Below are 43251 nucleotides of genomic sequence, written 5' to 3'. Positions count from 1 at the left end.
GGACTGTTATTTTTAGGGGGGGTTACCACACGTATTGACCTTTTATGTAGGCCTATTCACAGCTATTGTGTGCTTACTTGCGTTCACAATTATCTTGAAATGATTTCCTCAAGTATTAAGTGTATTAGGTTAAGTGTTGCAAACATACCTTAAAGCGTAAGCTTTTCCTCTTAGAACAATTTTAAATGATTAACACCATAAAATCATATTTAGAACTCCATTTATAAAATATGATTTAACCAACGTGTGTTTTCTGCAGATTTCTGTACCTGGTATATCAGAGTCAGCTTTTGATCATGCCAACCAGCCGCTTTTCAATGAATTTGCTTCTTCTCATTGCAAAACTTCCTTTTTAGTTAATAGAAGTTCTACTTTTGAACTGCTTCAGCTTATAGGGAAGTTATATTAATTTATTGGCATTCATACCACCTAAAGTGATATTCGAGTTTATTGGACCACAGCAATTTTAAATTTTTACTAGAGTACATAACTAATTTAGACGCTATTTTTGATTTAAAATTTTGTGATTTTAAAAGTCTTTTTTATTAAAAAGCCTAGTTTAGACGATAAATAACAATAGAAAACCAAGGAATAAAATAGACTTTTACTTTTTCGTCTAGGTTTTCTCCATTCTACCCTCTGCACATCCGGTTGATTACCTCAGTGGTTTAATCTCCTTCGCTTTAATAGTTGCACGTATAAACCAAGGATTTTAAGGCTTTAAAAATGGTGTGAATTTACCACTTGTAGATAGATAATTCTCCTACAAACTTCATAGTTATCTGGTGCTTAGGTAAAAGTGAACAACAGGTTTCTTATGAGGTAACTACTTACTAGCTCGGAGATTATTATGTTGCTCGAAGCACTTAAAAATAATGAAGTTCAAGATATATTTCTTAAAGAAAGTGAACAAATAAATAGAAGTATTACCTTAAAAACAGAGAACCAATTGCAGCCAGTAGTGAATTCTCACAACGAGTGGGATCCATTGGAAGAAGTCATAGTTGGCCGCATCGATGAAATGTTAATTCCAGAGTGGAGCGTTTGTATTGAGTCGACTATGCCTGAAATCGGATGGGATTTATATAAAGAAAAGGGCGGTACATTATTTCCAGAAGAGATGCTTTATAAGGCGAAAGAAGAGCTAGACAATTTTGCAAATATTCTCGCAGGTAATGGTTTAACTGTCGTAAGACCTGATTCTATCCAGCAGAATCGACCTTTTTCAACGCCTGATTGGCATGCGCAAGGAAGTCTCTATTCAGCAATGCCGCGAGATGGTCTGATTGTATTTGGTGACGAGATTATTGAAGCTCCAATGTGTTGGCGCAATCGTTATTATGAGGCATTTCCTTTTAGAACATTGCTAAAAGACTACTTTAATCGAGGAGCTAAATGGACAGCTGCGCCCAAACCTGAACTGTCGGATAGTCTCTACGTAAAAGACTATCAAACACCTCAATCAATTGAAGAAATGAGGTATGGCATTACAGAGTTCGAACCCGTTTTCGATGCTGCAGATTTTGCAAGGTGTGGACGAGATATTTTCGCGCAGCAAAGTAACGTGACAAACGAGTTTGGAATTGAGTGGCTTCGCAGACATCTAGGTAGTGACTACAATGTCCATGTACTCGAAGTTAACGATACTCACCCCATGCACATTGACGCAACTTTTTGTCCAATGGCTCCTGGAAAAGTACTCGTAAACCCTGAACGTATAAAGCACCTTCCTGCCATGTTTAAAAACTGGGAGATTCTGGTCGCGCCAGAGCCAACAATTGATATTTCTAACAGTTTTACTATGTGCAGCAATTGGATTGTAGCAAACACACTGATGCTCAACGAGAAGCAAGTTTTTGTTGAGGCTGAGGATATGAATATGGTGCGCGCTTTAGAGAGTTGGGGTTTCGAACCTATTCCAGTATCACTACTGAACTTGAACCGATTAGGTGGTGGATTTCACTGCTGCACCTTAGACGTGAGACGTAAAGGCACTCTAGAGGCTTATTTTTAAAGAGTATTTTTTTATAAAACTCCCTAAAGGATGCTTATCGTGGTTTGGAAAGAAACTTGGAAGGATATTTTTCCTTTTTCAGTCTTGTGTTTACAGTATTGCCTCCCCTTTGTGGCTTTTCAATATTGGGGGGGATCATCGTTGCCTGCAAAGGTAATGATTATTTCATTGCTAACAATATCAATGACTTATTCTGTTCTCGTAATTGGGCACATATTAGTTCATAAGGCTTGGTTCAAAAGTAATACCCTATCTCGTATCACTTTTTGGATGTGCTCAGTCACCACGCTTCAGTCGATGACAGAGTATCGGCTAAGCCACGTGAAGAACCATCACCGCTACAACAATGATAGGTCTATTGACGGAGCTGAGCCGAAAGATATGTCCACGACATTTTTAGGCACCACTAACAAACACCAAAGCTTATTAGATTACGCGGTAAAGAGTGCCTGTAGCAGCCTAGGTAGCTGGCTAGTTGCAATGCTTTCTGTACATAAAGGGTGGGCTGTATTCAATAAAGGTACGAAAGAGTTACTCGGCAAAGAAGGGAAAACAGCCTCTAAAAATAAAAGGTATATGCAAATAGAAAGAGCAATCGTATTTGTACATATCATTTTGCTTGTTTCTCTTGCTCCTAGTACCGCACTGGTCTACGTCACAGTGTCATTTTTCTTAACGTTGTGTCTAGTAAATATACAAAATTTCTATGAACACTTTGGTGCGTTACCCGAAAACAAGTATGCAGACTCTGTTAGTTGTTACAACAAGCTCTACAATTTCTTGACGTTTAATGATGGTTACCATCAAGAACATCACTACAAAGCCTCTACTCATTGGACGAAAGCACCTTTGATAAGAAGAGAGCTAGATTCGAAAAATCAACAAAGGATCGTTTCACCACTACCCGCATTACTAGGCATGTTTGACCATGAAAGAAAGCGGTTAGAAATAAAATATCCTGCAAATACAACAACTAAAAACTATAAATAGTGGGTATAGATGATGACTAAAGAAAGTATCTATGACTATATTGGGATTGGATTTGGGCCTTCAAATCTGGCCATTGCGATAGCTGAAGAAGAGCAGCCATGTTCCGTAAAGAGCCTGTTCTTAGAGCAAAAGTCTAAGTTCTCATGGCATCCGGGCATGATGATTGACGGCTCTAGGCTACAAATATCTTTTCTAAAAGATCTTGTCACGCTTAGAAACCCAAAGAGTAAGTTCTCATTTTTGGAATACTTACGCTCAAAAGGCAGGTTAGAAGCATTTGTTAACTTGGCTAAGTTTAGTCCTACGCGTACTGAGTACCAAGACTATTTGAGTTGGGTCGCATTGCACTTTGATAGCAAAGTTGCTTACGACACCTATGTAAAATCAGTCGAAATGGTTAAAGCCAAAGATCAGCAGGGAGCACAAATTGATGTATTTAAGGTGGTAGCTGCTCACCCTGAAGGAGAGCGTGTATACATTACTAAGAATGTAATACATGCCCCAGGTGGCAAAGCCAATTGGGTTGAAAACAGCGCAGAAGTGAAATCGCATGTGATCCACTCAAGTGAATTTCTAAAGGAAATAGATAGTAAATGTCCAAATAAAGATGGCGAGTATACCTTTGCGGTTGTTGGTAGTGGGCAAAGTGCGGCAGAAATATGTGTTTACTTACTAGAGCATTACCCATCGTGTGAAGTTAAATTGGTTAGCTCTAAGTATGCGTTAGAGCCTTCAGAGGCATCGCCATTTGTAAATGAATGCTTTAATTCGGACGAATCTGAGTTTTTCTTTAAAAGCTCAGAGTCGACCAAGAAACGATTGATGTGTGATTTACAACGCACTAACTACAGCGTCGTAGAAATTGGCCTGCTTGAGCAATTATATGACATTTTATATGCTCAAAAAGTAACTGGTGAACATCGATTCTCAATCCAAAGGCTTACCAAGTTAGAGTCTATCCAGCTAGATGGTGATAAGGCTGTCTCATCGCTCAGGAACGTGAGTAATAATTTGACTAGTCAGTATTCGTCAGACCTAGTTGTGCTCGCCACGGGTTACATTCGAGAGCTTGATAAGGTGATGTTTGCTGGATTTGAAGGAAAATTATCCATCAATGCCCACGGTCAACCAGAAGTAACAAAAGAGCATGCAGCCATATTTACAGATGGGTTTCGCGGCCGACTTTTTCTACAAGGTTTAACAGAGTCTTCCATGGGGTTAAGTGATACACTTTTGTCACTCTTACCAATGCGCTCTGAAAAAATAATAAAAAGTATTGTTGGCCAAACATCGGCTAATTTGAGTGGAATATATCCCCCACGACGTCATGTTTCCGATGATACAGAGCTAGCCCTGTTTCTTATTAAAAGCTTCCCATTTGCAACACTGGTATCCAATGCACAAAACGGTGCGCCACATGTGACTCAGCTACCGCTCATTTACTCTAAAGACAAGTTGGGGAACGAGGTGCTCTTTGGCCATATGGATAGAGGAAATCCACAAATAGAGAGCTTATTTAAAGGTGATTGCAAGATAGTCTTCCATGGACCAGACACCTACATCTCCCCGCGAGTATACAACTCGGATCAGCTACCAACATGGAATTCGATATCGGTACATATTACAGGTTTGGCTGAACCAGTCTCTACCTCTCAAGAATTAGTGACTGGGTTACAAAGCATCTCCCAACATCATGATAAGTATGGCTACCAGTTAAGCAAAGCGGATCCTCGGATTAAGAAGTTATCTGACTTTATTATAGGTTTCAATATTGAAATCAAGGATATAGCTATACGAGCGAAGTTATCACAAGACAGAGATGTGATGGACCAAAACTTAGCAAACGATGAGTTATATAGATCAAACACACACAAATATGGCGGTTTATTTAATTTTATTCCGAATTCGGCAGTGAGTCAGAAGTCGGCATAAGCCTTCAATAATCATAAAAAAGGTAAAAGCATGATGAACGATAATTTAAGCAATTTACTCAATAGCAATCCCCTTCGAATGGAATTGCAGAACCACTCTCTATTTTCGCGATTGAAAGAAGGGGGTTATGAAATGGACGACGTAGCCTACATGTTAGGCCAGTGGTGGCACCCTTTGCATTATTTTCCAACCTTTTTAGCTAACTGCATTGCAACATTGCCAACAATCGAGTCGAAATGTGCGATCACAAAAATTTTGAATCAAGAGGTAGGGGATGGCGAACCTCGTCGGTCTCACGAAAGCATCTATATCAGCACCATGACCAAAGCTGGTTTTGATATTAAGGATGTTACTCAAATGGCTGGTAGCAAAGAAACAGTCGCTTTGCTGAAAGGCTTTAAAGAGTCGTCATTCAATAAGGCAGATGCGCTAGGTTTTATTTTTGCCACTGAGGTAGTTGATTTAGCGCTTGTTTCATCGATTGGTATCGGAGTTGAAAAAGTCACTGGTAAGAAGAGATTGCCGTGGGTAGAGATCCACCTTATTCAAGAACCTGATCATGTCGAAGAGGCTGACAACTCGCTGATGAGCGTGGTTGATGCTGATGAATTCGAACAAGTAAGCGCTTCAGCAGACAATGCTTGGCGACTCTGGATTGATTTTTTCGATCAAATCGAACAAACGATGTTTGCTTCCGCTGCCGCATAACCTGTGGCCAGTTAAAGATAATCATAATTGGATAAAGTGAGGAGTACTATGTCAAGTTCATATGTACGAGAGTCTTTCAACAGGTTTCCAGCATGGTCACAAGGTTTTTGGACTTGGTTTACTGGCTGTGCACTTGCTGGTCAAAAGCCCGTATTTAACCATACATGGCTTTCATATTTGGTCTTAACGCTACTCGCCTTTTTTGGCGGTGCATGCCTTTCTATCACATCATTGGAATACCGATATGCGTATTGGCCTGCCGCGCTTTTATTGGGCATGTCTTTGTCGTTGGGCAGTGGCAGAGTGATGATTTTGGTCGTAGCTCATCAGTGTATTCATAAAAGGTTTTCTGGAAACTCTAAGTTTGACATGGCTGTTGCAGAAATAGTTACAGCCTTGACTATCTTTGATGATGCAAATGCTTTTATTGATGAGCACATCAAGGAGCATCACCATCACAATAGTTTCGCAACTTTAGATGATCCACCGGTACAGTGGCTGATTAACATTGGTATTGAGCCAGGAAAATCGAAACGTCAACTATGGATTCAAACTATTAAAACGTTTCTTTCACCAGCGTTTTATTACTCGAATATTAAGAACCGAATAATCAGCAACTTGAAAAGCACACTTTGGAGGCGTTGTTTCTTCTTTGCTTGGCTTTCTATGTGGGCTGCAATAGCTGTGTTTTTTGAACACGGTATCGAGATCCTTATTTTTGGGCTGATTATTCCACTTGTGATCCTTACCCAAATTAGTATCACGATGGACCGTTTAGGAGAACATATGTGGCTTTGTACGCCTGATGAAGCATGGGGTGTTAATGACCGACAGGCGACAGCAACTTGGGCACGATTTTGTGGAGAGGCTCTTCCAGAGCGGGGATTAGCAATTCATAAGGCGCTATACCAGTGGAGTAAATGGATACTCAAGATGTGCCTGTATCACTTCCCGATGCGAATTTTCGTGCTCGTTGGAAACTTGCCTGCGCATGACTTCCATCATCGTTACCCAAGGACAGCCAATTGGCCTATCGCTGCTTATGCGCGTCAGTGGGACATTGACGAAGGACTCGAAGGAAAGCCGCCTTACAACGAAGTATGGGGAGCATTCGCTGCTGTTGACAAGATGTTTGAAAGCCTCAGCCATGTGACCAATCCACCAAAACGCTTTGATAGCAAAACAGCTAGTTCACAATAATTGGGCAAATAAGAAGTATCAACTATGAATGCAGCAACTCCTCTCAATCCGGTAGCAAACATCATCGATGTTTTCGTTGACAAAGACTGTCTAGGTAATTCTGCAGGTGTGATTCATTTAAAAGGTGGATCTATGCACGAGCAGCAATTGCTGGATATCGCAAAACATATCGAGCAACCAACTACGGCATTTATTTGGCAGGTCGGTAAAGAACAGTTTGCAATTCGCTGGTTTACTCCAACCCAAGAACTCAATATCTGTGGTCACGCGACTGTGGCCGCTGCTTTTTATTTGTATGAGCTTGGCGCAGTGCACAGCAGCGCAAAGATTACATTTTCTGCGGGCAAGTTCCATTTAACGACCCTATTTATCGAGAACATGGTTCATATGGTCTTGCCAAGACTTGATGTATTCCCTACGGATATTCCGGCTGGCTTACAGCAAGCACTGAACGCATCAATCATTGGGGTAAGTGTGGGGGAGGAAGATATTGTTGTTGAGCTCGACTCAGAAGAGGCTGTAAGAACAGTGCAGCCTAACTTTAAAGAGCTTGCTTCATATCCAGGGCGAGGCCACATTGTAACTGCGGCCTCAAAAAACCCTGAACTCGATTTTGTCTCTCGTGCTTTCTTTCCAAAAATGGGCGTTAACGAAGATCAAGTATGTGTTTCTGCACATTGCGAACTTGCGCACTACTGGGGGCAAAAACTTACTAAAAACCACCTCAAAGCACGGCAGTTATCACCTAATGGCGGACGCTTAACCGTAAAGCTAAACCAAAATACTGTCACCGTTGCTGGGTCGGGCAAATTAAGAGTCACGATCCAACTTTAGAAATTAACAAACCGATTTGAACTCTTTAAAGGAACAACAAATGTCACATGAGCTGAAACTGCCCAATGTAGTCAATATTGAAGACATAGAAGAGCAGGACCAATCCGTTGAAGACGTTTGGGGTACTGGCTTTAAACCCATTACACCAATGTTGGACGACTCTTCAGGTGCTCGATTAGGTATGAACCTCACTCGAGTCGAAAAGGGGAAAGTATCTTGTCCAGTTCACTACCACCTGAATGAAGATGAAGCATTTTACATTCTCTCTGGTAAAGGTGTCTTTCGCTATGGCGAGCAGTATCAAGTTGTTGGTCCAGGGGACTGCATTTCATGCCCCGCAGGCACTCAAATAGGGCATCAGTTTGCTAATCCTTTTGATGAGGACCTTGTGTATATCGGTGCGGGAATGAACACCAAAAACGAGGTGTGTGTTTATCCTGATACAGGTAAAGCAATGGTCCGAGGGTTAAGGACTGTGGGCACGTTGCAAAGTGAGGATTTACATGACGGAGAACCTGTCCCACCCGTTATTTTTTCAAAAGCATTAAAAACAATCAATTAAGTATATAGAGGAAAAAAATATGAGTAACAACAACTTATCTAGCAACGAAATTGAGTATTTAGTGGTAGTTAACCACGAAGAGCAATACTCAATCTGGCCCAAACACAAGGAAATTCCAGCCGGTTGGAATGCAGAGGGTAAAAGCGGAGCTAAACAAGCATGTTTAGAGCATATAGGCAAAGTGTGGGTTGATATGCGACCACTTTCGCTGCGTGAAGCTATGGCTTAAAAAGCCCGAGTTTCATACATATACATTAACGAGTAATTAGGCAGAGGGTTGCTATGTCAGATAGATCTAACTTGACGGTTATCGATTATTTTAAACAACAAGTAGAAATTGCACCACAAGCAATCGCATTGGTTGAAGGTGACCAATCGATGACGTTTGAAGAACTTAACAGGCGTTCAGATGCTTTATGTGATTCGTTGTTGGCTCAAGGAGTAACACCTGAGGACCTAGTAGGTGTTTGCGTGCCAAGATCAATAGAATTAATTGTTTCCGTTATAGGTATCTTGAAGTCTGGCGCAGCTTATTTGCCTATACAATCTGATTACCCTCAAGCTCGTATTCAACATATATTGAAAGATGCGGCTGTTGAGGTCATGGTTACAAACCACTCAACAGGGGTCATATACGACACTGTTAGTGCCCTAAGTGTAAAAATAATAGGCACAAACGATACGGTGGGCGATAGTTCCAAAGCCGCATTGAAGCAGCAGTTGCTAGAAAATCTAGCCTATTGTATTTACACTTCAGGTACGACAGGAACACCAAAAGGTGTTGCTGTTACCCACAAAAATTTATTGAGTTATTGCCTGACAGCAAAAGACACGCACTGCTTGAAGAAAGGCGATAAGGTTTTATTGTTCTCATCTATCTGTTTTGACGCGTCGATTGGTGAAATATTTCCAACCTTAATTGCTGGCGCTACAGTTGTGATTTCGCCAGAAGAGGTCCTTTCTCCTGTAGAGCTATGTCAGTTTAGCTCTATACACCAAGTCACAGTAATCAGTTTACCAACATCCTATTGGCATGCGTTAGTTGACCAGTTTTCACAGTGTGAAGAAGTGTGGCCAACGAGCTTGCGTTTAATGAGTGTCGGTGGAGAAAAGCTGCTTTTAGATAGGTTTGATGTTTGGCGTCAGCTTCCTCAAAGCCAACAGATTCAATGGATATTTGATTACGGCCCGACAGAAACAACCTTTCTCTGTTGCTCGCATGAACCACAGTGCACTTACAATTATGAGGTAATGCCTATTGGACAGGCAATGCCTAACGCTCATATCTATATCTTAAATGAAGATTTAGAGCCTGTCTCTGGTCAGGAAGTAGGTGAGATTTATATTTCAGGTGAAGGTGTTTCAAGAGGGTATTTGCACCAGTCCAGCCTTACTGCCGGGGCTTTTTTACCTGATCCGTTCTCTACACTCGGCAAGCGTATGTATAAGAGCGGTGATCAGGCTAGGTTCAATCAGCGCGGTGACATTGAGTTCATTGGTCGCATAGATAACCAAGTCAAGGTTATGGGGCATCGTATTGAGTTAGGCGAAATAGAAAGCGTACTACTGAGACACCAAAAAGTATCACAGGCTTTTGCAACTTTGTTTGAGCAAGGTCCACAGAAAAAAGTGGTTGTCTATATTTGTGCAAATGCCCTAGCGGAAAGCGAGCTAAGAGAGTTTGCTATTCAACACCTACCAAAAAGCATGCGTTATCTTGATTTTGTTATTACATCAAACTTTCCACTCAATCCTATCAATGGAAAAATTAATAAGCAGTTACTTGAGCAAATGTACCAGCAGAAAAGTAGTTTGACTAATAATCCTATACCGCCTGAATTCGGCATTGAAAGAGCACTTGCTGAACTATGGTTTAGGGTCACTGGAAGTATGCCAAACGGTGCTGAAGATGAGCACTTTTTCTATACCGCAGATTCACTAAACGCCCTGAAATTCCTTACCTACCTGAGTGAAGCGCTGGGCTGGACTATCACATATTCGGAATTGCCCAATCCTTTATCATTGAGAAACTTGAAACAAGTTGTAAACAACTTAGCTAAAGAGGTGGAAGATTCATGTGAGAACGATGTATGTGAGCTAGATATAATTGAGCGAATAGAAAATGCTTCTAGCTACACAATCACGGCTGAAGAACCAAACAACAAGCATAGTCAATTGGCATCGAATGCTCAGCAAAGGCTTTGGTTTCTTATGCAAACACAAGCACAAAGTGCAACTTACTCGATGCCTCTGGCATTCAAACTACAAGGCGACTTGGATATAAGTAGGTTTGAACAAGCACTTAATTTGTTAATTCAAAAGCATGAAGTGTTACGGACAGGGTTTGAGTGGAAAGATAATCAGCTGTGGCAAAATATAATGCCCAACGCTTCTTATAAAAGCACAACTTTCAGTGCTGCCAGCGAGAAGGAAGCGATGAATTTACTGAACAATTGTGCCAAACAAAGCCATGATATTGAGAATGGAGATATTGTTCATTCTTACATTATTAAAGTAAGCGACTCGCTGCTTTTCTGGTTTGTTTCAGTACATCATATCGCCTGTGACGCTATCTCCTACGAAGTGTTTTTTGAACAGCTTGGTGCTTTATACAAAGACCAGTCTACTCAAGCACAGTCTGTCGTTTCTCAGTACGTCTGTTATAGCCAGTGGCAGTCAGAATGGTTGAAGTCAGAACATGCACAACAGCAGCTTAACTATTGGAAAGAGCAGCTACCCACTCAGATCCCAACACTCAATATAGCGAACAATTCTCAATATATAGAAGCGAGAACATTTACAGGTGATATAGAGCCTATTCACCTAAATAAGGATGAAATGTCACGAGTTGAATCGTTAAGCCATCAATATAAAACAAGCGTTTTTAACGTTTTATTAGCTTGCTATATCTCGACACTGTATCGGGTAACTCAGCAAGATGAACTTATTACGGGAGTACCGATGGCTTGCAGAAACCGTTTGGTTGATGAGAGTACTCTGGGCTTTTTCGCAAATACGTTGCCTATTTACACCGATATGTCTGATCTCAGCAATTTTGCCGATGTATTGGCACGAGTGAGTGCATCAATGAGAGGTGCAATCGCTAATCAGGAGCTACCTTTCGACGCCATTATCGACGGTTTGAAAATTGAACGGCCACCTGGTGTTAACCCTCTGTTTCAAAATATGTTTGTTTTAGAAGCTAGTGAGCAGTCTTCAAGGCTTGAGTTAGATAACATCGAAGTTATAGAACAACTGTGCCATAGCGGCACGGCAAAAATGGATTTGACTTTCTCACTGAGGTTAGAAGCTGGCACTGCAACAGGAGAGGTAGAATTCAGTACGGACGTTTGGAGTAAAGCCACCGCAAAAGCATTTATAAAAGGGTTTAAAAACTTACTAGCAGATGTTGGGCGTAACCCCAATAAGCTACTTAACTCTTTGAGCATGTTGTGTCGTGAAGATGCGACTGAAGTGGTTAATGCTGTTAATCAAAAAAGCGCATGTTTTGAGGACCTGAAACCAATACATCAGTACTTTGAGGAACAAGTACAAAAGACACCAAACGCCACTGCAATAGCAACTGAAAACGAGTCGATTTCATATCTTGAGTTGAATGCAAGAGCAAACTATTTAGCGCAGCAGTTATGTGTCAGTGGTATCGCCGTAGGTGATGTTCTCGGTGTATGTGTTGAACGTTCACTTGACCTCGCGGTGGCATTACTGGCGAGTTTAAAGGCTGGCGCAGCGTTCATTCCACTTGATCCAAGAGCACCTCTAGGCCGACTTGAAGAAATTTGCCAAGACGCACGACCTCCCCTAATTATTGCCTCAGACTCTACGCGTAAAATTTTGGACAGTTTAAACGTAAACATAATCTGCCCTGAGTCTAGAGTGCAGCATAAAAACTTAAACTTACCCATACACATACTTAATGCTGCTTTTATTTACTATACCTCAGGTTCTTCAGGCAAACCCAAGGGGGTTGTTGTTGACCACTCATGTGCAATGACTCGCTTAAGTTGGCTTAAAACACGATATCCATTAGAAATGGGGGAGTCGGTTGTCCATAAAACCCCATTGATATTTGATGTCGCAATTTGGGAGATTTTTGGTCCTCTAATGTCGGGTGCAACGGTACTGATGTCGGCGCCTAATGCAGAGTCAGATGTAGAGCATATTGCCCAGCTTATCACGAGCCACCATACCGTATTTGTGCACTTTGTGCCCTCAATGCTAGAGGCTTTTTTGCAAGCAAATATACCTTTGCCAGAGCACAACTTAAAGTGGATTAGTCTCTCCGGAGAGGCGGTATCAAGCCGACTATTTAATGAATGCAGGCAGCACTATGCAGTACAGCTCGATAATTTGTATGGTCAGACTGAAACCTCAGAGGTAGCTGGCTGGTGGGCGGAAGAAGCACCATTAGAGTTCAGTAGTGCACCTCTTGGATATCAAATAGGCGCTTATCGGTTATTTATCTTAGATGATGAGCTCAACCCAGTGCCAATTAATGTTCCGGGACAATTGTATGTTGCAGGAGTTGGTGGATTATCAAGAGGGTACCTAAACAACCCAGAATTAACAGCAGACAAGTTTATTCCTAACCCATATAGCTTGGAATATGGGGAAAGGCTTTATGCAACGGGCGATCTTGCTTGCTTAAATGAACATGGTTTTATGCTTTATTTAGGCCGAATAGATAACCAAGTAAAGATACGCGGTTGCCGCGTTGACATCGCTGAGGTTGAAACGGCTTTGATGGAACATGAGTTGGTGAACAGTTGCACTGTGAATGTAAATGTTGCTGAAAACGGACAAAAAGAACTGTTGGCTTATGTCGTATCTGAGCAAAGTAAAGCGGTGAAAAAAGTTAGTCAGTTTTTGGAGCATAAACTTCCCAGCTTTATGTTACCTGCAGCATACATACAACTTGATGCATTGCCTTTAACACCTTCCGGTAAGTTAGACCGCCGCAATTTACCTTTACCAACAAGTGCTGACTACAAAGCGCTAAGTAGCTTTGAACCCGTTGAGACAACTCTTGAGCAAAGTGTGTTGGAGATTTGGACAAAGGTACTCAAAGTCGAATCAATAGGCCGGAATGATCCTTTTAATATTGTTGGTGGTAATTCTCTAAAGCTGCTCCAAGTCAATAATATTATTAAAGAAAAATATCTCATAACGATTTCGATTAACGATTTTTACAAAACGCCAACGATCGCTGCTATGGCAGCTTTACTCGAGCAAGGCATTTTCAACTTCGTTTCATCGATGTCTGACCAAGAAGTCGCTAACTATCTAACAAGACTAAACTAGTAGGGAAATAACCATGACAGTAGAGAACACTGCGCACTTAAGTGATGCGCAAAAACAGCTCTTAGAGCAATTCACTAAGGGGCAGCAAATTGCGGCTGAGCAGCCGATAGCATCGCAGACAGAGTTTACAGAAATTCGATTGACCTCATCACAAATGGGGATGTGGTTGGTCAACAAGCTTGATCCAGATAGCACAGCATATAACACATACACAGCCCTTAAATTCGCTAGGCCAGTAGAAAAAGGTGAAATAGAAACTGCCATTGTGCAGTTAATGAAACGTTATGACGCGTTAAACATAGAAGTTTTTGAGCAAAATGAAGAACCATATCAACGCATTGTGGGTGACCTAAAAGCTCCTCTGATTTGGCATGATTTTTCTGAGTTGGCTCTAGAAGAGGCGCGAACAGAGGCTGAAAGAGTTGGTAATTTATCTGTTTCTAGACCTTTCAGTTTGGATGAAGTCCCCTTGTTCCGCGTTGTAGCAATGAACATGCCCGATGATACGACACTCGTCACTTTTGTTTTTCATCACATTATTGTTGATGGCTGGTCATTAGGCATTTTGTATGACGACTTTGCAAAATTATTGTTTGGTAAATCTTTGGCTGAAGCGCCAGAGCAAACATTTTTAAATTACGTTGGCAACAAAGCGCTAACCGCTCACTCACCAGAGCAAGATATCGAGTACTGGACTAATAAGCTGGGTGGGGATCTATCTGTACTTGATTTACCTAAAGACAGACCGAGAGTTGCTGCGAAAACTAAAAAAGGGGGCGTTGTAAATTTTGAATATGATGCGGAGTTTGCGCGTTCAGTAAAACAAGTCGCAGAACGATTAAACGTAACGGCATTTGAGTTTTACATGACGGTATACAACGTTCTTATGCATAGACTAACAGGCCAGAAGGATATTGTTGTTGGTGCCCCATTTGCTTGTCGTGATGACCTAGGGGTAGAAAATATGGTGGGATGTTTCGTGAACACCATGGCACTGCGCACTCAGTTTTCAGGCGACGAAACATTCGAAGAACTACTAGAGAATGTCCACCAGAATGTCGGTGAAGCATTGACGCATCAATCGGTACCGTTTGAAAAGGTGGTCAGTAAACTCAAAGTTAAACGTGATGTTCAGTATAACCCAGTGTTCCAAACAATGTTTGCGTATGATGAATCTTTAGCAGGACTTGAAGAATCTGAGGGTGTATCTAAATGGGAAATTGAGTTGGACTCAGAGTCTGCAAAGTTTGATATTACAGTGCAGTTAACTCAAGAGCCTAGCGGCAATATCACGGCGTTTTTTGAGTATGCGTTGGGGATTTTTGATCACGATACTGTTGAACGCTTTGTTCAGATTTATACTAAGTTGCTCCAAGAGATAGTTAAAGATACGAAACAGAAAATCTTTGATTTACCAATCGTAGCAGAGGAGGAAGCGAGCAAAATCATTTGGGATTTAAATCCATATGAGAAACCAAGCCACAGTTATAAAACTATGACGGAACCTTTTGAGGAGCAGGTTGCTCGTGCGCCTCACAATATTGCATTGGTTAGTGGGTCTACTTCTTTGACCTATGATGAGCTTAATCGCAAAAGTAACCAGCTGGCGCACTATCTCAAAAGTAACGGCGTCAGTCGCAATGATTATGTTTCACTATGCATGGACCGTTCAATAGATATGTTCATAACTCTTTACGCAATTTGTAAAGTAGGAGCATGTTATGTGCCATTAGATCCTGAGATCCCAGCAGCGCGAATCCAGTATATTTTGGAAGAAGCTAAACCTTCATTCCTATTTGTGGACAGTAAAAATGCCGCCAAGATCACTGATTGGAATGGCCCTATTATTAATACTGAAACGGACTCTGCACAGTGGTCAGATCAACTTGATACCAATTTTGACTGTGGTGGTTCGAGCAGGAATTTAATTCACTTGCTTTATACGTCTGGGTCTACAGGTCGACCAAAAGCTGTTGAATATCAGGTTGATGGCGCGATTGCGGAACTACTTTGGTTACATAAATCTTACCCGTTGGTTGAGGGTGGGGCAAATATTTTTAAAACCTCATATGGATTTGATGTCAGCATCTGGGAGATTTTTTGGACACTGTACTTTGGTGCGAAATTAGTCATTCCTGAAATTGATAAACATAAAGATCCACATCATATCATCTCGTTAGTAAACGAGCATAAAGTCACTACTTTGTTCATGATCCCAGCAATGCTAGAAGCAATGCTTGAGCAGGTGAAGGGGGATTCATGTTCAACGCTCGAATGGATTTTGTGTGGTGGTGCACCAGTTACTCCTAGAATTAGAGAGTTGTCTTATAAAAAACTAAAAGGGAAGTTAATCAACTGTTTTGGCCCAACAGAAGCGGGTTGTGTGACGGATATGGAGATACAGCCTGAATTTGATTCGCCAGTCGTGCCGCTTGGACGACCAGCTGCCAACTTTAGGCTTTACGTACTGGATGATGACAGGAAGGTGTTACCTGTCGGTGTCCCTGGCAACGTATATTTAGCTGGTGAAGTTGGCCTATCTAGAGGTTATTACGCGCAGGCAGCTATGACAGCAGAACATTTTGTGCCAGATCCATATGGTGAGCCAGGTTCAAGGATGTACAACACGGGTGATATTTGTCGCTATAGAAATGATGGAGTATTGGAACACTTAGGGCGAGCCGGTAATCAAGTGAAAATCCTAGGAATGCGTGTAGAGCTAGGAGAGATTGAGTCAATTCTTGGGGAGATTGAGTGGGTAGAAACATGCTCAGTCATTGCACATAAAGTTGGCGGTCGAGAAACCTTAATTGCCTACGTCGTGCCTTATGACAAAGACATAGCAGTAGGCATGCTGCCTGATGATATGCAGCGAGAGGTAAAAATGCGCTTAGCCGTCATGTTGCCTGGGCACATGATACCACCGCACTTTATCGTTATGGACAAAATCCCGCTGAATTTAAACGGGAAGGTTGATAGGGCCAAACTTTTAGCTAGCTGGGACGATTTAGGCGTTAATACCGATAAAGAGGTTGTCCAGCCGGAAAATGAACGTGAAGTGGCAATGAAAGAGATATTTGAGGAGTTACTTGAATGTCAAGATATCAGCGTCACGGACAGTTTCTTTGACCTTGGTGGTAACTCTTTGTTGGTATTTAAGCTCGCTTTTGAATGCGATGAAAAGTTTGGTAAACGTCCATCTTTTACCGATATTTTTACTTATCCAACAGTTCGAGAACTATCAGCTATGCTTGATGATCTTGAAGAAGAATCATGTTTGGCGCCGATTTACCCCGACGCCAGTAAACCAATGTTTGTATTTATTCACGCTGCCAGTGGGGTGTTATTCCCGTTCTTAAAAGTAAGTGAATATCTAAAAGAAGCATACTCGGTGTATGTGCTGCAATCACCAACTAAAGTGCCTTCGGATATGCCATTCACCACAATTGAGGATATGGCGAATTATTATAAATTTCTTATCGATAACGTGCGCGGAAATAGCCCTGTCATTATTGCTGGTTGGTCTATGGGTGGGTGCGTTGGCTTAGAAATGTCCAGAAAGTGGCATGAAGAAGGCGTGGATATTGCGTCAACAATCATGATTGATACTTGGATGCCGCCAGAGCTACTTGATGACCGCTCAGAAGCTGAATTCGTCGTAAAAGTAATAGATGAAACTGACGTGCTAGGTGATGAAGCTAGAGCACTAAATGGAGAAGAGGCTCCAGCGCAATTTACTACTGAGCTACAGCAAATTGTTGACTTAAATAAGCAAGTTTTTATTGAGTACAAACCTGAAGCTTATCCGCATGAGGTTGACTATTTGGTTGCGCAAGAACGCCTTGTCCATGACGGGAGAACATTCTCATCTTCATATTCTAAAGATGAAGATTGGTCTAAGTTTTTAGTTGCAATGGAGTGCCATAGCATCCCTGGAAATCATTACACCATTTTTGATGAGAATCACTCTCCGAAACTAGCAGAGACACTCTTGAATATTGTCGAGAGCCGATTAGCTTTCGAAACACTTTAATAATAATCAATGAATTAGGTGCCTTTAAATGCAGGCACCTAAGCCGTAATTCATAACTAAGGCTCAAACATGAATAAGAAAAACGACGTTATGCCAAAGGCATATTTTACTATTCCCGAGGCGTATATAAACGATGAACAGCTCATTGCAATAATTGATGATCACGGAAGACAAATCTCATATCAAGAGTTAAGCGTCAAAGTCGACACCGTTGCGAGTGAGTTGATTCGTTGTGGTGTAAAAGCAGAAGAGAAAATTGCTGTATTTATGGAGCGCTCTATTGATTTAGTCGTCTCAATGCTGGCAATTTTTAAAGCTGGTGGATGTTATATACCAGTGGACCTTAGTTTTCCGCAGGAAAAAGTGCGCGATTTGCTCAATATTAGTGGGGCAGGTCGTATTATCGCGAAGGGTGCAAAGAGTCACAATAATCTAGTTGGATTGGAGCATCACAATGTATATGACTTTCATTCGCTTGAAAGTTCAAAAAGTGCCGGTGCAGTTTGTACAAGCAAGCTAGTTCCTCCAACGGCTGCTGCATACGTAATATTTACCTCTGGTTCTACAGGTGTTCCAAAAGGTGTCACAATGAGCTACCAAGGTTTAGAGAGGCTGATTGCTTGGCAAATTGCTGACGCTAAAGCAGCGTTGAAAACTTTACAATTCACTTCTTTAAGCTTTGACGTTTACTTTCAAGAAGTCCTATCAACACTGTTAAATGGCGGTACTTTATATTTAGTTGGGGATTGTATACGCAAAAATTCCGAAGAGCTTTTAACCAAACTGGCAAATGAAAAAGTACAAAGGATCTTTTTACCATTCATAGCGTTGTCACAACTGGCTGACGCGTTTAATAAGACAAACATTCTTCCCAGTTCGCTTGAACACGTCATTACAGCAGGTGAAAAGTTAGTCATCAATGAGCCAATTAAGGCGTTTTTTAAAGCCTTACCTAATGCAAGATTAGATAATCATTTCGGACCTACTGAAGCGCATCTTATCACTCGTTACATACTAGCTGACGATAGGGATACATGGGATATGTTTCCATCAATTGGCCAGGCAGCGGAAGGTGTAACCACCTATATCCTTGATGACAATCTAGATAAAGTTAAAAAAGGTGAGATTGGTGAATTATATGTTTCGGGGTCAGGACTTGCCCGCGGATATTTAGATAACCCGAAACAAACATCCCACATGTTTCTGCCTAACCCTTTTGCAGATTGCAACGAATCTCGAATGTACCGTACTGGCGACCTCGTGAGAAAAGCACAAGACGGCAACTTAATTTTTGAAGGTCGTGCTGATACGCAATTAAAAATTAGAGGGTTTAGAGTTGAAGCTGAAGAAGTTGAATATGTTCTTTGCGCTCATCCTAAAATCGAGCAAGCCATTGTTGGGCTGAAAAAAGTATCAGATAACCTTGAAGTACTAGCAGCGTACATCATCACTGAAAATGAAATCAGTAACAGCGAAATTCAAGCATTTGTCAGTAAAACACTGCCAGATTATATGATTCCCAAAAGGGTTCATACGGTCGAGCAATACCCACTGACTGCCAGTGGTAAAGTGGATCGAATTAAACTCAAAACTGATTTTGAGCACGTTTCTGAGGAGGCGACGGGGCCGTCTCAAAAAGCGAGTATTGAAGGTATCGTCAAAGAGGTATGGGAGCGCGTACTTGGCCACGATGAATTTGAAGATGACGATGATTTCTTTGATGTAGGAGGCGACTCCTTACTGGTTGCATGGGCGGTAAGAGAGCTTGAAAGAGAGTTGGATTGTGCAGTTGAGTTATCTATTTTCCTTGAAGCAAGCAGTATTACAGAAATTGCCGATGTTTTGCGAAACCAAGCAATAGGGCAAGGTGCAAAAGCCAGTTCTGAAGTGGTAAGTCTTCGCCCAGGGCCAATGGATAACATTTTATTTTTTATCCATCCATTGGGTGGAGAAGTTTACCCTTATAGAAATATTGCCAATGCATTTACTAACCCAATGCGTGTACTAGGGTTGCGTCGCACCCCAACGGGCGTGAGTGAAGAGCCCGTTACAATCCAATCGATAGCTACCAAGCATGTAGAGAGTATCAAGTTAGCAAAACCATGTGGCCCCTATTTAATTGCAGGCTGGTCTTTTGGCGGGGTTATCGCATATGAAATTGCTCAACAGTTAATTTCCGGTGGTGATGAAGTCCGTTATTTGGGTCTTATCGATTCCAATCCTGTGTTGGATATTTTTAGCGCCAACAAAACATCTGATTCAACTTTAAGTGACTCTTTAGAGAAAGTTCTGAACAAACTTAACTCACTCTCAGAGGCACAATTCAAAGCAAAGGCTGTGCGTGACTTAACCACGGAAGAAAGCGTAGCAGTGCTACTGTGCCAAACCTTACCAACAGGCATTACTCTAGACAAAACACGACAACTAATCAGTGACATGCTCGGTGATGTACGCGCTGCAAAGCAATACCAAGTAAAACCTTACGCAGGTGAGGTCGACCTATATCAGTCAGATACGCCGTCAACAACAGTCAAAAAGAAACTAGCAGAAGCGCTCGAAACGTTATGTGCAGGAACTGTCCAAAGTCACAACTTGTATGGTGATCACTATGCATTACTCAAAATGCCTTGTGCACAAGAACTAGCGCAAGCCGTCGAGCAATCAATTATTCAAATCGCATAAAAAAAGTAGTTAAGGAACAATAATGAATTCAAATGATGTAAAGAAAACCTTTGAAGAGCAAGGCTTTATCGGACCATTCAAACTATTTGAACCGGAAGGTATGAAGCAGTTTTGGCGCAAGCAACGCATGGATCTGATGAATGAAGGAAAAAGTGCGCGCGCTGTATATAACAACCCTGTGAACTATGACCGACATTTAGATATTGAAGGGTTGTCCGGAATAATTAGCCAAGAAGCAATTGTTGAAAAGCTGAGAGCGATCATAGGCGACGATATTTTATGTTGGAGAACTGAGTTCTTTCCAAAAAATCAAGGTGATAGTGGAACAGGTTGGCATCAGGTTGAGACCTATTCTGTGGGAGAAAACACGGATGGTTTGTTAGAGGCAACAGAAACAAAAGACGGGATGCCAATGGAGCTTACCGTGTGGGTTGCAATGACAGATGCAACGAAGGAAAACGGTTGTATGAAATTTATCCGGGGGAGTCATAAGCAATGGTATTACGATGAAAAGAAGAAGCTAAATTTTAACAAGTCACTCGCAGATACCACGTTTTTTGGTTACGACTATAGCCAAGCTAAGCTAGATGATGAGTGGAACCCTGATAACGACGACGTCGTACCGGTAGAAATGAAAGCTGGAGAATTTATTATTTTTACGGCTAGGTGTGTTCATGGTTCATATCCAAATACAAGCCGTAAGCAACGTATGGGCTTTTCGATTCGAGTTGTTCCTCCCCATGTGAAAGTGTATGGCAATGTTGCAAGTTTTACCGCCCTTGGCCATGAGTTTGATACTAGCAAACACAGTTGTGTTTTGGTCTCCGGCCAAAATGATTATTCCCACAATAAAGTAGCAACAGAAAATCAATGGGGAGTTCCTTTTAAAAACCTTTAATTTTATCGGGAAAACATATAACTAAATAATTTGGTGAAGCATGAATACACATAAAATTGGCAATATAAATATTGATTATGAAAGAGCAATCTCAGAGCTAGAGCGTTCAAAAAACTATGCTCATTCAGAAGCTTATAGTGACTTTCTGTGCGGCGGTCCCTGGCGAAGCATTTTATTGTGGAGTTTTGGCGGGATTAATGGAGATGGGTTTATAACTAACTATGATCGCAATATGCCTGCCGCCATAACACCGTATGGAAAGGACTTAAGCTATTTAAGTCAAATCATTGAAGATAACTTTGATACTAGCAAATTAACATTTGCGAGGGTTGCACGTATGCCTGCTGGCAGTGTGATTATGCCGCATAAAGATATGCTTGAAATTAAAGAAAACTTCAAGCGAGTCCATATTCCTATTGTTACTGACGAAGATTGCCTGTATTCCGAGGATGATGCGATCTATCGTATGCGCTGTGGCGAAGTTTGGTACTTTGAATCAACGAAGCTGCATAGTGTGGCCTCTCTTTGCAAGAAAGAGCGTATTCATTTGTTACTAGACTTTGAAGAAGTCGATGAGTCAGACCATCTGTTTAAATTTGAACAAGAGACGACAAAAGCTATTCCACTAGAGAACCAAGCGTCTCGAGAAATGCTGAGTAAGCAAATGCGTGACCAAGTAAACGAATTATCCAAGGTAATTAATTTTGATAACTTCCGGGAAGTTATCAGTATCGTGGTAAAAACGCATTTTCGTTTTGATGGTGGCAGTAATTATATATGGGACACGTTACTGCATATTGCAAAAGTTTGTGAAAACAAAGCGATAGGTGAAAAGCTCCATGAAATGCACCATTACATGGTTATCAAACGAAATACCTAATAACTACCAGTAATAACCCACTTTATTGCGAAGCAATAACAAGGAAAAATCCATGACATCTATATTAAGAGATAGCCTGTTTTTCAGGCTATGGTTAGCTACGTCTTTTTCAGCGTTCGGCAGTAGTATAACGTTTATCGCATTACCTATAATGGGTGCGGTGATTTTGAATGCTGGGCCGGCTGAGATGGGTGTATTGGCAGCCTTAGGAACCGCCCCATTCTTAATACTCGGGCCATTTGTAGGCGTATTTGCCGATCGGTTTAAGCGAAAAAACATCATGATTATTGCAGATGTGTTTAGAGCTTGTGTATTGGCAATCATTCCTGCCTGCTACTTTAGCGACATGTTAAGTATGGAAGTGCTCTACATAACAGCGTTAGGAGTGGGAATTGGGGACGTGTGGTTTGATATCGCTCATGGCTCTTATTTGCCAAGCGTTGTTGATAAAGACAAATTGGTTGATGCGCACAGCAAGCTGGAAGTTAGTTATTCTAGTGCTGATATCGCTGGACCGGGTGTGGCAGGAGGGTTAATTCAAGTATTTAGCGCTCCTATTGCGATCATTATAGACAGTGCTACTTATCTACTTTCTGCGTTATTGCTTCTTACTATTCGTAAAAAAGAGCCTCAAACTGAGCATGAAAATAGTGGTGATGCCGCTGCTCCTTCTATCTTAAGTGATATGAAAGAGGGATTTGTTTTCATTTTTAAGCATAAGCTTCTTCGTAGGTTATGTATTCGCCTAGGGGTCTGGCAATTTGTTCTAGGCGGTATTTTTGCGATGTTAGTGTTGTATATTGTAAATATTCTGCAATTTACTGCCGTTCAAGTGGGGTTTTTCTTCACTGTTATGGGGGCAGGCGTCTTTTTAGGTTCTCTTATCTCACCCAAAGTATCCGCTAGCTTTGGAGTGGGTCCAACAATTATATTTTCTAATTTGCTTGCGCCCATTGCTGGGGGGCTATTGCTTTTAGCTTCTGACAATGGATTAGCCTCAATGGTATTAGTGAGTATTGCATTCTTCATAACGGGTCTGACATCAATAAACTATCAAATTAACAATGCATCACTTCGGCAAGTTATTACGCCGAACAAGATGCTGGGTCGTATGGGCGCCACAACTCGAGCATTCACGCTCGGACTCAATGCGATAGGCGCTTTGCTCGCCGGTTTTGCTGCTGAGATATTTACGTTGCAAATGGTCATGTCTGCGCTCGTTGCACTGGGTGCTGTACTTGCTTTTGTTGGTTTATTTTCAAGTGAGTTAATGGCGCAAAAAGCAATGCCGGAAGGTCCTGAAGAGGATAGAGGCCCTGAGCCCGCACAATAACAACGATAAAAACCATGCTATTGAATTTCGAGGAAAACAAAATGGAAGAAATACGCGCATTACTTGATAACGCTCATAAAAATGGCTTGCAGCTTTGGCTGCATGAAAACAATTTAAGATACAGATGCAGCAAAGGCCGCCCAGACAATGAAATTCTTGAACAATTAAAACAGCACAAAGCTGCCATCATAGAGTTTCTTCAAAAACCATTAATTGACAAAAGCAGCACAATAGAACGCACCCAAAGGCCCGAAAGTTTACCACTATCGCATAATCAAGAAGCACTGTGGCTTTTGGAACAAATTGGTGATACTGGCACGGCATACAACGCATCATTCTCAATACGCGTTGGTGGATATTTAGACTTTAAAGCACTAAAACAAGCAATTGAAGGCATGGTAGCGAATCATGAAGTATTGCGGATGCATTTTGAAGAAGAAATAAATGGTAACTTGAAGTTGAAAGTGTTGCCAGCTTCAGAGGTCGTTAATGCGGTTGAGTATGTTGAACTGCAACGCCTGGATGGAAGTGATTTAGATTGCCAGCTACAAACGTGGTTTGCACAACGGGTGACTATTCCATTTACGTTGGATAAAGAACCTTTGTTGCGTATTCATGTTCTAAAAATATCTCAATTAGAGCACTACATTTTATTTAATATGCACCACTGTATAACGGATGGCACCTCTTCTGAAATCATGAAAGAAGAACTCGCAGCAAGGTATACATGTATAAAAGCAGGTAAGCCATATATTCAGGATGACTCACAACCTCAGTTTGCAGATTATGCAGTGTGGCAGCGCTCATTCCTAGATGGCTGTAATAATAAAGATCAAATGTCTTACTGGCATGAAACCTTGGCAGGAAAGGAGGAGGTGATTAACTTACCTTATGATAGGAAACCACCTCTTGTGCCGACCTATGACGGAGCATTTCATGAGTTTGAATTAGATTTGCAAACTTCAGATGCTGTCTCACGTTTTTGCCAAAGCTTTAAACTCACCCCATTTATGTTTTTTCTGGGTACATTTCAATTACTGCTTGCGCGTATTAGTGGCCAGCAGGATATTACTGTTGGTACTGTTCATTCAGGTCGAAATCATAGCCAAGTAGGCGAGATGCTGGGCTATTTTGTAAATCTATTGGTACTAAGAAGTGATGTATCCAAAGACATTACGTTCATAGATTTCTGTGAACAATTGAAAAAGACAGTTTTTGGTGCTTTCGAAAACAGCGATATTCCATTTCATATGTTGGTTGCAGAATTGCAATCCCACAGGGACTCTACTAGACACCCCCTGTTTCAAGTCTTGTTCAGCTATCAGAGTGCGGCTGAAGTCAACCTACCCGTTATGTCGGATTTGTCGGTGACAGATTATGAGTTGCCAGATCCGACATCTAAATACGAAATCACATTGATAGTTTGTGAAACGGAAGAAGGTTTCACTGGTGGGTTTGAGTACAATATAGACCTTTTTGAAGCTGAATCGATAGTGCGTTTTTGCCAATATTGGAAGCAATTAGTCAGCCTTGTATTGGAATCTTACAATCAACCACTGGGGACACTTGCACTTCAAGATCAACACCGATATTTACAATGGCTAGAGCAATATCAAACAAAATCTGACGTACCTTCACAAGCATTAACAATAATGGAAGCGTTTGAAAGTCAGGTGGTCAAAAACTCCAATCTACCGGCTTTGTACGATGGTGATGTTAGTTATACATATGAACAACTTAATAATCGAGCAAACCAGCTAGCTACTTATTTATGTAATAAAGGTGCTGGTCCCGAAGTGGTTGTCGGCATTTGCTTAAATCGTAATGTCGATTTAATCGTAAGTATTTTGGCAACTTTGAAAACTGGGGCTGCTTACTTACCAATGGACCCAGTCTACCCAGAAGAGCGAATAGCTTACATGCTGGAAGATTCAAAATCACATCTTGTTGTGACACACAGTGAGCATCAAGGGTTATATGCTTCTAGTGAAATCGACCTGATCGTGATTGATCAGGTGCAAGCTGAGATTGAATGCCAAAGTGTGCATTTTGAATTAAAAGCTCAAAACCCTAAGGCTGCGGCATATTGGTTGTATACGTCTGGTTCAACAGGGCGGCCAAAAGGTGTTGTCATAGAGCAGTGTAATGCATTGAATCTAATTACTTGGGCGCAAAACCAATTTACCAATGAACGTGCCCATAAAGTTTTGTTTTCTACATCGATATGTTTCGATCTATCTATATATGAGCTGTTTTTCCCTCTACTTAGTGGAGGCAGCCTCATTGTTACAAGAGATATGCTAGCGATTGCAGAGGAGCCTTTAGCAACATCGCCAAAATTGCTAAATACAGTCCCCTCAATTCTATTGTCATTACTGGATGCCGATGTGCTTCCTAATTCTGTTGAAACTATCAACCTAGCAGGAGAGGCATTATCTCTAAGTGTCGTGGATAAACTATTTAAAAAGCGACCGGATATTAAGTTGTATAACCTGTATGGTCCTTCAGAGTGTACGACATATGCAACATATAGCGAGATTAACAAGGAGGAAAATAGCAACATAACAATTGGCTACCCCGTTTTAAATACTCAAGTGTATGTATTGGATGATAACTTTGCCACGGTTCCCATAGGCGTATCCGGTGAAATATATATTGGTGGAGAGAGTGTAGGGCGAGGTTATGCGCATAAACCAGCTCTAACAGCTGAAAAGTTCTTACCCAACCCACTTTCAAATCAAGGGGCTAGGCTTTATGCGACTGGGGATATCGGCCGTTATAAGGCCAGTGGTGAACTTGAATATCTAGGTCGTTCAGACCATCAAGTGAAAGTCAGAGGCCATCGTATTGAGCTAGGTGAAGTTGAGCAGTGTCTGGAGCATCATTCAAGTGTGAAGCAAGCCATTGTAAAAGTTGATGAACTGTCGGCTCAACAAAGCATTATTGTTGCGTATATTACCTATGCTGAGGCAGCCGAAGACCTCAGCGAGGACATGCTAACGAGACATGTTACCAAATACTTACCCATTTATATGTTGCCTGATGTATTCGTCTTTATTAATGAGGTACCACTAACACTTAGTGGAAAAGTTAATCGTGCAGCCTTACCTAAACCTGATTTCTTAGCTGGCCAAAGAGCAAAAGAGTTTATCGCACCTGCAACCGATATGGAGTGTTACTTGGCCTCTATTTGGGAAGACGTTCTAAATGTAGAGGGGATTGGTATTTTAGACGATTTCTTTGCGCTCGGTGGGAACTCTCTACTCGCCCTACGTGTGATTTTATTGTTTACGGAGGAGCAGAGTACGCCTTTAACAATTAGGGACTTATTTAACTTTTCAACCATCAAAGGGCTATCTGGGTTGATCGAAGAAAACATTGCAGCTGGTTTGGTTAGTACTCAGCCAGCCATGAAGATTAGCAAAATAGACCGTAGTCAGCGGTATGTTAAGTAACCGAATAATAAGGATTAATAATGATTGAAAATGAACCTTGCATCATAGATGCTGACAACGAGTTTAAGTTCTCTGTTCCCGCTTCATTTGCTCAAAAGAGTATGTGGTTGACTCATCAAAAGAGCCCTGATGAAGGGACCTACAATTTACCAACATGCCTAAAACTCACAGGCGCGTTGGATATTCCGCTACTGAAAAAGAGTTTCGACGCTTTGATTGACCGTCACGAAGCGTTGCGAACAAGGTTTACCTTTGAAGAAGGTGAAGTTTTACAGGTAATTGATGAAAAACAGAGGGTATCGTTCACTGAAGTTGAACTCTCATCGCATGAAGATGCAATAAAGCGTCTTCATGCGTTAGGTCAATTACCCTTTGACCTAGCAAATGGACCCTTGTTTAGAGTGCACCTAATACGAGTGATCGAAGATGAATACCTTTTGCTCATCAATATGCATCATATTGTAGGTGACTTATGGTCTTTGGGAGTGTTATCAAATGAGCTAGTGGAATTATATACTGCTTATCATGCTTCAAAAGCGCCAACTCTAGCTCCCCTTGAAGTTCAGTATGCAGACTACTCAGTTTGGCACAACGATATGATGGAGACTGAGCAATTCATGCAGCAAACACGATATTGGCAGTCCAACCTGAAGGATGTGCCTACATCACTTAACTTACCAGTTGATTTTGCGCCTAAAGCGGATCCCTCAAGTGAAGGAGATATTGTTGACATCTCGCTAGATAGCTCAATGGTTCAACAGTTAAACGATTGGAATAAGTCACAGCAAGTAAGTATGTTCATGTTGATGGCTGGTTTGTATGGTGTATGCTTGTCTCGTTTTTGTGCTCAAAATGACATTTGTATTGGATACCCCATTGCAAGCCGCCAACAACCAGAGCTTGAGAATTTAGTGGGGATGTTTTTGAATACCCTCGTACTTAGAATACGGTTATCACCATCAATGACCTTGGAGGAGGTCGTTCAACAGTCTCGTGATCTTGTTTTGGATGCAGATCAGCATCAATTGGTCCCGTATGAACAGCTAATTGAATTATCAGGCCAGTCCTTTGATAGTTCACGAAACCCTCTTTTCCAAGCCGCTATGGCCCATGCGGTTGAGTCTAATGATGTTATGTCGATGCCTGATGTGGCTGTGGAAACCTTGCCTAGCAGCCTGGAAGGATCGAAATTTGAAATTAGCTTTTATGTGACAGAAAAGATAGATGGGAGTATTGAACTGGGTTTCGAATACATGAATAAGCTATTTCGCCGCGAAACGATTGAGCGATTCGCCTGTCATTTTGAGTCATTAATTAAGCAGCTATTGAGTAATTCAAAAACAATACTCAGTGACTTAGATTTTATAAGTGACGACGAGCAGCAGATTATCGAACGACTAAATACAACTAAAGCGCCACGAGGCAAAGAGGTATTTACTCATCGGATATTTGAGAAACAGGCTTTGAAAAACCCTATGAGTGTGGCTGTTTGCGATCAAGACACCACTTATACCTACGGTGAAATCAACCGAAAAGCGAATAAACTAGCTCATTATCTCAAAAGCCAAAACTTGGGACCAGAAACAAAAGCTGTCGTTTTAATGGACAGGTCGATAGATATTGTTATTGCGATGCTAGCCACAATGAAAGTCGGGGCATCTTTTGTACCACTAGACCCTCAAGCGCCCACTGAGCGTATCAGAATGATGATTGAGCAGGTGTCAGCAACGCATATAATTTGCAGCCCAACGTTACAGGAAAAAGTTGAAGGCACAAGTATAAATACACTTTGTTTAACTCAGTCTTGGTTAGATAGCTACCAGAGCTCTGAAGATGACTTTATGGTAGAAATCGATCCATTAAACACAGTGTATAGTATCTTTACCTCGGGGTCGACGGGCGTGCCAAAAGCGATCGACATCTCACATCAAAGCCTACACAACGTATTAATGTGGTATCAGACAAAATTCAAAGTTGATGATTCCGCAAGAGCAATGTTAGCTGCAAAAATATCTTTTGATGTGAGTATATGGGAGCTTTGGAGCTATTTGGTTATTGGGGCCAGAGTTTACATTTATTCAGAGCATACCCAATCAATTTCGGCATTGGTAGAAAATATGCGGTTGGGAAATATTTCACATTCATTCCAACCCCCATCTGTTGCAGAGCTACTTTTGAAACAAACACTACCGAGTTCGTTAAAATATTTATTCTCTGCAGGGGATAAGTTGCATTGGCATCAACACGAGAATCAGCATGTGCAGGTTTTCGATTTGTATGGGCCAACAGAAGCGACCATCTTTGCAACATCCCATGAACCCTCTATTCGAAGTACGCATGACCTTCAGGGGACCAATATTGGTGCTCCGATCGATAATACCGAGATATATGTTCTAGATAGTGAAGGTAATCAGGTGCCGATAGGGGTCTCTGGTGAAATTCATATAGCTGGCCTTGGGCTCGCTAGAGGGTATTGTGATCAACCAAGTTTGACAGCTTCTGTTTTCGTACCAAACCCTTTCGGTGACGCTGGTTCTCGAATGTACAAGAGCGGAGATTTAGCTAAAATTACAGTTAACTCGGAAATTGAGTTTTTAGGTCGTATTGACAATCAGGTTTCTGTCCGTGGTTATCGAGTAGAGTTAGGAGAAATAGAAAAAGTTTTAGACTCACATCCTAGCGTGTTGCAAAGCACAGCGCTTGGCCTTGAAGATAGTTCAGGTGAGACACAAATAATGGCACATATTGTGCCATCAAATGAAGTTGCAGAGGTTGATGCTAAAGCGCTAGCAAACAGCTGCTTTAGTTTGCTCAGAGAACAACTACCTGATTATATGATCCCCGTAGAAATTGTGACTCATGCCCATTTGCCGTTAGATAATAATGGTAAGTTGGATAGGAAAGCGCTGGCAAAGATGAAGCCATCTATTAACGAAGCTGAATTCATTACTCCTAGAACGGTGATCGAATTAGAGCTGGCAAAACTTTGGCGAGAAGTTCTGAGTTTGGAAGAGGTTTGTGTAGAAAGAAGCTTTTTTGTGTTGGGTGGGCACTCACTGCGTGCCATGCAATTGTTAAGTTTGATAGAGCAGCGCTTTGGTATTTCACTGAGCTTTCAAGCTTTCTATGAAGCGGTTTCCATTGAGTTGCAAGCGCAAATTGTTTTTGAGCAACTGTTTACAGATTCTCAGTTAGCCTTAGAAAAAATCACCCTAGAAAAAATAGATAACGCTGTTTCTGAGTTTAAAGATTCGTCAGGGAATTTTATTCGAGTGGCTAAACGGACCGAGCAGAAGCCACGCTTCCCTTTGACCCTTGGTCAAAAAGGATTGTGGTTCTTAGATAAAGTTGGGCTCGCTGGTGAAGCATATAATGTACCTCTTTCTTTACGCCTTAAAGGTCACTTAGAGGTATCGACACTTGAGTCTTCAATTGAAGAGATTGGTAAGCGACATGAGATCTTTAGAACTCGCTTTATGCAACAAGATGGTGAGGTTTGGCAAGTTGTAGAACCTATTGGAGACGCAACTCTTCATCTAACGGATATGCATGATTTTATAAGTGAAGGACAAGGGCTCGAAGCTGCTCTGCAGGAATGGATCAAGCTTAAAATGGCATATCAATTCGATTTAGAGAATGAGTTTGCTGTTCGTTTTGAGCTACTTCGTATAAGTGCAGAAGAGCACATGTTGGTTATCGTTATGCACCATATAATAACAGATGCTGGCACCACCGATTTGCTGGAAGGTGAGTTGGTCACACTTTACAATGACTTTTCGAAAGGAAAACCGTCGTCGTTGAAGCCTGTTGAACTTCATTATGGAGACTATGCACTTCACCAAAGGAAAACTCTTGATGAGCAAAAGCTTCAGCAACAACTGTCGTATTGGAAACGGCATTTAGGCGATGTGAATCAGCCGCTTAAATTACCAGCCGATAAATGTCGTCCTAAAATACCAAGCTATAAAGGTGGGTTGGTTCAATTTACCTTGCCTCAACATGTAACACATCAATTGAGGACTATCTCGCAAGAAACAGATACATCCATTTTCATGTTGTTATTGAGCTCATTTAACATTTTACTAAATCGTTGGTCTGGTCAAAATGAAGTTAGAGTGGGTTTTCCAATCGCGGGTCGTAACTCCGTTGAAACGCAAGCTATGATGGGCTTTTTTGTTAATACACTAGCAATAAATACAACGTTCCATAATGACTTAACAGTTGAGCAGCTTATTCTACAAATCAAAGAGCATGTTCTGCAGGGATATGATAATAGTGACATCCCATTTAGTCAGGTTGTTACTGAGTTAAGCCCAAAACGAGAGATTAATCGAAACCCAATATATCAGGCAAACTTTACATATCTTCATGGTGATGATGCAGCAAGTGAAGAGTTTGATGAACTTGAAATTTCACATGTAATAGCAACGAATCGCACTTCTAAATTTGATATCTCACTGTTCATATCAGATGAAGATGATTGCTTAAGTGGCGGGATTGAGTTCAGCGATGACCTTTTCACCCATGAGACAGTTGAGTATGCGGTGCAAGTGTTTCAAACGATATTAGAAAGTATTTCCCAGTGCCAAGCCCAGTATGTGTCGAGTATTCCACTCCTAACCACGTCGGAAGCTAGGAATGAAGTAGAAACCTGGAATAGTCATACAAGCGCAGAGTGCTCCGGTATGACGATAGGTGAGTTGTTTGAGCAGAGCGCAAAGGCTGCCCCTTTAAAGGTCGCTTTGGAGTGTGATGGGGAGAAAATGAGCTATGAAAAGCTCAATGGTAACGCCAATATTATTGCACATAAGCTATTGGCGATGGGGGTGTCGTCTGACCAACTAGTTGGGATATTTGCGAATCGTTCTACTCATTTAATTGCAGCGATATTGGGGGTGTTAAAGTCTGGGGGAGGATATCTTCCTATAGACCCTGAATATCCAATGGATAGGGTTTCATATATTTTAGATGATGCTAAGTCAAACATCTTATTAGTGGACTCAGAGCAAGAAGCCTTGATTGAAGCATTAGACCCAAATATCCAACTAATTAACGTTGAAACTTTACTAGTGTCTAGCGGTGTCAGTGAAAGGTCTAACCCTGACGTTAAGATCAATCCGCAAAGTATGGCTTATTGTATTTATACGTCAGGATCTACAGGTAAGCCTAAAGGTTGTATTACTACGCATAACAATATGACTCGACTATTTACTTCTGCCAAGCAAGAGCTACAAATTGGAAATGAAGACGTGTGGACGTTATTTCACTCCTATGCTTTTGATTTTTCTGTGTGGGAAATCTTTGGCGCGCTATTACACGGAGGAAAGCTTGTCATTGTTCCTAAGCTAGTCGCTCGTTCGCCAGAGCAGATAATAGAATTAATTGCTAAAACGGGTGTTACGGTGCTTAACCTAACTCCCACAGTATTCAAAATGTTTGCTCGAGAAGTGCTTAAACTATCAGAGAAAACATCAATTGATACTGTTAAGTACATCATTTTTGGTGGTGAAGCTCTGGAGTTGGGGTCGCTGCAAGGCTGGTTTAAAGAGTTTACCAATGAGCAGCCTCAATTAATTAACATGTATGGCATTACGGAAACGACAGTCCATGTTACCTATAGACCAATTACTATCCAAGATGTTCAAGGTCCATTGCAAAGCCCAATTGGGTATCAGTTAAGGGATCTGCAAAAATATATTCTAGACCCGGATTTAAATCCTGTACCAAGAGGATTCGCCGGTGAGCTTTACATTGCCGGTGCTGGACTCGCCAGAGGTTACCTTAATAAGTGTGAGCTAACAGCGGAACGATTTATAGCCAACCCATACTCAGAGCTAGGTTCGCGGATGTATAAAACGGGAGATGTGGTTCGATACATTGATGGTCACGACATGGAGTATATAAATCGTAGTGACCAACAAGTGAAATTAAGGGGTTACCGAATCGAACTAGAAGAAATTGAGGCGTGTTTACAAAGTCACCCTCAAGTAGAGCTAGCAGTGGCTAAGGTAGTGGGCAGTGAAAACTCACATGAGCGGCTATTGGCTTGGCTGGTGTGTAAAGATACCCAACAATTTGATTCAGAGTTAGTTAGAGATTATTTGGAACAGCATTTACCTTCTTTTATGGTGCCATCAGATATGGTGTTGGTAGATGAAATACCGGTAACTGCGCATGGCAAGTTAGATAGAAGCAAACTTCAGATACCACAGATCAGGACACGCCAAATACGCTCTTCAGTGATAAAGCCTTCGAACGAGATGGAATCGCAGTTAGTTGGGATATTTGAAGAAGTGTTGGGTATGGAAGTTAGTACAGATGATAACTTTTTCTCCTTAGGTGGAGATTCTATGTTAGTAGTTAATATTGTATATGCTGCAAGAGAAAGAAACATCGAACTTACAATCATGGACATTTTTGAGTACCAGACTGTCGGTGAGTTGGCGGTTGAACTAATGTCCGAAGATAGAAAAAATCGTACTCAAAGAGAGCTAATACCTTTACCTAGCGTGGTAGTAGAGGGGGTAGATACAGAGTCGTTTAGTGAATTCTATCCACTAACAAGCATGCAGCAGTCAATGTATGAAAATTATGTAGGCAACAAGAAGCATGGTTTAGGAATATACCATGCACAGCAATGGTTTGGTGTGATAGAGGACGCTCCCAATCAACAGGCAATGAAAGCGGCTATTCAAATTTTAATCGACTCTCATCCAGTGCTTAGAACTCGATTCTTCACAGATACAAAAGGAAATATTGTACAGGGAGTCAAAAGAGATGATCAGGTGTCGTTTCAAACACACGCTGTGCGCCACCTTTCGATAGAGCAATTGCGCGTATATATACATGAGTTGGTCGTCGCGGACCGCAGGCGAGCGCTTCCGTCCGAGGATGGAGTTGAAGGGCCACTGAGGTTTCATTGGTTGGATACTGCTGAACGTTCCTTTACATTAGTGATGTCGATAAATCATATGGTGGATGATGGATGGGGAAACCAGAACTTTTTAAGATGGCTGTTTGACCTTTATGAAAGGGTTAAACAAGGAGAAAACCCGCAATATACACCTGCAATGAATGTGTTCAAGGAACATGTTGCCATTGAACACGATATGCAATTTAACGAAAAAGCCAAGCATTACTGGGAAGGATTATCATTTCCAAAAACAGGTGTGGATACATTAGAGAAGAAAGGAGAATATGCGACAAACCACACTCATGTGATTAAATCTGTGCTAAATGATTGGACAAACAGGCTAGAGCAATGTCGCAGTCAAACTGGGGTTACTATCAAGGCATTGTTACTTAGCCAATTCATTCAGCTGATTGAATCTAAAGTTGCCAAGTCGGATGTGACCGTAGGTGTTGTATCAAATGGCCGAACAGCTCAACTATCCGATCCTATGGGAGCGCTTGGTATGTATTGGAACTTACTTCCTTTGTCTGTATCTAGCTCTAACAAAACATTTGACGAGCACGCATTAGAGGTGCATCAACGGTTAGTAAGTATGGAACCATATACAAATTATTCGCTTAAAAATATTTTGCCTGGCTCAGAAAAAGATAGTTTGTTTGCTAGTTTCAACTTTGTGAATTTCCACAATGAAATTGATGACGATGAAATTGCATTTGAGTTTGGTGAGCTAGGAGCATGGGATAAATTGGCTTACCCCCTAAACTTCCATTTATCATTTAGCCGAGCAATTGGTGAGCTCATGCTAATCATCAACTACGACAATACATACTTTACAGAAACGCAGGTAAACGAATTATGTGAAGCGTATTTTGAAAAGCTAAATATCACTCTAAATGAGATTCTGGTAAACTAAGTGTTAAGGATGTTGGTTAGGCTCAAAAGTTAGAACTGAGCCTAACTAACTATATTTTAAGGATTTGCCAATAAAATCTACCGACAATACGGTATATTACATGTTAAACTTGTTAATTTGTAATTGTTCGGCATAAAAAATATAAGAAAAACTATGAAGAAAATATATTTACTACTAATACTTTCAATGGCTTATAACGTCATAGCCAACCCTCAGTTTACTATAGATGAATCCCATCAAATACTTGTTTCTGAATATACAGGAAAAATTAGAACTTTAAATGAACAAGTAGTTGCTGCGAAAGCTGAGGGCTTTGTCGAACAAATCCCTAATATTGGCGACAAGGTTTTAAATAACCAAAGTTTGTATAAGCAGGAAAATAAGTTACTAAAAAGTGAATTAATTCAGAAAAACAAATTAATAGCTGCTCAAGAAGCAGTTGAGAAACTCTATCAAAAACAATACGAGAGAATGAAATCGCTAAACGAACGGCAATTGGGCGCTCAAAACGATATTGAACGAATGGAGGTCGATTTGATTAATGCGCAGTTGGCATTGACTCAGCTACGCTCCGAGCAAATTATTCTAGAACAAAAAGTGAACAGTTTGTCTTCGATTAGTTCTGTAACTGGGACCGTAATTCAGCGGTATGTGCAGCCTGGCCAGTACGTTTCACGTGGTGAGTCTTTATATCAATTAGTTGATATGGATCGCTGGATTTTGGAAATTCCTGTGCGAGCTTCTTTAACACGCGCTTTACCTATTGGCACACCGATAAAAATAAAGCTAGATACCACGTCAGATTGGATAGATATGCGGGTAATTGGAGTTGAAACTCAAACAGTAAGCAATACATTGGTCAATATTAGGTTGTTATCTAATGAAACGCTTCAAAAAGGGCTCTTATTTGATGGGTTACAAGTTTTTGGCAGCTATAAAATAGAGCTTCGAAATATGTATGTCCTACCTGCAAGTAGCATTGTTAAACGACAGGATGGCCATTATGTACGATTAGGCCAAGATGAAAGTTCGCAAGAGGGTCAACAAATGACAAAAATTAAAGTTGTCAGTGAAATTGGCCACAGAAAAATTGTTCAGGGAGATACGCTGAGGCTGAACAGCAAACTATTTACTTTTCCAACTTTAGGTGAGTAGAGGTGACACCATGAACATTTTACTCTCATCTATCAATCATCGACTCGTTGTGATCCTGATCTATTTATTTTTATTAACTCTTGCCTTCTTTTCAATCCGCTCAATGAATACCCAGCTGTTGCCTGTGGTTGATGAGCCAGTTGTGGCGATTGAGAATGTATGGAGTGGTGTATCTCCAGAAGAAATGGAAGAAGAGCTTATTAAGCCTATGGAGAAGTATTTAGTAAATATTGATGGGCTCAAAAAAATGGAGTCCCATATATACCCTGACTACGCATATATGACGTTGCGATTTCGAGATGGTATCGATAGACACACGATGTTGATGGATGTCTATAACAAACTAAATCAAGTGCCTTTTAGACCTCAACAAGCTGGCCAGCCAGTTGTGGGGGTGTTTGACTCACAGTTTCGTGCATCTATGGTGGAGCTATTCTTAGTTAATGAGGGTAATCGTCTACCAAAAACGACTGAAGAAAAGGCCGAATTTCAAAGGATGTTCACAGAATATGTCGAGCCAGCTTTGCGCAGCATTGATGGTGTCTCAGATATGAATGTGGTTGAAAACTTTGATCTTGGGCGTGTAACTGTCAATGTATCAGCGAGCCAGTTGACAAAATATGGCATAAAGTTATCCGATGTTAAAAGTGCTATTTTAGCAAAAAAAGATCTTTCTATTGGTTTGACTCAAGCAGAAAGTCGTCAACTGAGCGTTCGTTACTTGGGTAAATATGATGTTCAACAGTTAGATGAAGTCATTGTTGCTGTAAAAGATGATGTGATTATCTATTTGAAAGATGTTGCTTCAATCTTTAAAAGTTTGGAACCAACGGTTGTAAGATATTATATAGACGGATATACGGCATATTATGTTCGAGGGCTAAAGCTAGAGAGTGGTGCGGATTTACTAGCAACTACCAATGTCATACGTTCAGCTGTTGATGAGTTAAATAAAGGTCCGCTAAAGCAACATGGGTTTAAGCTGGCTATCACTTCAGATGATTCAGAGTCGGTTATTCAATCGATAGAGTTCCTATTTTTTAATTTGTTAGTCGGCACCGTGATAGCTATTTCTGTATTATATCTATTTACAAGAAATATCAGGGAAATCTTAACTATATTCACAGCAGTGCCTTGTTCTATTGCTGGCAGTATTGTGCTGTTATCGAGCTTAGATATTAGCCTCAACATCATTGTGTTGGCTTCAATTGCGCTGGCTGTTGGAATGATTCTAGACTCCTCGATAGTGCTGGTTAATCATATTCGAAATCAGCGAAATGCGACTTCGCTTGATGAAAAGGTAAAAGCATCAAAGTCGATTGTATCGGTACTATTTACCTCTACAATAACAACTATTGTAGTACTTATTCCAATTATATTTATGTCCAGTTCAGAAGGTCAGCTGTTCAAAGAGTTTTCTATAGCATTAAGCGCTACAATATTCTTTTCGTTCATTAGCTCAATAACAGTTGTTCCTGCGTTACTAAAGTATCAAGGAAAACACTTTATAGAGTCAGAAAATACGCTAAGTATGAACTGGTACCGCTTTTCAAAAAAGTGTTTGAATATAAGTAGTAATAAAATCGTTACTGTAATAATGCTTGGGTTTATTGTCTTACCAGTTTTTCTTTTTTATTACTTTTCTCCAAAAATAGACCTGATGCCAAAGGTAAATAGTAATACTTTGCAGGTATACTATACACTTCCGGGTAATGTTCATGCAGAAGAAGTGGAGAAATTATTTTTAGTTCCAATTATGAATGACATCGATGAGATTGTTAGTTCTGAATTGGAATTAAAGGATTATCGAGTTATTACATATAATAATAGAGAAGGGGAGTTGAGACTCTCTCCGAAAGATAAAAAAGCAATGGATGAACTAAAAGCATTGCTTGCGTCAAAACTTTTCAGCCGATATCCAAATGTTGATTTTTGGCCTCAAGTAGTACCGCTGGCAAATATTTCGAGTAGGGATACACGTTCCATTACATTACAAATACATGGTGATGATCTAAAAAAGCTCAAAGAATTAGGAACTTTCGCCCAAGAGAAACTAAAAGGTATCTTTCCTGATCTCTCTGTCAGAAATAAAACACCATTAGACTTTAGTAATGAAACTTTGAACATAATACCAAACCCTGAAGTCATAGCATTGTCTGCTCTATCTACAGAAGAGGTGGGCAGTTTAATTGCATCTTTAAATAACGGAGACTATGTACAGAGCATATACGACGAGGGGCGTGACTTTGACGTTTACCTTACTGTAGATAGAGACTCTATTGATGCTGGGGGCAATGAATCCAATATGTTCGATTTATTGTCAACACATATTTCTGTAGGAAATGAATCGAGACAAATTTCGGAACTAATAGATTTTGAATATACTAAAGGTCCGTATTATATGGTGAGGGTCAATGGTGTTAGGTCCATAATGCTTGATATTATAGTGCCTAGTGATAGAACAGTGAGCGACACACTCAGAGATATAAAAACAAAAATAGTACCTGAATTAGAAGATAGACTTCCTTCGGGTTACTTTGTGTCTTTTGGTGATAATATAAATTTACTTAAAGAGTTTATAAGTAATATCTCTGTAAACTTTATTATTGCCGGTTTAGTAATGTTAATACTATTGGTGGCTTTATTGAATTCGCTAAAGAGTGCAATGATAGTGGCGTGTACATTACCCGTTAGTGTGTTAGGTGGTTATGTGGCTATAGTAATAGCAAATATATTTGTATTCCAGCCCCTTGATGTTCTTGCTCTAATAGGGTTTTCAGTGGTGGTTGGGTTAGTAGTAAATAATGTAGTATTACTAATACAAGAGCTAAAAGAAAACTTGCCTCAGGGCCTTGAAAGAGCGATTCAATTATCATTAACTCATAGGCTACGGGCTATTGTAATGACAACACTAACTAGTGTCTTTGGTATGCTTCCATTAGCTTTAGTGCCTGGTAGTGGTGCTGAAATTTATAGAGGGTTAGCTTTAGTAATACTAGGTGGCGTTATATTTAATGCCATATTCTTGCCTTTGATGTTCCCAGTATTGTCTAGGCTATTTTTCAAAAATATAAATCAGGAAGTGAGGGAAGAAGAGCCAGCATTTAAAGGCGAAGCTCATATTGTGAAGTAACTTATAAATCAAAAGATACCTGATAGCCAGTACAAAATTTATTGTACTGGCTTTTTTTTAGGTGATGCTTATTATTCAATAAAGTGAAATAGTCTATGTTCCATAATTTTTAATTTTTACTCTGTTATTATGATTTTTATTCATTATTATCGGTTTTTCCTTGGTTTTTTAGCTTTTTAATTCCTTTTCTTTGATTTTTTACCCTTGTTAAGCAATTGAATAAAATAAATTATTATCCTATTATAATTCACAATTGATGGCTGGCTATATGCTGTGGGAGGGGCGAGTAATATTTGGCAAGGAAAAAGTAAGAAATAAAAAACACAAAAAATAAAAATAAATTAATCTTGATTATTAATTGAACTTTTCTTTTTTTTAATGGGAAGTTTAAAAGGAAATATTTGAATATGAAAACATACATTTGCAAAGATTGGAAATTTAACCCTGACAATCAGGAAATTCTTTATTTTAATGGCACCTGTCACCATTTACCGAACAGGTATAGCCTACTACTACAAGTTTTGATGGAGAATGGTGGTAATACAGTAACATATGATTGTTTACTGGAATCTGTATGGGGTACAAAATATAGAGATAATAGCACTATATCGTCAGTCGTATCAGATTTGAGGAAGCTCATTGGCTGTGGGTCTTCAGGGGAAAGGTTAATAAAAACAGTCTCTAAGCGGGGCTATCGATTTGTGGGTATGGTTGAGTCGATGCACAATTAGTGATTTGCTAATTGTTCCTGCGCCATAAAATGGCGCATATTTGTTTACCCACTTACTATTTTTAGTTCTTTAAAAGGTAGTTTAGAAGTACTCTAAATATTGAATTAAGTTTATGCATATGTATGTGAGAGGCTTTAGTGGCCTCTACTTCATTTTATAATCTGTGAAATGTTCATTAGTGCACTAGTTTTAAGTGACTTCCCAGTAATTGAATGAGCGTTTTCTATTAAGTCCAACGGTGTCCCCGAGGCAATGATCCTCCCTCCATTTTTACCTCCTTCAGGCCCCAAGTCTATTACCCAATCAGCAGACTTAATTACTTCCATATTGTGCTCAACTATGACCAAGCTATTACCTTCATTTTGGAGCCTCTTCAATACACTAAGCAACATTTGAGTGTCGGAAAAATGGAGCCCTGAAGTTGGTTCATCCAGTATGTATAGAGTTGTTCCATTTCTATTTGCAGATAGCGCTTTACTCAATTTAATTCGTTGAGCTTCACCGCCTGAGAATGTCGTGGCAGCTTGTCCGAGCTTGATGTAAGAAAGACCAACATCAATTAGGCTTTGTAACTTGTATTTGATACTTTCACTGGAGCTAAAAAAACTCATCGATTCAGCAATATCAAGCTCTAATACTTCGCTAATACTCAGTCCTTGGTATTTGACTTCAAGTGTTTGTTGATCGTATCTGAGGCCATTACACTCGTCGCATGTAACGTATGTATCCGGTAAAAACTGCATGTCTACTTTGATTTTTCCATGCCCTTTACACTGTTCGCAGCGGCCACCCTTCGAATTTAAACTAAAGTGCTTCGCAGTGTAACCACAGCGTCTCGCTTTTTTAGTCTGGCTAAAAACTTGTCTAATAACATCAAATATCCCGGTATAAGTCGCAGGTGTAGATTTTGGAGAACGACCAATAGGCTTTTGATCTACCAAGACGACATTTTTAATATGTTCAAAGTCTTTTAGGTTTCTAAAAGGTTGCGCTTCTAAATTTTCAGTTGCGCTAACTTTGTTCTGGAGTGCTGGGTAAAGAGTCTCTGTAATAAGAGTTGATTTTCCTGAACCTGAAACACCAGTGATTGCTGTTAGGCAACCGAGTGGAATACGCAGTTCGACATCATTTAAGTTGTTGCCTGTAGCGCCTTCCAGTGTCATCCAGTGGGGTGTATCAATGGTGTTTGCAGATTGACTGATTCTGGACTCGGTGCGATTCAAAAATGCCCCAGTAATTGAAGCATCATTCTTCATAACTTGCGTTAAATTACCTTGTGCAATTACCTGTCCACCCAAGTAGCCAGCACCTGGTCCTAAGTCAATAATATAGTCTGCATTGCGAATAATGGTTTCGTCGTGTTCCACTATGATCACGGTGTTTCCCGCATTTTTAATGTCGAATAACAAGCTCAATAGGTTTTGAACATCCTTTTGATGTAATCCTGCTGTTGGTTCGTCAAGAATATAGGTAATTCCAATAAGGCCAGCAACCACTTGACTAGCTAGCCTTGTTCTCTGCAACTCTCCGCCCGACAAAGTACTAGCCTGTCGAGACAAGTCTAGGTATCCAAGTCCAATTTTTTTTAGACAGTTCAGTCTTTTGTCAATCTCTGCAATGATTTTTTTGGCAGTATCATAGTGCTTTTTGCTTAAAGTAAGCGTGTTAAAATACCGGTGGACTTCATCAATAGGTAATCTAAACAGGGTTGCTAAGGTGTGGTCTCCGATATAAGAAAAGGCTGTACTTTCATGTAATTTACTTCCGTTGCAAGCTGGGCAACTTTGCTTGCTAAAGTACGATTCAATCTCTGCTCTTACATTGCTCGATTTAGTCTGCTTATAGCGACGCTCCATATCTCCAATGACCCCTTCAAACGGCTTCGGTTTGTCTACGATTTTTCCACCAATAAAAAACTTGAAAGGGATATAATCCTCACCGGACCCGTTCAGGATTATATCTTGATGTTGTTTCGCCATTTCTGAGAATGGGACATGCAGGCTAAACTTATAGAACTTAGCGACCTTTTCAAGCATGGGAAAATGAAAAAGTTTACTTGAGTCCCATCCTTTTATGGCACCATCTGCGACACTCAGATTTAGATTCTCAACCACTAAATCTGGATCGATTAATTGTTGAGCTCCAAGACCTTTACAAACAGGGCACACCTTATCCAGTAAAGTTTGTTGTTCAGCTGTCGCTGGCAATTGGGCTGCTTCATAATCGCACTCTGGGCATGATAATTTGTTTGAAAGTACTAAATCAGATTGTTCTGTATCATTTATGAATTGGAGCTTAGCTATCCCTGCTGAGAGCTCGAAACAGGTTTCTAGAGACTCGGACAACCGTAATTTGTTGCTCGGGTTTACCTTGAAACGGTCAACAACAAGCTCGAAGGTGTTTTGTTTTTTTTTCTTTATTTTGTGTGATGATTGTAGTTCATAGAGAGTGTTGTTGATTTTAGCCCTGACAAACCCTTGTATAGAAAACTGTTTGATTTTTTCATCTAGATCTTCAGCAGACGATATTTTTATTGGAGACAACAGCATCACTTTACTTCCTTGCGGCAGAGATAAAATAGTACTTACGTGTTCTTCTTTTGTTTTTTGAGTAAGATTTTTATGATGTATTGGGCAGCGTTGTTGGCCAATCTTTGAAAAAAGTAACCTTAGGTACTGATCTAGCTCTGTGATTGAGCCAACCGTAGACATTGGGTTTGCAATACGTGTATTTTGCGACACAGTGATGGTTGGAGAAAGCCCTACAATATGCTCGACATCTGGGCGCGGTAGTTGATTGATAAATTGCCTAGCATAAGTTGGTAGGGATTCTAAAAATCGACGTTGTCCTTCTGCATATAAAGTATGAAATGCCAAAGACGACTTACCTGAGCCTGATAGGCCTGTGATCACGGTTAACTTATTTTTAGGTATACGTACATCTACGTTTTTTAGGTTGTGAGTTGTGGCACCAGTTATAAGAATATCTTTATTCATGTCGTTTTTAATTTTTATTGTTGATAATAGCATGCAATCAAAAACTCTATTTTCACTATTTATATATTTTCTCTCCTTTTGTCTATTTCCCATAGGAATTGGTGGAGCAGGGTTACGTCTTTTAAAGTGATAAGTACCATGTTTCATGAAGGCAAGCTATGAGTGTCGACTAGAATTTATAAATTAAAGGTACTTCACTTGTCTTTTATTCAGGGCAAGATCACGAACTTTACCTTGACATAAATTTATGTTCTTATTTAGCTTTTTAATATATACGGTCTATTTATGCAGCCAATATATTGTTCGAATACTTCTCCACCATTGATGACCCACGGCAACAAGGTAAAGTTAAACATCAGTTATTTGATATTTGATTTCTGACAGTCAGTGCCGTGATTGCAGGTTGCCAAGGTTGGGAAGAAATCGAAGACTTTACTCATGACAAGCTCACTTAGTTGCATAAATTTGTGCCGTTAATTAATGGTGTGTCTCTTCACTATACCATTGCTCGAGTGGCAGTGCGGGATCGCACTTTGTTAAAAAATATGATCAAATAGCCACAGCTTTTAT

At 40.5% G+C, this 43251-nt stretch carries 20 protein-coding genes; 19 read left to right on the top strand and 1 reads right to left on the bottom strand.

The genetic code is table 11. The features are described 5' to 3' along the window. Positions 1-850 precede the first annotated feature (850 nt). The 19 genes from N482_RS10030 (at position 851) to N482_RS26110 (ending at position 39685) form a co-directional block, all read left to right on the top strand. On the top strand, positions 851-2014 hold the full coding sequence (locus N482_RS10030; protein WP_155730555.1) for an amidinotransferase: 1164 nt from the start codon (positions 851-853) through the stop codon (positions 2012-2014). Positions 2015-2044: 30 nt separating this feature from the next. Next, a complete protein-coding gene (locus N482_RS10025; protein WP_081227868.1) occupies positions 2045-3004 on the top strand; it encodes a fatty acid desaturase family protein in 960 nt (319 codons plus the stop codon). Between the two features lie 9 nt (positions 3005-3013). After that, complete coding sequence (locus N482_RS10020) at positions 3014-4936, top strand: SidA/IucD/PvdA family monooxygenase (RefSeq protein ID WP_063376906.1); 1923 nt, start codon at positions 3014-3016, stop codon at positions 4934-4936. A 30-nt stretch (positions 4937-4966) separates the two neighbouring features. Further along, positions 4967-5644, top strand: a complete 678-nt coding sequence (locus N482_RS10015) for an iron-containing redox enzyme family protein (RefSeq protein WP_063376905.1) — start codon at positions 4967-4969, stop codon at positions 5642-5644. 48 nt (positions 5645-5692) lie between these two features. Next, a complete protein-coding gene (locus N482_RS10010; protein WP_063376904.1) occupies positions 5693-6844 on the top strand; it encodes a fatty acid desaturase in 1152 nt (383 codons plus the stop codon). A gap of 24 nt (positions 6845-6868) precedes the next feature. Continuing rightward, positions 6869-7678 (top strand): PhzF family phenazine biosynthesis protein, encoded by an 810-nt coding sequence (locus tag N482_RS10005; protein WP_063376903.1) that lies wholly within the window; start codon positions 6869-6871, stop codon positions 7676-7678. Positions 7679-7718: 40 nt separating this feature from the next. Beyond that, entirely contained in the window at positions 7719-8240 is a 522-nt protein-coding gene (locus tag N482_RS10000) for a cupin domain-containing protein (RefSeq protein WP_063376902.1), read from the top strand. A 19-nt stretch (positions 8241-8259) separates the two neighbouring features. Next, on the top strand, positions 8260-8469 hold the full coding sequence (locus N482_RS09995; protein ID WP_063376901.1) for an MbtH family protein: 210 nt from the start codon (positions 8260-8262) through the stop codon (positions 8467-8469). Positions 8470-8522: 53 nt separating this feature from the next. Further along, complete coding sequence (locus tag N482_RS09990) at positions 8523-13559, top strand: non-ribosomal peptide synthetase (protein WP_063376900.1); 5037 nt, start codon at positions 8523-8525, stop codon at positions 13557-13559. 13 nt (positions 13560-13572) lie between these two features. Further along, the gene (locus N482_RS09985; protein ID WP_063376899.1) at positions 13573-17592 is read left to right on the top strand and encodes a non-ribosomal peptide synthetase; all 4020 of its coding nucleotides are present in this window, start codon (positions 13573-13575) and stop codon (positions 17590-17592) included. A 69-nt stretch (positions 17593-17661) separates the two neighbouring features. Beyond that, positions 17662-20274 (top strand): amino acid adenylation domain-containing protein, encoded by a 2613-nt coding sequence (locus N482_RS09980; RefSeq protein ID WP_063376898.1) that lies wholly within the window; start codon positions 17662-17664, stop codon positions 20272-20274. A gap of 22 nt (positions 20275-20296) precedes the next feature. Further along, positions 20297-21172 carry a chlorinating enzyme gene (locus N482_RS09975; protein WP_063376897.1) on the top strand — a complete coding sequence of 292 codons (876 nt, stop codon included), beginning with the start codon at positions 20297-20299 and terminating at the stop codon, positions 21170-21172. Between the two features lie 40 nt (positions 21173-21212). Continuing rightward, complete coding sequence (locus tag N482_RS09970; protein ID WP_063376896.1) at positions 21213-22052, top strand: aspartyl/asparaginyl beta-hydroxylase domain-containing protein; 840 nt, start codon at positions 21213-21215, stop codon at positions 22050-22052. 52 nt (positions 22053-22104) lie between these two features. Beyond that, the gene (locus N482_RS09965; RefSeq protein WP_063376895.1) at positions 22105-23385 is read left to right on the top strand and encodes an MFS transporter; all 1281 of its coding nucleotides are present in this window, start codon (positions 22105-22107) and stop codon (positions 23383-23385) included. A 41-nt stretch (positions 23386-23426) separates the two neighbouring features. Beyond that, positions 23427-26840: a non-ribosomal peptide synthetase gene (locus N482_RS09960; RefSeq protein WP_063376894.1), complete on the top strand. Its 3414-nt coding sequence runs from the start codon at positions 23427-23429 to the stop codon at positions 26838-26840. Between the two features lie 20 nt (positions 26841-26860). Then, positions 26861-34666, top strand: coding sequence for a non-ribosomal peptide synthetase (locus N482_RS09955; RefSeq protein ID WP_063376893.1), 7806 nt, complete (start codon positions 26861-26863; stop codon positions 34664-34666). Between the two features lie 153 nt (positions 34667-34819). After that, positions 34820-35821, top strand: coding sequence for an efflux RND transporter periplasmic adaptor subunit (locus tag N482_RS09950; RefSeq protein WP_063376892.1), 1002 nt, complete (start codon positions 34820-34822; stop codon positions 35819-35821). A 10-nt stretch (positions 35822-35831) separates the two neighbouring features. After that, positions 35832-38954 carry an efflux RND transporter permease subunit gene (locus N482_RS09945; RefSeq protein ID WP_063376891.1) on the top strand — a complete coding sequence of 1041 codons (3123 nt, stop codon included), beginning with the start codon at positions 35832-35834 and terminating at the stop codon, positions 38952-38954. Positions 38955-39361: 407 nt separating this feature from the next. Continuing rightward, positions 39362-39685 (top strand): winged helix-turn-helix domain-containing protein, encoded by a 324-nt coding sequence (locus tag N482_RS26110; protein ID WP_063376890.1) that lies wholly within the window; start codon positions 39362-39364, stop codon positions 39683-39685. Between the two features lie 149 nt (positions 39686-39834). On the opposite strand, the gene uvrA is transcribed toward N482_RS26110, so the two are convergent. Further along, entirely contained in the window at positions 39835-42714 is a 2880-nt protein-coding gene (gene uvrA, locus N482_RS09935) for an excinuclease ABC subunit UvrA (protein ID WP_196765329.1), read from the bottom strand. Positions 42715-43251: the final 537 nt, after the last annotated feature.

The sequence above is a fragment of the Pseudoalteromonas luteoviolacea NCIMB 1942 genome (assembly GCF_001625595.1).
Taxonomy (GTDB): domain Bacteria; phylum Pseudomonadota; class Gammaproteobacteria; order Enterobacterales; family Alteromonadaceae; genus Pseudoalteromonas; species Pseudoalteromonas luteoviolacea_A.
The sequence above is the reverse complement of the archived record's forward strand: the minus strand, read 5'-3'. Positions and strand labels throughout refer to the sequence as shown.

Coding starts and splice junctions, on each gene's coding strand:
- N482_RS10030 (WP_155730555.1), top strand. CDS start 851: ATGTTGCTCGAAGCACTTAAAAATAATGAAGTTCAAGATATATTTCTT.
- N482_RS10025 (WP_081227868.1), top strand. CDS start 2,045: ATGCTTATCGTGGTTTGGAAAGAAACTTGGAAGGATATTTTTCCTTTT.
- N482_RS10020 (WP_063376906.1), top strand. CDS start 3,014: ATGATGACTAAAGAAAGTATCTATGACTATATTGGGATTGGATTTGGG.
- N482_RS10015 (WP_063376905.1), top strand. CDS start 4,967: ATGATGAACGATAATTTAAGCAATTTACTCAATAGCAATCCCCTTCGA.
- N482_RS10010 (WP_063376904.1), top strand. CDS start 5,693: ATGTCAAGTTCATATGTACGAGAGTCTTTCAACAGGTTTCCAGCATGG.
- N482_RS10005 (WP_063376903.1), top strand. CDS start 6,869: ATGAATGCAGCAACTCCTCTCAATCCGGTAGCAAACATCATCGATGTT.
- N482_RS10000 (WP_063376902.1), top strand. CDS start 7,719: ATGTCACATGAGCTGAAACTGCCCAATGTAGTCAATATTGAAGACATA.
- N482_RS09995 (WP_063376901.1), top strand. CDS start 8,260: ATGAGTAACAACAACTTATCTAGCAACGAAATTGAGTATTTAGTGGTA.
- N482_RS09990 (WP_063376900.1), top strand. CDS start 8,523: ATGTCAGATAGATCTAACTTGACGGTTATCGATTATTTTAAACAACAA.
- N482_RS09985 (WP_063376899.1), top strand. CDS start 13,573: ATGACAGTAGAGAACACTGCGCACTTAAGTGATGCGCAAAAACAGCTC.
- N482_RS09980 (WP_063376898.1), top strand. CDS start 17,662: ATGAATAAGAAAAACGACGTTATGCCAAAGGCATATTTTACTATTCCC.
- N482_RS09975 (WP_063376897.1), top strand. CDS start 20,297: ATGAATTCAAATGATGTAAAGAAAACCTTTGAAGAGCAAGGCTTTATC.
- N482_RS09970 (WP_063376896.1), top strand. CDS start 21,213: ATGAATACACATAAAATTGGCAATATAAATATTGATTATGAAAGAGCA.
- N482_RS09965 (WP_063376895.1), top strand. CDS start 22,105: ATGACATCTATATTAAGAGATAGCCTGTTTTTCAGGCTATGGTTAGCT.
- N482_RS09960 (WP_063376894.1), top strand. CDS start 23,427: ATGGAAGAAATACGCGCATTACTTGATAACGCTCATAAAAATGGCTTG.
- N482_RS09955 (WP_063376893.1), top strand. CDS start 26,861: ATGATTGAAAATGAACCTTGCATCATAGATGCTGACAACGAGTTTAAG.
- N482_RS09950 (WP_063376892.1), top strand. CDS start 34,820: ATGAAGAAAATATATTTACTACTAATACTTTCAATGGCTTATAACGTC.
- N482_RS09945 (WP_063376891.1), top strand. CDS start 35,832: ATGAACATTTTACTCTCATCTATCAATCATCGACTCGTTGTGATCCTG.
- N482_RS26110 (WP_063376890.1), top strand. CDS start 39,362: ATGAAAACATACATTTGCAAAGATTGGAAATTTAACCCTGACAATCAG.
- uvrA (WP_196765329.1), bottom strand. CDS start 42,714: ATGCTATTATCAACAATAAAAATTAAAAACGACATGAATAAAGATATT.